The organism is Streptomyces sp. NPDC058086 (assembly GCF_042885015.1).
In the GTDB taxonomy this organism is placed as follows: domain Bacteria; phylum Actinomycetota; class Actinomycetes; order Streptomycetales; family Streptomycetaceae; genus Streptomyces.
Map to the genome: position 1 here is coordinate 1 of NZ_JBHVST010000061.1, position 57,671 is coordinate 57,671.

General features: G+C 69.1%; 46 protein-coding genes and 4 pseudogenes. 30 read left to right on the top strand and 20 right to left on the bottom strand.

Annotated elements, in window-relative coordinates; translation table 11 throughout:
- On the top strand, positions 1 to 883 hold an 883-nt coding region (locus ACFVWD_RS35895; protein ID WP_389602228.1), incomplete at its 5' end, for a hypothetical protein.
- 324 nt (positions 884 to 1,207) lie between these two features.
- Here the strand turns inward: ACFVWD_RS35895 and ACFVWD_RS35900 are convergent.
- On the bottom strand, positions 1,208 to 1,807 hold the full coding sequence (locus ACFVWD_RS35900; RefSeq protein ID WP_097286051.1) for a dTDP-4-dehydrorhamnose 3,5-epimerase family protein: 600 nt from the start codon (positions 1,805 to 1,807) through the stop codon (positions 1,208 to 1,210).
- Positions 1,808 to 2,089: 282 nt separating this feature from the next.
- Between ACFVWD_RS35900 and ACFVWD_RS35905 the strand changes: the two genes are divergently transcribed.
- A complete protein-coding gene (locus ACFVWD_RS35905) occupies positions 2,090 to 3,562 on the top strand; it encodes a DUF2079 domain-containing protein (RefSeq protein WP_389602230.1) in 1,473 nt (490 codons plus the stop codon).
- Positions 3,563 to 3,735: 173 nt separating this feature from the next.
- On the opposite strand, the gene rfbA is transcribed toward ACFVWD_RS35905, so the two are convergent.
- A complete protein-coding gene (gene rfbA / locus ACFVWD_RS35910) occupies positions 3,736 to 4,680 on the bottom strand; it encodes a glucose-1-phosphate thymidylyltransferase RfbA (RefSeq protein ID WP_389602231.1) in 945 nt (314 codons plus the stop codon).
- A gap of 372 nt (positions 4,681 to 5,052) precedes the next feature.
- Here rfbA and ACFVWD_RS35915 point away from each other — a divergent pair.
- Positions 5,053 to 5,641, top strand: a pseudogene (locus ACFVWD_RS35915) (transposase).
- A gap of 51 nt (positions 5,642 to 5,692) precedes the next feature.
- Here ACFVWD_RS35915 and ACFVWD_RS35920 read toward each other — a convergent pair.
- Positions 5,693 to 6,484 (bottom strand): DUF6445 family protein, encoded by a 792-nt coding sequence (locus tag ACFVWD_RS35920; RefSeq protein WP_389602232.1) that lies wholly within the window; start codon positions 6,482 to 6,484, stop codon positions 5,693 to 5,695.
- A 667-nt stretch (positions 6,485 to 7,151) separates the two neighbouring features.
- Positions 7,152 to 8,975, bottom strand: coding sequence for a phosphoenolpyruvate carboxykinase (GTP) (locus ACFVWD_RS35925; RefSeq protein WP_389602234.1), 1,824 nt, complete (start codon positions 8,973 to 8,975; stop codon positions 7,152 to 7,154).
- 333 nt (positions 8,976 to 9,308) lie between these two features.
- Between ACFVWD_RS35925 and ACFVWD_RS35930 the strand changes: the two genes are divergently transcribed.
- The 4 genes from ACFVWD_RS35930 to ACFVWD_RS35945 all read left to right on the top strand — a co-directional run bounded on the left by ACFVWD_RS35930 (position 9,309) and on the right by ACFVWD_RS35945 (position 13,145).
- Positions 9,309 to 10,022: a hemolysin III family protein gene (locus ACFVWD_RS35930; RefSeq protein WP_054234786.1), complete on the top strand. Its 714-nt coding sequence runs from the start codon at positions 9,309 to 9,311 to the stop codon at positions 10,020 to 10,022.
- Positions 10,023 to 10,134: 112 nt separating this feature from the next.
- On the top strand, positions 10,135 to 11,739 hold the full coding sequence (locus ACFVWD_RS35935) for a DHA2 family efflux MFS transporter permease subunit (RefSeq protein ID WP_389602236.1): 1,605 nt from the start codon (positions 10,135 to 10,137) through the stop codon (positions 11,737 to 11,739).
- Entirely contained in the window at positions 11,736 to 12,398 is a 663-nt protein-coding gene (locus ACFVWD_RS35940) for a TetR/AcrR family transcriptional regulator (protein WP_389602238.1), read from the top strand. Before ACFVWD_RS35935 ends, ACFVWD_RS35940 begins: the two co-directional genes overlap by 4 nt.
- Positions 12,399 to 12,410: 12 nt before the next feature.
- Complete coding sequence (locus ACFVWD_RS35945) at positions 12,411 to 13,145, top strand: Mut7-C RNAse domain-containing protein (protein WP_389602240.1); 735 nt, start codon at positions 12,411 to 12,413, stop codon at positions 13,143 to 13,145.
- Here the strand turns inward: ACFVWD_RS35945 and ACFVWD_RS35950 are convergent.
- The 5 genes from ACFVWD_RS35950 to ACFVWD_RS35970 form a co-directional block, all read right to left on the bottom strand.
- Positions 13,132 to 15,534 (bottom strand): galactose oxidase-like domain-containing protein, encoded by a 2,403-nt coding sequence (locus ACFVWD_RS35950; protein ID WP_389602299.1) that lies wholly within the window; start codon positions 15,532 to 15,534, stop codon positions 13,132 to 13,134. The two genes, ACFVWD_RS35945 and ACFVWD_RS35950, sit on opposite strands and share 14 nt — an antisense overlap.
- 5 nt (positions 15,535 to 15,539) lie before the next feature.
- Positions 15,540 to 16,877 carry a glycosyltransferase gene (locus ACFVWD_RS35955; RefSeq protein WP_389602242.1) on the bottom strand — a complete coding sequence of 446 codons (1,338 nt, stop codon included), beginning with the start codon at positions 16,875 to 16,877 and terminating at the stop codon, positions 15,540 to 15,542.
- Positions 16,874 to 18,544 (bottom strand): ArnT family glycosyltransferase, encoded by a 1,671-nt coding sequence (locus tag ACFVWD_RS35960; RefSeq protein ID WP_389602244.1) that lies wholly within the window; start codon positions 18,542 to 18,544, stop codon positions 16,874 to 16,876. The genes ACFVWD_RS35955 and ACFVWD_RS35960 overlap by 4 nt, the downstream gene beginning before the upstream one ends.
- A 132-nt stretch (positions 18,545 to 18,676) precedes the next feature.
- The gene (locus ACFVWD_RS35965) at positions 18,677 to 19,930 is read right to left on the bottom strand and encodes a glycosyltransferase (protein ID WP_389602246.1); all 1,254 of its coding nucleotides are present in this window, start codon (positions 19,928 to 19,930) and stop codon (positions 18,677 to 18,679) included.
- A 202-nt stretch (positions 19,931 to 20,132) separates the two neighbouring features.
- The gene (locus ACFVWD_RS35970) at positions 20,133 to 22,163 is read right to left on the bottom strand and encodes a thioredoxin domain-containing protein (RefSeq protein ID WP_389602248.1); all 2,031 of its coding nucleotides are present in this window, start codon (positions 22,161 to 22,163) and stop codon (positions 20,133 to 20,135) included.
- A 137-nt stretch (positions 22,164 to 22,300) separates the two neighbouring features.
- Here ACFVWD_RS35970 and ACFVWD_RS35975 point away from each other — a divergent pair, with 137 nt between their 5' ends.
- From ACFVWD_RS35975 to ACFVWD_RS35985, 3 genes are all read left to right on the top strand, one after another.
- The gene (locus ACFVWD_RS35975; protein WP_389602250.1) at positions 22,301 to 25,501 is read left to right on the top strand and encodes an AAA family ATPase; all 3,201 of its coding nucleotides are present in this window, start codon (positions 22,301 to 22,303) and stop codon (positions 25,499 to 25,501) included.
- A 104-nt stretch (positions 25,502 to 25,605) separates the two neighbouring features.
- A complete protein-coding gene (locus ACFVWD_RS35980) occupies positions 25,606 to 27,420 on the top strand; it encodes a tetratricopeptide repeat protein (RefSeq protein WP_389602252.1) in 1,815 nt (604 codons plus the stop codon).
- Between the two features lie 5 nt (positions 27,421 to 27,425).
- Positions 27,426 to 28,733, top strand: a complete 1,308-nt coding sequence (locus ACFVWD_RS35985; RefSeq protein ID WP_389602254.1) for a hypothetical protein — start codon at positions 27,426 to 27,428, stop codon at positions 28,731 to 28,733.
- Between the two features lie 132 nt (positions 28,734 to 28,865).
- Here the strand turns inward: ACFVWD_RS35985 and ACFVWD_RS35990 are convergent, their stop codons facing one another.
- Together ACFVWD_RS35990 and mca are read right to left on the bottom strand one after the other, a co-directional pair.
- A complete protein-coding gene (locus tag ACFVWD_RS35990; protein WP_389602256.1) occupies positions 28,866 to 29,144 on the bottom strand; it encodes a hypothetical protein in 279 nt (92 codons plus the stop codon).
- Positions 29,137 to 29,997 carry a mycothiol conjugate amidase Mca gene (gene mca, locus ACFVWD_RS35995; RefSeq protein ID WP_389602300.1) on the bottom strand — a complete coding sequence of 287 codons (861 nt, stop codon included), beginning with the start codon at positions 29,995 to 29,997 and terminating at the stop codon, positions 29,137 to 29,139. Before mca ends, ACFVWD_RS35990 begins: the two co-directional genes overlap by 8 nt.
- A gap of 159 nt (positions 29,998 to 30,156) precedes the next feature.
- On the opposite strand from mca, the gene ACFVWD_RS36000 reads away from it, so the two are divergent.
- From ACFVWD_RS36000 to ACFVWD_RS36020, 5 genes are all read left to right on the top strand, one after another.
- A complete protein-coding gene (locus tag ACFVWD_RS36000) occupies positions 30,157 to 30,558 on the top strand; it encodes a DUF4307 domain-containing protein (RefSeq protein WP_351428046.1) in 402 nt (133 codons plus the stop codon).
- Positions 30,559 to 30,769: 211 nt separating this feature from the next.
- The gene (gene greA, locus ACFVWD_RS36005; protein WP_054234773.1) at positions 30,770 to 31,267 is read left to right on the top strand and encodes a transcription elongation factor GreA; all 498 of its coding nucleotides are present in this window, start codon (positions 30,770 to 30,772) and stop codon (positions 31,265 to 31,267) included.
- A 120-nt stretch (positions 31,268 to 31,387) separates the two neighbouring features.
- Positions 31,388 to 31,996 (top strand): flavin reductase family protein, encoded by a 609-nt coding sequence (locus ACFVWD_RS36010; protein WP_389602257.1) that lies wholly within the window; start codon positions 31,388 to 31,390, stop codon positions 31,994 to 31,996.
- A gap of 91 nt (positions 31,997 to 32,087) precedes the next feature.
- The gene (locus ACFVWD_RS36015) at positions 32,088 to 33,035 is read left to right on the top strand and encodes an NADP-dependent oxidoreductase (protein ID WP_389602301.1); all 948 of its coding nucleotides are present in this window, start codon (positions 32,088 to 32,090) and stop codon (positions 33,033 to 33,035) included.
- 573 nt (positions 33,036 to 33,608) lie between these two features.
- On the top strand, positions 33,609 to 34,286 hold the full coding sequence (locus ACFVWD_RS36020) for a GAP family protein (protein ID WP_389602259.1): 678 nt from the start codon (positions 33,609 to 33,611) through the stop codon (positions 34,284 to 34,286).
- A 101-nt stretch (positions 34,287 to 34,387) separates the two neighbouring features.
- Here ACFVWD_RS36020 and ACFVWD_RS36025 read toward each other — a convergent pair.
- Positions 34,388 to 34,947 (bottom strand): annotated as a pseudogene (locus ACFVWD_RS36025) (ABC transporter permease); the annotation flags it as partial.
- On the opposite strand from ACFVWD_RS36025, the gene ACFVWD_RS36030 reads away from it, so the two are divergent.
- Positions 34,943 to 35,257 (top strand): transposase, encoded by a 315-nt coding sequence (locus tag ACFVWD_RS36030; RefSeq protein WP_389602261.1) that lies wholly within the window; start codon positions 34,943 to 34,945, stop codon positions 35,255 to 35,257. The pseudogene ACFVWD_RS36025 and the gene ACFVWD_RS36030 sit on opposite strands and share 5 nt — an antisense overlap.
- Positions 35,258 to 35,325: 68 nt before the next feature.
- Here ACFVWD_RS36030 and ACFVWD_RS36035 read toward each other — a convergent pair whose 3' ends face one another.
- From ACFVWD_RS36035 to ilvA, 3 genes are all read right to left on the bottom strand, one after another.
- Positions 35,326 to 36,132 (bottom strand): ABC transporter permease, encoded by an 807-nt coding sequence (locus ACFVWD_RS36035; protein WP_389602263.1) that lies wholly within the window; start codon positions 36,130 to 36,132, stop codon positions 35,326 to 35,328.
- Between the two features lie 196 nt (positions 36,133 to 36,328).
- Entirely contained in the window at positions 36,329 to 37,399 is a 1,071-nt protein-coding gene (locus ACFVWD_RS36040; protein WP_389602265.1) for an ATP-binding cassette domain-containing protein, read from the bottom strand.
- 218 nt (positions 37,400 to 37,617) lie between these two features.
- A complete protein-coding gene (ilvA, locus tag ACFVWD_RS36045) occupies positions 37,618 to 38,847 on the bottom strand; it encodes a threonine ammonia-lyase (RefSeq protein WP_389602267.1) in 1,230 nt (409 codons plus the stop codon).
- Between the two features lie 165 nt (positions 38,848 to 39,012).
- On the opposite strand from ilvA, the gene ACFVWD_RS36050 reads away from it, so the two are divergent.
- The 3 genes from ACFVWD_RS36050 (at position 39,013) to ACFVWD_RS36060 (ending at position 40,535) form a co-directional block, all read left to right on the top strand.
- Positions 39,013 to 39,516: a MarR family winged helix-turn-helix transcriptional regulator gene (locus tag ACFVWD_RS36050; protein WP_060899016.1), complete on the top strand. Its 504-nt coding sequence runs from the start codon at positions 39,013 to 39,015 to the stop codon at positions 39,514 to 39,516.
- Between the two features lie 214 nt (positions 39,517 to 39,730).
- Positions 39,731 to 40,249, top strand: a complete 519-nt coding sequence (locus ACFVWD_RS36055) for a sigma factor-like helix-turn-helix DNA-binding protein (protein WP_389602269.1) — start codon at positions 39,731 to 39,733, stop codon at positions 40,247 to 40,249.
- 37 nt (positions 40,250 to 40,286) lie between these two features.
- The gene (locus ACFVWD_RS36060) at positions 40,287 to 40,535 is read left to right on the top strand and encodes a hypothetical protein (RefSeq protein ID WP_168510718.1); all 249 of its coding nucleotides are present in this window, start codon (positions 40,287 to 40,289) and stop codon (positions 40,533 to 40,535) included.
- A gap of 21 nt (positions 40,536 to 40,556) precedes the next feature.
- Here the strand turns inward: ACFVWD_RS36060 and ACFVWD_RS36065 are convergent, their stop codons facing one another.
- Positions 40,557 to 41,711, bottom strand: a complete 1,155-nt coding sequence (locus tag ACFVWD_RS36065; protein WP_389602270.1) for a cystathionine gamma-synthase — start codon at positions 41,709 to 41,711, stop codon at positions 40,557 to 40,559.
- 165 nt (positions 41,712 to 41,876) lie between these two features.
- On the opposite strand from ACFVWD_RS36065, the gene ACFVWD_RS36070 reads away from it, so the two are divergent.
- The 6 genes from ACFVWD_RS36070 to ACFVWD_RS36095 all read left to right on the top strand — a co-directional run bounded on the left by ACFVWD_RS36070 (position 41,877) and on the right by ACFVWD_RS36095 (position 47,075).
- Positions 41,877 to 42,995: a hypothetical protein gene (locus tag ACFVWD_RS36070; RefSeq protein WP_385374878.1), complete on the top strand. Its 1,119-nt coding sequence runs from the start codon at positions 41,877 to 41,879 to the stop codon at positions 42,993 to 42,995.
- 92 nt (positions 42,996 to 43,087) lie between these two features.
- Positions 43,088 to 43,798 (top strand): peptide-methionine (S)-S-oxide reductase MsrA, encoded by a 711-nt coding sequence (gene msrA / locus ACFVWD_RS36075; protein ID WP_389602272.1) that lies wholly within the window; start codon positions 43,088 to 43,090, stop codon positions 43,796 to 43,798.
- Positions 43,799 to 44,840: 1,042 nt separating this feature from the next.
- Entirely contained in the window at positions 44,841 to 45,218 is a 378-nt protein-coding gene (locus ACFVWD_RS36080) for a hypothetical protein (protein ID WP_389602273.1), read from the top strand.
- Between the two features lie 40 nt (positions 45,219 to 45,258).
- On the top strand, positions 45,259 to 45,558 hold the full coding sequence (locus ACFVWD_RS36085; protein WP_389602275.1) for an RNase A-like domain-containing protein: 300 nt from the start codon (positions 45,259 to 45,261) through the stop codon (positions 45,556 to 45,558).
- Positions 45,559 to 45,583: 25 nt separating this feature from the next.
- Positions 45,584 to 46,258, top strand: a complete 675-nt coding sequence (locus ACFVWD_RS36090; protein WP_389602277.1) for a contact-dependent growth inhibition system immunity protein — start codon at positions 45,584 to 45,586, stop codon at positions 46,256 to 46,258.
- A gap of 151 nt (positions 46,259 to 46,409) precedes the next feature.
- Entirely contained in the window at positions 46,410 to 47,075 is a 666-nt protein-coding gene (locus tag ACFVWD_RS36095; protein ID WP_389602279.1) for a hypothetical protein, read from the top strand.
- 268 nt (positions 47,076 to 47,343) lie between these two features.
- Here ACFVWD_RS36095 and ACFVWD_RS36100 read toward each other — a convergent pair whose 3' ends face one another.
- From ACFVWD_RS36100 to ACFVWD_RS36110, 3 genes are read right to left on the bottom strand one after another with little or no spacing between them, the layout of a single operon-like run.
- Positions 47,344 to 48,354 carry a hypothetical protein gene (locus ACFVWD_RS36100; protein ID WP_389602281.1) on the bottom strand — a complete coding sequence of 337 codons (1,011 nt, stop codon included), beginning with the start codon at positions 48,352 to 48,354 and terminating at the stop codon, positions 47,344 to 47,346.
- Between the two features lie 24 nt (positions 48,355 to 48,378).
- Positions 48,379 to 49,674 (bottom strand): WXG100 family type VII secretion target, encoded by a 1,296-nt coding sequence (locus ACFVWD_RS36105; protein WP_389602283.1) that lies wholly within the window; start codon positions 49,672 to 49,674, stop codon positions 48,379 to 48,381.
- The gene (locus tag ACFVWD_RS36110; RefSeq protein WP_389602285.1) at positions 49,671 to 50,024 is read right to left on the bottom strand and encodes a hypothetical protein; all 354 of its coding nucleotides are present in this window, start codon (positions 50,022 to 50,024) and stop codon (positions 49,671 to 49,673) included. Before ACFVWD_RS36110 ends, ACFVWD_RS36105 begins: the two co-directional genes overlap by 4 nt.
- Positions 50,025 to 50,381: 357 nt before the next feature.
- Here ACFVWD_RS36110 and ACFVWD_RS36115 point away from each other — a divergent pair, with 357 nt between their 5' ends.
- A complete protein-coding gene (locus ACFVWD_RS36115) occupies positions 50,382 to 52,817 on the top strand; it encodes a SpoIIE family protein phosphatase (protein ID WP_389602286.1) in 2,436 nt (811 codons plus the stop codon).
- A gap of 117 nt (positions 52,818 to 52,934) precedes the next feature.
- On the opposite strand, the gene ACFVWD_RS36120 is transcribed toward ACFVWD_RS36115, so the two are convergent.
- Positions 52,935 to 54,284, bottom strand: coding sequence for a vanadium-dependent haloperoxidase (locus ACFVWD_RS36120; RefSeq protein WP_389602287.1), 1,350 nt, complete (start codon positions 54,282 to 54,284; stop codon positions 52,935 to 52,937).
- 692 nt (positions 54,285 to 54,976) lie between these two features.
- Between ACFVWD_RS36120 and ACFVWD_RS36125 the strand changes: the two genes are divergently transcribed.
- The 4 genes and pseudogenes from ACFVWD_RS36125 to ACFVWD_RS36140 all read left to right on the top strand — a co-directional run.
- Positions 54,977 to 55,261 carry a hypothetical protein gene (locus ACFVWD_RS36125; protein ID WP_389602288.1) on the top strand — a complete coding sequence of 95 codons (285 nt, stop codon included), beginning with the start codon at positions 54,977 to 54,979 and terminating at the stop codon, positions 55,259 to 55,261.
- Between the two features lie 244 nt (positions 55,262 to 55,505).
- Complete coding sequence (locus tag ACFVWD_RS36130; RefSeq protein ID WP_389602289.1) at positions 55,506 to 56,678, top strand: PP2C family protein-serine/threonine phosphatase; 1,173 nt, start codon at positions 55,506 to 55,508, stop codon at positions 56,676 to 56,678.
- A gap of 46 nt (positions 56,679 to 56,724) precedes the next feature.
- Positions 56,725 to 57,039, top strand: a pseudogene (locus tag ACFVWD_RS36135) (hypothetical protein); the annotation flags it as partial.
- 370 nt (positions 57,040 to 57,409) lie between these two features.
- Positions 57,410 to 57,535: pseudogene (locus ACFVWD_RS36140) on the top strand (DUF4291 family protein); the annotation flags it as partial.
- Positions 57,536 to 57,671 lie beyond the last annotated feature (136 nt).

Consider the following 57,671-nt stretch of genomic DNA (forward strand, 5'->3'; position numbering starts at 1 on the left):
TACCCTGGTTACCCTGGTAGCCCTGCGGACCCCGGTCACCCTGGAAGCCCTGGTTGCCCTGGTTCCCCTGGAAGCCCTGGTTGCCCTGGTTGCCCTGGTTACCCTGGTAGCCCTGCGGACCCCGGTCACCCTGGAAGCCCTGGTTGCCCTGGTTCCCCTGGAAGCCCTGGTTGCCCTGTTCACCCTGGTTGCCCTGGTTGCCCTGGAAGCCCTGCGGACCCCGGTCACCCTGGAAGCCCTGGTTGCCCTGGTTGCCTTGGTTGCCCTGCGCACCCTGGTTGCCCTGGAAGCCCTGGTTGCCCTGCTCACCCTGGTTGCCCTGGTTACCCTGCGCACCCTGGTTGCCCTGGTTGCCCTGGTTACCCTGCGCACCCTGGTTGCCCTGGTTGCCCTGGTTGCCCTGGTTGCCCTGGTTGCCCTGGTTGCCCTGCGCACCCTGGTAACCCTGCGCACCCTTCTTACCCTGCGCACCCTGGTTGCCCTGGTTGCCCTGCGCACCCTGGTTGCCCTGGTTGCCCTGCGCGCCCTGGAAGCCCTGGTTGCCTTGGTCGCCCTGCGCACCCTGGTTGCCCTGCGGACCCTGCGGACCCTGCGGACCCTGCGGACCCGGCTTACCCTGCGGACCCTGCGGACCCCGCTTACCGTCGTGACCGTCGTGACCGTTGTGGCCCTGGTGGCCGCGAGGCCCCTGCGGCCCGCGGTCGCCGCCGCCGCCGCGGGCGGCGCTCACAGCGCCGTTCGGGCCGGGCGTCGCAACCTGACCAGCGCCGACGCTGCTGCCGGACCTGTGGATCGCGTCAGCGATGGCCGTCGCGCTCGGGGCGATGTTGAGCACTACGGCAAGCGCGCCGACCGACACCATGGCGACGGACTTCACGCGTGAACTTCGGATCGTTCTACGGCTCACAGAGAACCTTCCTCGGAAACTTGGACGCATCAGACCGCAAGCGCGCGCACTCGGTGCGCTTCATTCGCATGCGTGTCACGTGGCTTCGGTTACTGACGCACCCAGTTTTCACACCCGGAGATTGAATAATTACGATTCGTTCCGTGTCATAGGCGAAGATCACCCGTGCGGCCTCAATGCACTTTCTCAGGCCGATTCCGGCGTAGTACCGGTTTTCCGGTGCAATTTCATGGCGGCCGGTGATTCCCGACGGCGCGAAGCCCCGCCGCGAGGGCGGGGCTTCGCCGCAGGCCGGCCGTCTCAGGCGCCACTCACGAGACTTCCGCGATACGCGGTGCAGTCCTCGAAGGAAGGCAGCAGACCCTGCCGCTCGGCTTCCTCCAGCGTGGGCGCCGCCGCGTCCTTGTCCGAAAGACACGGCGCGAGGTCCTCGGGCCAGGCGATGGCCAACGCGGGGTCGAGCGGATTGATCCCGTACTCACGCTGCGGCGCGTACCCCTGCGAACACAGGTAGACGACAGTGGAGTTGTCCTCCAGCGCCATGAAGGCGTGGCCCAATCCTTCCGAGAGGTAGACGCAGCGGTGCGTCGTGTCATCGAGCCGGACCGCCTCCCATTTCCCGAAATCCGGGGAGCCGGTGCGGATGTCGACCACCACGTCGAGGACGGCACCGCTGACGCACGTGACGTACTTGGCCTGGCCGGGCGGGACCGACGCATAGTGGATACCGCGGAGAGTGCCGCGAGCGGAGCGGGAGCAATTGGCCTGCTCGAGCTGAAGCCCCTGACCGATGGATCCGTGGAACCTTTCACTCTTGAACCACTCGTGGAATCGCCCCCTGTTGTCCGCGAAAACCTTGGGTGTGTCCACCCAGGCCCCTTCGATGCCAAGTGGTCGCACGTGATTACTCCCTTCAACCGCGCGGCTTTTAGCCGCTCACTACCTCCGCATCTTCGGGACATCCGCCGCGGAACTTTAGCCCGCGCCCTACGCGGTGAGGCGGATGTGTGCGGCCATTCGGGGGATTCTGACCACACGTGAGTTTGGTCGAGGTCGGATACCGCGTGCTGCTGGCATCTTGATGGCCGCCACTCCCGGTTTCCTGAAGGGCTCGCGATGCAAACATCCCCCGCCAAAGGCGCAACGCTCCCGACGCAGCAATCGACCCTCGAGAAAAAGGCGGTGGCCGCATCACCGCACAACGGCCGCTTCTACGGCACATGGTGGGTCTGGGCCATGGCCGGAGCGCTGTTCGTGGTGTACGCGGCGGTGTCGCTCCGTCTCCACCAGCGGATGATGACGAGCAGCTACGACCTGGGAATCTTCGATCAGGTCGTCCGCTCATACGCGGAAGGGCACTTGCCGGTCTCCGAAGTGAAGGGCCAGGACTTTCCCGTCCTTGGGGATCACTTCTCTCCCATCCTCGCGCTCGTGGCGCCGTTCTACTGGGTGTGGCGGGGAGCGGAAACGCTCCTCGTCGTGCAGGCCGCGCTCCTCGCCGTGAGCGTCGTCCCGCTGGCTCTCTGGGCACGCCGGACCCTGGGCAACCCGGCCGGCGCGGTGATCGGTGCCTGCTACGGCCTCTCCTGGGGAATCGCGAGTGCTGTCGGCTACGACTTCCACGAAGTGGCGTTCGCCGTACCGCTCCTGGCGTTCTCGCTGGCCGCCCTCGGGAATGACCGGTTGGCCGCCGCGGCGTACTGGGCTCTGCCCCTGCTGCTCGTGAAGGAGGACCTCGGACTCACGGTTCTCGCCATCGGTCTCGTCATCGCCTGGCGAGGCGACCGCAGGATCGGCATGTTCACGGTTGCAGCCGGTCTGGCCGCAGCGGCGCTGGCACTGTTCGTGGTTCTGCCGGCCTTCAGCCCGAGTGGGTCCTTCGCCTATTGGTCCCTGGTCGGGGGCGGTTCTGGAGCATCTGGAGTCGACGGTGGCGGTGGAGGCGGTCTGCTGGATCTGCTCCACCGGGGCACGATCGGTCTGGTCACCCCCCAGACGAAGGTGTCGACTTTCGTACTCATGCTGGCTCCCACCCTGTTCCTGGCGATGCGGTCCCCGCTGCTGTGGGTCGCCCTGCCGACTCTGGTGTGGCGCTTCACGTCGAGCAACGGCCTGCACTGGGGGACGGGTTTCCACTACTCGCTCGTCCTGATGCCCATGGTCTTCGCGGCCTTCGTCGACGCCCTGGTGCGACGCGGGACGAGCGAGCGCGGTCTGCGCCGTTACCTCGCGGGCTGCGCCGCGATCACCCTCATGATCCTTCCGAACTTCGCCCTGTTCCAGCTGGTCCAGCCGGACACCTGGCGGACCGATCCTCGCGTCGCCGTCGCCCACCGCCTGATGGACAAGATCCCCGACGGTGCCACGGTCCAGACGTCCGACCATCTGGTGCCCCAGCTCAGCAACCGTACGAGCGTCAGCCTCTACGGCTCGAACGACAGCCGCCCCAACCCCCAGTGGATCATGGTGGACGTCTGGGCGCCGGACAGCACGCGAGGGTGGCTGGGCGCACCGCTCAGCGCTGAAGCGGAACAGCAGCACTTGGCGCAAGCCCTCCGCGAGGGGTACGTCCTGGTGACGCAGGAGGGCGGCTTCGTGCTGCTGCACCGCCTGGAGGTGATGCCGCAGCAGCGGAGCCGATCGGGACACGCCTGAGAGATCGCTGTCTCCCCAGGAGACGGGGGCTTCGCCGGTGAGTCGGCGGGCCATGAGAACGACCGTGGCCAGGTGGTCGCCGCCGTCCACCCACACCTTGCGCAGGGTGGGAGGGGCGGCGGCGACCTCGTCGACCGGATGGGTGCCGCGGTACGGGCATCTTGGGATGTTGGTTACACCGGAGCGCCCGGCCCCATGCGCAGCAGTTCTTCGCGAGGCGATCCACTGCCCCTTTGAGGCATGACGACGTATCGGGAGTCCTCCAGCAGCCCCAGCAGATAGTCGCCGTATCCGCTCTTGAGCAGCGGCTGGGCAAGTTTCCGGAGCCGGTCGTCGTCGATCAGGCCGGCGCGCCAGACCGCCTCCTCGACGCAGCCGACCTTGAAGCCCTGGCGTTCCTCGATCACCCGGACGAATTCCGAAGCCTGAACCATGGAGTTGAAGGTTCCGGTGTCGAGCCACGCGGTGCCCCGGTCGAGCCGGGTGACGTGCAGCGTCCCGGCTTCCAGATAGACGCGGTTGAGGTCGGTGATCTCCAACTCACCCCTGACGCTGGGCCGTAGGCCGCGGGCGATGTCCACGACGTGGTTGTCGTAGAAGTACAGTCCGGGCACGGCGTACCGGGACCTGGGACGGGCCGGTTTCTCCTCGATGGACAGCGCCCGGCCCAGTTCGTCGAACTCCACCACGCCATAGGCCGTGGGGTCGGCGACCTGGTAGGCGAACACCCTGCCGCCCTTCAGATCGTCGTGGTGGGCCAGCCGGGTGCCAAGGCCGCTGCCATGGAAGATGTTGTCGCCCAGAATCAGGGCGACCGACTCGTCGTCGATGAAGTCGGCGCCCAGGATGAAAGCATGGGCAATGCCCTCCGGGCGCTCCTGTGCCATGTATTCCAGCCGCAGGCCCAGTTGACTGCCGTCGCCTAGCAGCCGACGGAACTGGAACTGGTCTTCGGGGGTGGTGACGATCAGGATCTCCCGGACGCCTGCCATCACGAGTGTGGACAGCGGGTAATAGACCATGGGCTTGTCGAAGACCGGGAGCAGTTGCTTCGACACCGAGCGGGTCAACGGCCAAAGTCGCGAGCCGGTGCCGCCGGCCAACAGGATTCCGCGCATGGCATCACCATAGGTGAATTGCCCATGAATGCCGCTTTTCCACACGGCCGAGGACCGGCCTCTATTCATCAGCTCGGTTCGATCGCTACGCCGCGGACCTTCCCCGCGGCCTCTCGGTCATCGGTTTCACGACTCCCGGAAGTTCCCCGCCACCGACGAACCGGTGATGGTGCTGCTACACCCCGGCTTTGTCAGCGCTGCTCCCACCCTCCCCGGCGCGTCACGGCACACGAAGGCGCCCCTGAACGCCTTCCAGATCGCCTTCGGTCGCCACCCCGCCGACAACCGAACCCCCACAAACCAAGAGCAACCGCCGAGTTGACGTTCTCCCACCCCCCGGTGGCGTTCACCGTAGGAGTCAGATGTTTCGGAATGCCCGACACAGCCACCGAGGACCCGCGCCGGCGCACGGTCGATCCGGCGGTGATGGCTTGGAGAAAGGCTCGACCCGACCGCGGACCCGCCGAAGTGCCGGCATCGGTCGAACTGCGCGATGTATTCAACGCGATCCTCTACGTCAACCGCACGGGAATCCCCTGGGAATACCTCCCGCACGACTTCCCGAACCACGGCACCGCATACGCCTGCTACACGACCTGGCGCGACGAGGGAGTCTTCGCTCAGCTCAACCACGATCCGACCGGCCTGGCCCGCGTGAAGGAAGGGCGCAAGCCCGAACCGACAGCGTCCGTGATCGACACCCAGAGAAAAAACCGCCGTCGCCGAACACGGGGTCGGCCTCGGAATCGACGTCGAGGTTGTCGCCAGAAACCCGGGAGTCCGTGGCTTCCATGTCGCCGAATGGCGCTGGGTGGTACAGCGGAGTATCGGATTGATCACGATGCGCCGACGCCTCGCCCGCGACTACGAGGCCCTGCCCACCAGCTCCGGGGCGATGATCCGCATCGCCTCAATCGACAACCTCACCAAGCGCATGACGGACGCGACCGCACCCGCCTGATGAGGTACCCGATAGGACATAAAGGGTAATCCGCCTACGTCAAACGCCGTCTCAGACGTTGATGTCGAAGAAGAAGAGCTGTACCAGGCGGTGGGTGCCGTGCTCCCCGGCGAAGTGCTCGTACGACGTGGCCGAGTGCATCAGCTTCGCGTCCCAGATCACCAGCCGGTTGTACTGACCGGAGACCGACTCGATCAGCTCCCAGTTGTCCTCGTGCTCCAAGTTGTAGGGGTCGTAGACGACCGAGCGCGCGGCCTCGACGGCCTCGGAGCTGCCGAGGCGCGCCTGTTCCTTCGGATGACTGGGCGCACGCCGGCAGCCGTGGGTCCTGTCGCGCCAGAAGCTGGTGCCGGCACCGGGAGGCGGGTTCGGGTTCAGGTAGATCGCGGCGGCGTAGCTCTGCGAGTCGTGGTGCCAGACCAGCGGGTCGTCGTGCGCGGTCTGCTGAAAGACGCCGTTGGCGTTGTGGCCGAGCCATTCGGTGACCGGAGTGCCGAGCAGCCGCGAGAACTCCTCGCGCAGGCCGGGCCAGAGGAACCGGTGGTCGCTGCGCAGGCCTTTGAAGTACTGCAGACCGGTGTGGTAGCTGGCGCTGAGCGCGATCTCGCGCACCTCGTCCGGGTCGTCGAGGAAGTCATCCACGGAGAGCAGGTGCGGTGCGGAGGGGGTGAACAGCCGCTTCGCGGCGGGCTTGAGCTGCGCGTCCTCGAGGGTGGGGGCGGGTACCACGATCGGCAGCTGCGCACGGCCGCTGGAGATCAGGTAGCCACCGTCACCGCGGTCCTCCAGCACGACAGCGACCTCACCACCGAAGTTGAGCAGCTCCCCCGAGTTGAATGACATGGCCAGACTTCCTTCGTCGTGCGCTGACTGACGCACGAAGATTACCGGCCGACTCCTCGCAATTGCCAGATTTCGCCGCATAATTACCCACATCGGCGCAGTAGCCGGTCAGATCGCGCCGATCGTTTTCCCCTGGTGCACATTCCAGGCGAACTCGGCCGCGTTCTTCCCTGCCTACCCAGGCCTGATGCGCCTGGTCTCCGAGTTCACCGACCTCGGCGACTTTGATCGCAGCGGTGGCCCGGGCGGCGCTCGTCGCGCTCTTCCGGCGCACGGCCGAAATCGCGCGCCCTCTGGTCGCGATGACCCGTTGGTGCGGCTGCGCCCACCCGCCGTCCTGATGGTCCAGACGCTGGTCACCATCGCCACCGCGCTTGGACGGTGCGCCGGGGCCGGCCCCAGTACGAACGTATGTCAGCCGCAGGCCAGTTGACATCGGTCGCCGAGCAACCGGCGGAGCCGGTACTCGTTTTCGGGGGTGGATGATCAGAACCGAGAACAGGGCCGGGGACCCGCCCGTACGCCTTTGTACGGTGCAGCGGGTCCCGGCCCGGTTGGTGGTGCTGTCACCGCGGCCGGCCTGGCGACGTCGCAGGTCAGGGCAAGTCGGACCGGCCGCGGAGTTCAGGGGTGGACGGCAGCCGCGAGGCCGCCGTCCACTCGGAACTCAGCCCAGGCGCCGCACCAGCGCGCGGTACTCGTCCCACAGTTCCTTCGGGGTGTGCTCGCCGAAGGTGTTGAGGTGCTCGGGCACGAGCGCCGCCTCCTCGCGCCACACGTCCTTGTCGACGGTGAGCAGGAAGTCGAGGTCGGCCTCGGAGAGGTCGAGTCCCTTGGTGTCCAGGGCGCCCTTGGCCGGCAGGATGCCGATGGGGGTCTCGACGCCTTCGGCCCTGCCGTCGAGGCGGTCCACGATCCACTTCAGGACACGGCTGTTCTCACCGAAGCCCGGCCACACGAACTTGCCCGCGTCGTTCTTGCGGAACCAGTTCACGTAGTAGATCTTCGGAAGCTTCGCCTGGTCCTTGTCCTTGGCGACGTCGACCCAGTGCCCCATGTAGTCGCCCATGTTGTAGCCGCAGAACGGCAGCATGGCGAAGGGGTCGCGACGCAGCTCGCCGACCTTGCCCTCGGCGGCGGCGGTCTTCTCGGAGGCCACGTTGGCGCCGAGGAAGACGCCGTGGTTCCAGTCGAAGGACTCCGTCACCAGCGGTACGGCGGTGGCGCGGCGTCCGCCGAAGAGGATCGCCGAGATCGGCACGCCCTTGGGGTCCTCCCACTCGGGCGCGATGATCGGGCACTGCGAGGCGGGGACGGTGAAGCGGGCGTTAGGGTGGGCGGCGGGCGTACCGGACTCCGGCGTCCAGTCGTTGCCCTTCCAGTCGGTCAGGTGGGCCGGAGTCTCCTCCGTCATGCCCTCCCACCAGATGTCGTTGTCGTCGGTGAGCGCGACGTTGGTGAAGACGGAGTTGCCCCACAGCGTCTTCATCGCGTTGGCGTTGGTGTGCTCACCGGTACCGGGCGCGACGCCGAAGAATCCGGCCTCGGGGTTGATCGCGTACAGCCGGCCGTCCTCGCCGAACCGCATCCACGCGATGTCGTCGCCGATCGTCTCGACCGTCCAGCCGGAGACGGTGGGCTCCAGCATGGCGAGGTTGGTCTTGCCGCAGGCGCTCGGGAAGGCGGCGGCGACGTACTTGGACTCGCCCTGCGGCGGGGTCAGCTTCAGGATGAGCATGTGCTCGGCGAGCCAGCCCTCGTCACGCGCCATGACGGACGCGATGCGCAGGGCGTAGCACTTCTTGCCGAGCAGCGCGTTGCCGCCGTAGCCGGAGCCGTAGGACCAGATCTCGCGGGACTCGGGGAAGTGCGAGATGTACTTGGTGGAGTTGCACGGCCACGGCACGTCCGCCTGGCCCTCGGCCAGCGGCGCTCCGAGCGTGTGCACAGCGCGCACGAAGAAGCCGTCGGTGCCGAGCTCGTCGAGGACGGGCTGTCCCATGCGGGTCATGGTGCGCATGGACACGGCGACGTAGGCGGAGTCGGTGATCTCGACGCCGATCGCGGAGAGGTCGGAGCCGAGCGGGCCCATGCAGAACGGGACGACGTACATCGTCCGGCCCTTCATCGAGCCGCGGAAGATGCCCTTCTCCCCCGCGAATATCTCCCGCATCTCGGCGGGCGCCTTCCAGTGGTTGGTCGGGCCCGCGTCCTCCTCCTTCTCGGAGCAGATGAACGTCCGGTCCTCGACCCGCGCGACATCGGTCGGGTCGGAAGCGGCGTAGTAGGAATGCGGGCGCTTGATCGGATCGAGCTTCTTGAAGGTGCCCTTGTGAACGAGCTCCTCGCACAGGCGCTCGTACTCGGCCTCGGATCCGTCACACCAGACCACGTTGTCCGGCTGGGTCAGTTCTGCGATCTCGTTGACCCACGAGATCAGTTCCTTGTGCTGGGTGGGGACGGTGGAGGGAGCCGCGATGTCGCGCGCCACGATTGCTCCTAGATGAGGGGTTTTTTGTTGAGGCCCCGTGGGGGCTGCGACCCGGATGCTTCGGGGTGTAGAGACCCAAGGCGCTCATCCGGTGCCGACCGCACTCATTTGATCATCCGACGGGTTCGCCCATATGTCCAGAGGGCCTCACACGTGAGCGGAGTGACCATCGCCACGTGTATCCGCGATTCTTTGCGTACACGTTGGGTTCAGCTGAAGGTTTTTTTGCGCATGCGCCGCCTTGCGCCACGCTCGTGAGAACATGGCCACTCTTGGCTGTTCAGTGCACCGTACTGACACGTAACTTACGGTTCCGTAGGTAGGATTCCGCCTATGACTGCGCCCGTCCCCGACGCGCCCACGGACTCGCCGGCCGCAGGCCGCAGTCCCGCAGCGCTCTCCCCGTCGCATCCGGTCAAGCCCAAGCTGCGCGGCTGGCTGCACCTCGGCATGTTCCCGGCCGTCCTGATCTCCGGTCTGGTGCTCACCGCTCTGGCCAGTTCCACGCGGGCCCGCATCGCCTGCGGGATCTTCGTCCTGACGGCCTGCCTCCTGTTCGGAGTGAGCGCGCTCTACCACCGCGGCAACTGGAGCCCGCGGATGGACGGCGTGCTGCGCAGACTCGACCACGCCAACATCTTCCTGATCATCGCGGGCACCTACACCCCGCTCACGATGCTGCTGCTCCCCGGCGCCAAGGGGCAGTGGCTCCTGTGGAGCATCTGGGCCGCCGCGGCGGCGGGCATCATCTTCCGGGTGTTCTGGGTCGGCGCCCCGCGCTGGCTCTACACCCCCTGCTACATAGCGATGGGCTGGGCGGCCGTCTTCTTCCTGCCGGACTTCATGCGCACGGGCGGCATCGCCGTGCTGGTCCTGGTGATCGTCGGCGGACTGCTCTACAGCGCGGGCGGCGTGATCTACGGGATCAAGCGCCCCAACCCCTCACCCCGCTGGTTCGGCTTCCACGAGGTCTTCCACTCCCTCACCCTCGCGGCGTTCGTCGTGCACTACGTGGGCATCTCACTGGTGGCCTACCAGCACGGGTAACGCCCCCCTTCCTCCCTGAATGGCCACGGCTTCCGAGCCGTGGCCATTTTTGCGTCCCCTGACAGTGCACCCCCATTGACATCAACCACCTTTTGACAGCTACTCTCATTTCATGGTTACTGTCACGCAAGACGATGGCGTGCGGCGCGACCCTCCCCCACTCTCAACTTCGTTCGAGCGGGGGGACCCCCATCGCTGGTGGGCCCTCGGGGCCCTGGTCGCGAGCATGCTCACGCTCGGCTTCGACACGACGATCCTCAACGTGGCCCTTCCGACGATGGCGGGCGAACTCGGCGCCACCACCGGCCAGCAGCAGTGGATGGCGGACGCGTACGTGATCGTCTTCGCCGCGCTGATGCTCCCGGCGGGACTGCTCGGCGACCGGTTCGGACGGCGGCGGATGCTCGTCGTGGGGCTCGGGATCTTCCTCGCCGGTTCCGTGGCCGGCGCCCTGGCCGACGACGTCAACTGGGTCATCGTGGCCCGCACGGTGATGGGCCTCGGCGCCGCGCTGGTCATGCCGCTCGCCCTGTCCGTGCTGCCCTCGCTCTTCGGACCCGACGAGCGCACCAAGGCCGTCGGCATCATCTCCGCCGCCTCGTCGCTCGGTCTGCCGCTCGGCCCGATCATCGGCGGCTGGCTGCTCAACCACTTCTGGTGGGGCTCGGTCTTCCTGGTCAACGTCCCGATGGCCGCGATCGGCATCGCCGCCTGCGTCTTCCTGCTGCCCGAGACCCGCGACCCCGCCTCCCCCAAGGTCGACACCCTCTCCACCGCGCTCACCGCGGCAGGCCTCGGCGCGCTCATCTACGCGATCATCGAAGCGCCCAGCCGCGGCTGGGGCGACCCGCTGATCGTGGGCATGCTCGCTGGGGCCGCCGTTCTGATCGCCGCCCTGGTGCTGCGCGAGCGGCGCGTGGAACGCCCCATGCTCGACATGTCGCTGCTCACCCACCGCGGGTTCCTGTTCAACACGATCGCGGCGACCCTGGTGATGTTCGTCCTGTCCGGCCTGCTGTTCGTGCTGCCGCCGTATCTCCAGGCGGTGCTCGGCCACGACGCCTTCGGCACCGGCCTGCGGCTGCTGCCCATGATGGGCGGTCTGATCGTCGCGGCCCGGGCCGCACAACCGGTCGTCGCCCGGTTCGGTTCCCGCGCGGTGGTCACCGCCGGACTGGTGGTACTGGCCTTCGCCGCGCTGCTCGGCAGCCGTACGACGGTCGACTCGGGCTACGGCTTCACCGCGCTGTGGCTGTCCATCACCGGATTCGGCTTCGGTTTCTCGGTCGTCCCCGCGATGGACGGCGCCCTCGGCGCCCTGCCCCGCGACCGGGCCGGCAGCGGCTCCGGGCTCCTCATGACGACGCGCCAGGTCGGCAGCGCGATCGGCATCGCCCTCCTCGGCAGCCTGCTGGCCGGCACATTCCGCGACCGCCTCGACGTCACCGGGCTGCCCGCGAAGGCCGCCGACACCGCCGGGGAGTCCGTGGTCGCGGCGCACATCGTCGCCCAGAAGGCGGGCTCGGCCGATCTCGTGGCCTCCGCGAACAGCGCGTACGTCCACGGCATGGGCCTGGTCCTGCTGGTGTGCGGCGTCGCGGCCCTCGTCACCGCCCTGCTGGCCGCGGCGTTCCTGCCCAACACCCCCGTCGCGCACGCCACGAAGGAGGACGAGGACCCGGCCATGGTCACCGTTGTGGCGGATGCCGGACAATGAGCAACATGACGGCCGCACCCTCCCCCTTCAGCCCCGCCGACCGCCCTCAGCTGGGCCTGCGCGAGCGGAAGAAGATCAAGACCCGCGAGGCGATCCGCACCGCGATGTACACACTGGTCAAGGAACAGGGGTACGACGCGACGACGATCGAGCAGATCGCCGAGCGCGCCGAGGTGTCGCCGTCGACGATCTTCCGCTACTTCCCCACCAAGGAGGACATCGTCCTCACGGACGAGTTCGACCCGCTCATCATGGAGGAACTCCGCGCCCGGCCCACCGACGAGCCGTGGATGGACACCCTCCGCTATGTGATGCAGAAGGCCATCCGGCTCGGCATCAAGGATGACCCCGAGGTGTCCCGGCTGCGGACCCACCTGATGGTCCAGGTCCCGGCGGTGCGCTCGCGGATGATGGAGAGCATGTCGGTCACCGGCAACATGCTCTGCCAGGCGATCGGCGAACGCACCGGCCGGGACCCGGACAGCCTGGAGGTGCGGGTCTACGCGATGGCGCTCATCGGCGGCCTGATGGAGACCTCCCTGTACTGGGCGGAGAACGACCACCGGGACGAGTTCTCGGATCTGGTGGACCGCACGATGGACGTCCTGGAACACGGCCTCCCCACCGAAAACCCCCGAGACCAGGGCTCTCCGGCGTGACATCCTGACCGGGTGAACGGACCCGAGATCCACGTCGCCTTCGCCCCCGAACTGACGGTCTTCGTCCCGCGCGAGCGGCGCCGGGCCCTCACCACCGACGGCGTCTCGACCCTCGGCCATGTCGTCGAATCCCTCGGCGTTCCGCTGACCGAGGTCGGCACGCTCCTCGTCGACGGCCGGGAACTGCCCGTGTCGCACATCCCGGCGGCCGGCGAGTCCGTGACCGTACAGCCCGTGACGCGCCCCCAGCAGGTCCCCGGCGCCCCGCTCCGCTTCCTCCTCGACGTCCACCTCGGCACCCTCGCGCGCCGGCTGCGCCTCCTCGGAGTCGACGCGGCGTACGAGTCGACGGACATCGGCGACCCGGCCCTCGCCGCACGCTCCGCCGCCGAGCGGCGCGTGATGCTCAGCCGCGACCGGGGGCTGCTGCGCCGCCGCGAGCTGTGGGCGGGCGCGTTCGTCTACAGCACCCGGCCCGATGACCAACTCCGGGACGTACTCGGCCGGTTCGCACCCGAGCTGAGGCCCTGGACGCGCTGCACCGCCTGCAACGGCCTGCTCAAGGAGGCCACGAAGAAGCAGGTCGTGGACCAGCTGGAAGGCGGCACCGAGCGCTCCTACGACGTGTTCGCCCAGTGCGAGGAGTGCGGGCGCGCCTACTGGAAGGGCGCGCACCACGAGGGCCTGGAAGCCATCGTGGAGCGCGCCCTCGCCGAGTTCGGGAGCCAGACGCCTAGCGGCGCTTGAGGTCCTTGGCTCCGCAGGCCAGCCCGTCCTTGTTCGGGTCGAGACCCAGCGGGTCGTCCTTGCCGTTGACCTTCAGACGGCCGTAGTCGTTCGTCTTCAGCCAGGCGCAGCGCGAGGCCGTCGTCTTCTTGACGCCGTCCGGGAAGACGGTCGGCACGCAGACGTTGATCGTGCCGTAGTGCCGGTCGCAGCCGGAGATCGTGGTGCTGACCTTCTGCGAGGTCCGCTTCTTGCCGCCCTTGGTGACCGTGCCCTCAAGGGAGTCGGCGAAGGAGTGGACGTGCGCCGAGGCGGTGTCCGTGGCCAGGGCGGCAGGGCCCTGGAGGTGCACCCACTTGGCGACCGAGGGCACCCCGTTGGCATCGACCGCGAAGAGCATGTACCAACCGGGCGGGGCCATGTTGGGGTTGCTCGTCACGTTCAGGTCGACGTTGTTGCCGTCCACCGACAGGGGCAGGTCCACGAAACGCTGGTTCGGGTCGGAGGAGTGCGTCACCGCGGCCGGGCGGATCAGCTCGGCCTTCACGATGGGCCGGTCGACCGTGATGCGCTGCGTGTCCCCGTACACCCACTCGTTGTCGATCACCGAGGTGATCGTCGGACGGGTGCCCTTGAGGAGGTAGGGCGGGGTGTAGATGGACACGTTGTGGTTCCAGGTGCCGTTGCCCGGGTTGTCGCCGGTGGCCATCACCCGGCCGTCGGGCAGCAGGAACGCGGAGGAGTGGTAGCCGCGCGCCTCGGGGTCGGCGGCCACCGGGTCGAAGGTGGAGGTCGCCGGGTCGAACATCGACGCTTCGAAGACGGGGTTGGCGCGGTTGTGCAGGCCGCCGCCCGTCTCCAGCACCTTGCCGTCCGGCAGGAGGACGGCGGAGACGTACATCTTGCCCTGGTTGCCGGTCTCGGCGACCTTGCCGTTGCCGAGGTCGACCGTGCCCTGCGGGATCTGCGGGCCTACGGTGTACGCCGGGTTCGCGGCCTTCAGGTCGATGATGTCGGTGAGCCGGTTCGCCTCCGGGTTGGAGTCGATGTTGCCGCCGCCGATCGTCAGCACCTTCTGGTCCTGGGCCGGGGGCAGCAGCACGCTCGCGGACTGGTCGCGCTCGTCCTTGTCCTGGAGTCCGGGGATCGCCGTGACGGTGTTCGCGTCGTAGTCGTAGATCGCCGAACCCGTGCCGGGCGTGCCGTTGCCGAAGACATGGCTGCCCGAGTAGAAGAGCCGCCCGTCCTGCATCAGGATCATCGACGGGTACAGACCCCAGTACGACCAGGTCTGGTTGACCTGCCACAACGGCAGCCACTGCTGCTGCGCCGCCGACCAGCGCTCGGCCGTCACCGACCCGGTGGAGTCCTCGCGCAGTCCGCCGAACGAGATGACGTCACCGTTGCCGAGCTCGGTGGCCGACGGGTACCAGTGGCCGTCGTTCAGGTCGTTCGTCTTGCTGTACGTCTCGGTGACCGGGTCGAAGATGTACGAGTCCTTGTACCCCTCGTAGCCGTGCCCGCCCGCGACCGGGAACGCCTTGTTGCCGCTCATCACCAGCACCCGCCCGTCGGCGAGCTGGACGTGTCCCGAGCAGAACATGTCCTTCGGCGTGGGGATCACCTTGTACGTGCCCTTCACCGGGTCGTAGACCGCGCTGGTGAAGGTGCCCGCGTCGAAGTTCTCCTCGCTGTTGCCGGACCCGGCGATCAGCAGCACCTTGCCGTTGTTGAGGACGACGGAGTGCATGGAGCGCACCGGGTTCTGCGTGGGCAGCACGTCCCAGCGGCCGTTCGCGCACTCGTCGGCGGTGGCGGTGCAGGTGGCCGGCGGGATCGGGTCGGAGACCTGTTCCATCGTGTAGTCGTCGGTGGTCGCCGAGCCGGTGCCGTACACCGAGACGCCCCAGGTGATGCGGTCGGTACCGGCCGGGACGGCGGGCGTACGGACGCTCGCCTGCGTCCAGCTCGCCGCCATGTCCAGCGTCTTGAGGTCGGTCCAGTACTGCCAGCCCGCCGTGGTGTCGTGCCGGAAGAGGGTGATCGCGGTGTCCGGTGTCGTCGACTTGTACCAGAGGCCGAGGTCGTACTGCTTGCCCGCGGTGACCACCGGCGCGCAGGTCGCGGACTCCGTGATCAGGGCCTTGCGGTCGCCGTCGACGCGCCGGGTCAGTGTGACCTTCATGGCCTTGGAGCCGGAGTGGGAGTCGGCGACGGTGGCGAAGGTGAAGTCGTTGTCGCCCCAGCCGGACTTCTCCCAGCAGGACGGCATGCCGTCCGTGCCGTCGGTCTCGAAACCCGGGTTGGTGACGAGGTTGGCGGCGGAGGCGGGCTGGGGCGAGACGAGCAGCAGCCCGGCGGCCAGGCCCGCCACGGCCAGCAGTGAGGTTCTCCGTCTGGGTCGTGCCAGATGTTTCACGCGGCTCTCCTTTTTGTGCGGCTGCGGCTCCCGCCCGGGGCCTCGCTGCCGCGGCGCGGCAGATAGACCAGCGCCTCGGTGCCCACGAAGCGCAGGACGAAGGTCATCACCAGGGCCAGCGCGGTGGCGGACAGGGCGCCCATCCCGAAGTGGCCGACGAACAGGGCGATCAGCGGGATGCGCAGCACCAGGTCGGCGTTGGCGAGCAGCCCGAACCGGCCCACCCGGTCCCACCAGGTGCGGTGCCTGCGGCGCTCGCGGAACAGCAGATGCTCGATGAGCAGGAAGTTCCAGGCGACGCCGAGCTGGTTGGCGAGGATCTCGGCCGGTACGTAGTGCATGCCGGCGGCGGTGAGCGCGTACAGGCCGAGCAGGTTCGGCAGGAAGCCGGTGGCGCCGATCAGGCCGAAGACCACCATCCGGGCGACCGGCGAGGCGGTGCGCAGCCCGACGAGGTGGCGCAGGAACCGGAAGCCCTCCTGCGCGGTCGACTTGGACTCGCCCGCGAACCGGTCCTGGAAGACGAAGGGCACCTCGGTGACCTGGCGGGGGCGGCTGCGGACGGCGAGTTCGAGGAGGATCTTGTAGCCGAGCGGCTGGAGGATGTCGGCGGTGACCGCGCTGCGGCGGATCGCGAAGAAACCGCTCATCGGATCGCTGATGCCGCGCAGTCGGCGCGGGAAGAGCGTCTTGGTCAGCCAGGTCGCGCCGCGCGAGACGGCGATGCGGTAGCCGCCCGCGAGACCCTCGCGGCTGCCGCCCTTGATGTACCGGCTGGCGACGACGAGCCCGGCGGCGGACCGCTCCCCCGAGGCCACCAACTCCGGTATCAGGGACGGCGGATGCTGGAGATCGCCGTCCATGACGACGATCCAGTCGGAGCTCGCCGCCTTCAGGCCCTCGACGACGGCGCCGCCAAGCCCGCCCACGGCCTCCTCGCGGTGCAGCACGGTCACCGGGAACGGGCAGTCCTGCGCCTCCCGGGAGATCACCTCGGGGGTGTCGTCCGTGGAGTCGTCCACGAAGACGACCTCGCAGGGCAGCCGGGAGGGCACCGACTCGGTGATCCGGCACAGGAGTTCGCGGATGTTCGCGGACTCGTTGAAGGTCGGTACGACGATGGTGACGGCGCCCGGTTCAGGGACTGCGTTTTCGCGCTCGGCTCGCCTCCGGGGCGCTCCAGCCGGTGTCGAGAGGGCGATCGTGCTCAACCCTTCGGGCCTCCGCGCGTTCGCCCTCTCGACACCGGCGCGCCCCTCCGGCTCACTCGCGGTGGACGCCCGTACGGCCGGATCGCCGAGCTCCCCGGGGACAGTGCTCTCGAAGCTGCTCATCGACTGCCCCCGGATGTCGTCGTGGTCATGGTGTTTCCCGTGCTCCCGTCGATCTGCCGGATCTCGATCCGGTCGGCGCCCTTGCCGAAGGTGGCGACCGGCGTCGAGTGTTCGATGGCCGCCTTGACGTTGGGCAGGTCGACCGCGTCACGCCGCACCGTCGGGGAGGCGACGACGTAGTCGATGTCCTTCCAGCCGCGCGGCATCGTCTTGGTCACCGCGGGGTCGAGGTCCGCCTTGTAGAACCAGATGACGCCGAGCCCGGGCCGGTAGCCGTCGTGGACCAGGTCGAGCCAGAGGGCGTCGTCGACCAGGACCCGGGTGGCCGCCGGGTCCTGGACCTCGGTCTTCAGCCAGGTGGCCGCCGCCCGGTAGGGGGCGTTGGCGTCGGCGGTCACGGCGGTGCGGTCGCCGTCGTACCAGCGCGGCAGCACGTAGAGCGCGGCGACCGCCACGAGCGCGGCCGCCGTCACCCGCCGTCCCCAGGTGACGTACGGCTTCTCCTCGTCGCTCCGCCACCTGCGCAGCACCAGATGGGCGAGGCTGGCGGCGCCTCCGGCGAGGACCAGCGCGAGGAACGGCAGCGCCTGGATGATGTACATCGCGGGCAGATAGCCGCTCGGGCGCAGCGCCACCAGGGCGAGGATCGCCACCGTGAGGGCGGGTCCGGCGAGGGCCCGGGCGGTGACGGACCACCGCCAGGTGGCCAGGAGCAGCAGTGCTCCGGCGAGGCCGCCGATGATCAGCACCCGGTCGTAGTAGAGCCAGGAGTGCAGCACGCCGTACGAGCCGGTGCCGGGGTCGAGGATGAAGCCGGAGCCGGGTCGGCTCATCTGGTAGGTGATGCCGTCCCAGAGCGAGACATGGCCCGCGCCCGGGAACAGTTCGCCCTTGAGCAGGGCGAACAGCGGGTACGCGAGGCCGATCAGGGCGCAGGCGGTGATGGCTCCGGTGAGCGCGAACTTGCGGGTGTCGCGGTGGCCGTGGCGCCACATGGTGACCAGGAGCGCGGGCAGGACGACGAGCATCGTCTCCTTGGTGAGCACGGCGGCCGCGGCCGCGATGCCCGCCCCGAAGTGGTGCCAGAGGTGCCGGCTCGGGGACGCGGCGAGGCAGAACGCGAGCAGCGTCCACATCACCGCGATGTTGTCGAGGAAGATCTCGCGCTGGAGCACGACCGACAGCGGGGAGAGCCCGAAGAGCACCATCGCGAGGCCCGCGGCCCAGCGCGGCAGCGAGAGACGGCGCGCGAGGACGTACAGCAGGACCGAGCTTGCGGCGCTGACCGCGAGCATCGCGACGCGCATCGAGCCGACCGTCATCAGCGAGGGGCTGATGTGGGCGGGGATCCAGGTCAGTGCGGCTATCTGGATCCAGCCCAGCGGCGGGTGGTCGTACCAGTACGTGTAGTGCGCGAGGCCCTTGCCCTGCTGCACGGCCCACGCCTGGGCGAGGTAGGTGCCCTCGTCGTCGCTGAGGGTCGGGTAGTCGGTGATGTTCCAGCCCTGCACGACGATGATCGCCAGCAGCAGGGCGCCGCACAGCAGCAGGTCGGTGCGTGAGGTGCGCAGCCGCTGGAGCGGCGGGCGGTCGTGGACGATGTCGGGCACGGTGGGTCGCGTCGCGGGGACCGTGGACGTGGTCACCGCGGGAAGTGTCGAGGTCACGCGGGAAGGTCCTCTCGGGACTTTCGGTACGTTTCGGTAGATACGGGCCCAAGGCCTGCAGCACCAGGGCGTACGGAACCAAGGCCGCCCCGCCTGATCTCGGACCGGATGCCCGGCGGGTGGCCTCGGGCCCTAGTGGGTCGCTTCGGCCTCGGTGAGGTGCGCACCGACATGACTGGTCAGCTCCCAGTCGTTGCGGCCCCTTTGCTCACGCCAGACGGCACGGACGGCCGCACCGGCGAGGAGCACCTGATAGAAGGGGCCACCGACCACGAGCTTCAGATAGTGGACGAACCGGACGCGGAGCCCGTACTGCTTGCCGAAGTCGTGCAGTCCGACGAGCTCGAAGACGAAGGTGACCAGGGCGGTCACGGCCGGCAGGAAGGTGATGAAGGCGATCCCGACGGGCACGTCGAGGAAGAGCGCGATGGCCACGTTGAGCGGGATGACCACCCCGGAGACGGCCTGCAGATACGGCGTCATCAGCGTGTATCGGGCGAGCAACCGCTGTCCGAAGCCCGGCAGTTGCTTCCAGTCCTTCTTGCGGTAGACCTGCAGGAAGCCCTGGTTCCACCGGGTGCGCTGCTTCATCAGCGACACCAGGCTGCCCGGGGTCTCCTCCCGGGTCACCATGTCGGAGTCGTAGGCGACGACGACCTTCTTGCCGACGCTGGAGAGCCGTACCCCCAGGTCGCAGTCCTCGGCGAGGCACTCGGGGTCCCAGCCGTCCGCTTCCCGCAGTACGTCCGTCCGTACGAAGACGGTGTTGCCGCCGAGCGGGATGAATCCTTTTTGCGCATGCAGGTGCAGCCGCGAGCGGAACCAGAAGAAGTACTCCAGGCAGTTGCGCAGGCTGTACCAGTTGGAGTGGAAGTTGATGAGCTGGACCCCGCCCTGGACGACGTCCGCACCCGTCGTGCGGAACGCGTGGTCGACATGGGCGAGCAGCTCCGGATGGACCTGGTCCTCGGCGTCGAAGACCCCGACGACCTCGCCGCGGCAGTGCGGCAGCGCCGTGTTCATGGCCTTCGGCTTGTTCTTCTTCTCGTGGTGGTCGACGACGACCCGCACCCGCTCGTCGCGGGCCTCGGCCTGCCGGGCGACCTCGGTGGTCTCCGGATCGTCGTGCCCGACGATGACGATGATCTCGAAGTCGGTGTGGCTCGATTCCAGCAGTCGCTGGATGGTGTGGTCGAGCACGGCCTGTTCGTGGCGGGCCGGCAGCAGCAGCGAGAACGCCAGCCGGTCATCGCCGTCCGGTCTGCCGAACCGGGTGGACGCCAGCACCTCGGGCGTGCGCCACGCGTGCATCTGCCACCAGAGAGTGAACGCCGCCATCCAGAACAGGGCCAGTGAAACGGCAGCAATAAAGACAGACGTGAGCAACAGATCCCCCCAGATCCCAAAACCCCCATTCGCGACGATGTGTCACATCCGCCGCGTCACGATGCAAAGACTATGGGCGATCTGTGAAGTGCACAGGCTGATCTGGTGAAGAGCGTGTTTCATCACAGTCGGATCGTTTGCTGAACAATTCGAACACCGGTCGCGTTTCAGCCAGTTGACGGACGGTCTGATGATCTGCGTTTCAGCTGCTCAGAGCCGTGCGAAGCCGGTCGGGATCGGTCGTCGGAGCGTCACAGGTGAAGTTACGGCAGACGTACGCGGCGGGCTCGCCCTGCACGAGGGGGCGGTCGGCGAGGAGCGGCAGCTCGTCACTCTCCGGAGTGCCCACGGCCACCACGGCACCCGGCGCGGTACCGAGCAGCGCCGTCCGGTGCAGGGCCTTTGTCAGGGGATGCCCCTCCGGCCCCACGACCGCGACCTCGCGTGGCCCGTCGAGCAGCGCCTCCGCCACCGCGAGCCCCCAGCCGATGAAACGGGGAGCGCGCGGCCCGAGCGCCTTCACGACGCCCAACGCCCTTTCGGCGGCGGCCCGATGGGGCTCGGCTCCGGTCTGGGCGGCATAGCTCAGCAGGGCACCGGCCGCTGCGCTCCAGCCGGAGGGCGTGGCGTTGTCGGTGGGGTCCTGGGGCCGGCGGATGAGCCGCTCGGCGTCGGCCGCGGTGTCGTACAGCGCGCCGGACTCGGGATCGGCGAACTGCACGATCACCTGGTCCAGCAGGAACCCGGCGAATTCCAGCCACACCCCTTCCCCGGTGACGGAGGCCAGCGCGAGGAACCCCTCGGCGACGTCCGCGTAGTCCTCCAGCACCCCCGCGTTGGCCCCGGCCTGCCCGTCCTTGCTGGTACGGGACAGCCGCGCCCGGTCGTCCATGTGCACCCGTACGAGGAGATCCGCGGCGGCGATCGCGGCGTCCACGAGGTCGGGGCGGTCGAAGTAGGCGCCGGTCTCCGCGAGGGCGGCGACGGCGAGCCCGTTCCAGGCGGCGACGATCTTGTCGTCGCGCCCGGGAGCGGGCCGCTCGGACCGCGCGGCGAGCAGCCGACGCCTGATGCCGGCCACCTTCTCCGCGTCGAACAACTCGTCCTGCTGCGGAAGTTGCAGTACGGAGGAGCCCTCCTCGAAGGTCCCCTCCTCCGTCACCCCGAAGTACCGGGCGGCGAGTTCGCCGTCCTCCGCGCCGAGAGCCTCGCGGAGCTGCCGCGGGGTCCACACGTAGTACGCACCCTCGACGTGCTTCCCCGTGCCGTCGTCGCTGTCGGCGTCGAGCGCGGAGGCGAACCCGCCTTCGTTCGTGCGGAGTTCGCCCACCATGAAGTCGGCGGTCTCCAGGGCGACGCGACGGGCGAGCTCGGAGCCGGTCGAACGCCAGAGATGCGCATACACCCTGCACAAAAGTGCATTATCGTACAACATCTTCTCGAAATGGGGCACAACCCACTCGCGATCCACGGAGTACCGCGCGAACCCCCCGCCCAACTGGTCGTAGATCCCGCCCCGCGCCATCCGCTCACAGGTGTCCTGCGCCATCTGGAGAGCGCCCTCGGAACCGGTCCGCGCGTGATGCCGCAGCAGGAACTCGATCACCATGGACGGCGGGAACTTGGGCGCGCCCCCGAAACCGCCCCGCGAGGCGTCGTACTCCCGGGTGAGCCCGAGCAGCGCCCCGGCCAGGTCCTCCTCGCCGGGCACCTCGCCGCTCCCGAAACCCATCTCCCGCTCGGCGAGATCCCGCACGATCTTCCCCGCGACCTCGGCGACCTCGCCCCTGCGATCGGTCCAGGCCCCGCGCACCCCCTCCAGCACCTGCCGGAACGACGGCATCCCGTGCCGGGGCGCGGGCGGAAAGTACGTCCCGAAATAGAAGGGCTCCGCGTCCTGCGTGAGAAACACGGTCATGGGCCACCCGCCCTGCCCCGTGGCCGCCTGCACGGCCTCCATGTAGACGGCGTCGACGTCGGGCCGCTCCTCGCGGTCGACCTTGACGCTGACGAAGTGCTCGTTGAGGTAGGCCGCGGTCGCCTCGTCCTCGAAGGACTCGTGCGCCATGACATGACACCAGTGGCAGCTGCTGTATCCGACGCTGAGCAGCACGGGCACACCCCGCTCACGGGCCTCCTCGAAGGCCTCGGCCGACCAGGGCCACCAGTCGACGGGGTTGTCGGCGTGCTGGAGCAGATACGGGGACGTCTCATGGGCCAGTCGGTTCGGCATGGGTCCATCCTGCCGCAGTCCCCCGCCCCTGACGCGCCGGGCGCAGCCGCCCATTGATCGCGTCGCACCCTCGCGCTCACGCCCCCCACCAAGGACACTTGAATCGCAAGGGAGTTACCGCCGGAGGGGGACGTGACATGCGGGAAGGCCATCGGGCTGAGGCCGAGCGGCTGTTGGCCCGGGCCGTGGAGGAAGAGGTGCGGCGCTCGGGCGGGCGGAGCGACGGGGCCGTGTTGCTGTCACGGGCCCGGGCCGCGCTCGACACCATGGCAGAGGCCGCCGCCGAGGAGTACGGGGCGTACACCCGGGCGCTGGACGAGGCGGAGGCCGGCCGGCTGACGTTCGGACAGCGGTACGCCCGGGAGGGCGCCGGAACTCCCCTGCTGGTGGCGGTGGTTGCCGCCGTCGCGGCCTGCGCGGCGGACCTGGCGCTGGGCACGGGGGCCGCAGCGGCCGTCGGCGCGGGGGCGACCGTCGCCGTGGTGGGCGCGGCGGCCACCGTGCTCAAGGTGACCGCGTCGCACGTACCGGCCGCGAGCCGCCGGGCGGGAGCCCTGGGCCAGCCGGGCGGCCCCGAGCAGTTGCGGCTCCAGTGGCTGACGGCGCTGGAGGTACGGGGCATCCGGCCGTTCCTCGATCAGCAGCGGGTGCTCAGCGCCTCCGCGGGGGCCAAGCAGGGCGCTCCCCAGCTGCGGCGCACCGACAAGAGTGCCGCGGCGCGCAGACGCAACGTACTGGAGCAGTCGTTCGGGCAGCTTCCCGAGCCGGCCGGCCCGTTCACCGGGCGCCGGACCGAGCTGTCCCGGGTGGCGCAGTGGGTGCACGCGGCTCGCGCCGGCACCGAGACGAAGCCGACCGTGGTCGTCCTGCACGGCGCCCCCGGATCAGGCCGCAGCACCCTCGCGATCCGGGCGGCGCACAGCCTGAAGGACCAGTTCCGCGGCGCGTGCGTGGTGGACCTGCGCGGCGACAGCACCGAGGAGCCGCCCCTCACCACCCGCGACGCCATGCTCCACCTCCTCAACCGGCTCGGCGCACCCCGTGAGCAGCTCCTCTTCCGTGAGCGTTCCTCGCAGGACCAGCAGGTCAGACGCCTCAGCGAGCTGTACCACCAGCATCTGACGGGCCTGCCCGTCACGATCGTGCTCGACGACGCGAGCGACGCCGAGCAGGTCCGCGCCCTGGTCCCCGAGCGCTCGGAGAGCCTGGTCCTGGTCACCGCGCGCAAACCGCTCGACCTCCCCGCCGACCTCGCCGCCTGGGTGCACCAGCTCCCGGTCGACGCCCTGGACGCGGCGGGCGCCGAGGAACTGCTGAACGCGGCGGCCCAGGAGAAGCCCGACCCGTACGACGCCGAAGCCTCCGACCAGGTACGGGGGCTGTGCGGCGGCCTCCCCCTCGCCCTGCGTATCGCGGGTTCCTCCCTCGGCCCGCGCACCCCGCGCCAACTGGCCTCCGACCTCGGCGCGTACGGCCCCGTGGAGCCGGTCGAGCGGGTGCTGTGGCTGCGCTACACCGACCAGACCGACACGGCGAGGCGCCTGCTGCGCCGGCTGGCGCTGGCCGGCCGTGCCTCGCTCGGCGCCGCCGCCGCGGCCTCCCTGCTCGCGACGGACGAGCAGGAGGCCACCCGCCACCTCACCGCGCTCGCGCAGGCGGGCCTCATCGACCACGTCCGCGGCAGCCGCTACCGGCTGCACGACCTCGTCCGGGCCTTCGCCCAGGCACGGCTGCTTGACGAGGAGGAGCCGTCCGAGCGGACGGCGGCCCAGGAACGCCTGATCGTGAACTACGCGGAGCTGGCCGACTCGGTGATCCGCCTGGTCGACGGCAAGACGTCGACGCGGGCGGATCAGTTCGGGCCGCACGGCTTCACCTCCCTCGACGCGGCCCTGCGCTGGCTGGACGACGAGTCGAGCTTCATCACGGCCGCCCTGCGCCACGCGGAAGGCGTGAACCAAGCGGCCGTACTGAACCTCCTCGGCGCCCTGTGCGACTACTGCCTGCTGCGTGGCGACCTCTACCGCCTGGGTGAGATCAGCGAGTTGACGCAGGCCGTCGACCAGGGCCTGCTGGTGCGCTCGGTGCAGTGGCGCACCGGTATCGCGGCCCGCCAGCTCGGCGAGCTGGACAAGGCCCACACCACCCTGTCGTCCGTGGTGAACCTCTACTTCGAGGCGCACCACGACGCGGGCGCGGCCCGGGCCCTGTGCTCCCTCGGCATCACCCTCCACCACCAGGGCAACCTCACCGAGGCGGCCGCCAAGCTCCAGGAGGCCATGGCCCTGCAGGCCTCCCCCGACCTGGCGGCGGACCGCGCCTGGACGATGCACGCGCTGGCCGCCGTGGAGCGCGACCGGGGCCATCTCGCCCTCGCCCTGAACCTGCTCACCGAGGCCCTGGTCCTGCACCGCGAGGGCGAGTCCGTGCACGGCGAGGCGTGGGCCCACTTCCAGCTCGGCCAGCTGGGCCTGCGGATGGGCGACGTACCGCGCGCGGAACGGGAGTTGCGTGACGCCCTGGACCTGTACGGCCGTACGCGCGACGCCCGCGGCGAGGCCTGGGCCCTGACCCAGCTGGCCCGCGCCCGTCTCGTCGACGACGACCCGTCCACCGCGGTCGACGGCCTGCGCCAGGCGGCCTCCCGGCACCGGGAGAACGAGGACGCGCGCGGCGAGGCATGGACGGTCTACTACCTGGGCCAGGCCCTGGAGGAGACCGGCAACCTCGACCTGGCGGTCCGCGAACTGGAGCGCTCCCGCACGATGTTCTCGCGGATGCGGGACGTGTACGGGCTCGCCTGCGCCCGCCACCACTCGGCGCGCGTCACCCGAGACCAACGGGCCGCCCAGACCGGCTCCCTGCGCAACTCGGGCTTCGCCCGCCAGCTCCTGGTGGACGCGCGCGCCGACTTCCAGCGCATCGGCGTGGCCCACGGCGAGGCGTGGACCTGCCTGGAGCTGGCGGTGGTCGACGCCGGAAACGCCCGTACGCCGGGGGCCCTCGCCCTGTGCGACGAGGCGGCCGGCCTGTTCACCTCGTACGGGGACCGGCGCGGCGAGGACTGGGCCAGGTTCCTGAGGTGCACCCTTCTGCCGTACGGCTCCCCGGGCGGCCTCGAAGTGGGCAGCGCCGTCGCCCAGGAGGAACTGGCGCAGCTCTCCCGCACCGGCCACCCGCTCCGCGACGGAAGGCTCGACGACTACGTGGAGGCGTACCAACTCTTGCTCGAACGGGGGGTCGACCTGGACGCGGGATGGCAGGCTTGGCGCCTGGGAATGGTGCCGAGCCGGCATGCCCGGGAGGTCATGGGGGTGACGGTGACCGCGGCGCGCTAGGTCCTGTCGTCACATTCCCGTCGTCCGCCCGGAGGGCGGGGTAGACGAGAATGTGACGACAGGGCCTAGCACGGTGGGGATGTTCGGGTACGAGGGGGACTTCGGTGTCGTTCGTCGGGCGCACGCGCGAACTCGCCGCGGCACGGCGGGAGTTGGAGACCAAGCGGCTCCTGGTGGTGAGCGGCGGACCCGACTCGGACCGGTCCGCGTTTCTCGACGCGGTGGCACGAGAGGTCGCGGACGAGGCGGGACTTCCTGTGCACCGATTACGGGTGGCGGACGCCGGGGAGCGGTCGGGGGAGGCCGGGCGGACGCCGGGCGAGATGGCGGACACGGTCGTCGAGGCCTGCCGGGGCGTGTTCGCCGTGCATCCCTGCGTCGTGGTGGTGGACGGAGTCCCCGCGGGGACGGCGGACGGAGTCCCCGCGGGGACGGCGGACGGAATCCCCACCGGGACGGCTGACGGGTCCCTTCTCTCCGACCTGATCAGCGCCTTCGCCGAGTCGGAGTCCTTCCTTCTGGTGGGCTCGACGGACGCCCGGGAGGGCGCCTCCGCCCTCCCCTCCGACCGGTGCGCCGACGGCTGGGCGCTGCTCACCCGGGCCGCCGTCCACTGCGACCGGGGTGATCCGCGGGCGGCCGGACCGCTGCTGAGGCGGGCCGTGGAGGCCCACCAGGTCGCGGGCGACCGGCGCGGCGAGGCGTGGGCGGTCTTCCTGTACGGCCGGATGTGCCTGTTGCGCGGCCGGGCCGAGGACGCGCGGAGGCTGCTGGGCGCCGCGCGGGAGACGTTCCGGGCGATCGGTGAGGCCCGGGGCGTGGCGTGGGCGGGCGGCGAACTCGCGCGGCTCGCTGCTCGGTCGGGCTCCCCGGACCTGGACGCCCTCGCCGAGGCGCGCCGGCTGCACGAGCGCGCGGGCGACCGGCGCGGCGCCGCCTGGGCGCACCTGCGGTGGACCGTGGCGCGGGCGGACGAGCCCGGCTTTCCCTGGCAGGAGGAGTTCACGGACGTCCTGCGCCGCTTCCATGAGGTCTCCGACCGGCTCGGGACGGCATGGACACTGCACCACCACGCGCTGACCCTGGCCCGTACGGACGGGACGGACGGGACGGACGGCGCGCATCGAACGGGCGGGACGGACGAGCGGCGGCGCGAGGCTGACCGGCTGTTCGAGGGGGCCTTGGCGCTCTTCGAAGAGGCGGACTGCCCGCACGGGCGGGCCTGGACCATGCTCGAGTACGCGCTCCGCTCCCCCGCTCACCGCTTCCTGAACGGCGAGTGGGCGGCCGAGATCCGCCATGTGTTCCATGGGATCGGCGACGAGGCGGGCGAGGCCTGGGTGGACCTCGCCGAAGCCGGACCGTCCCCGGGCGGCGAGCCACCGTACGAACTGGCCTGCCGCTACCCCGCCGCCCTGCTGGACACGCTCGGGTGGACCGAGGCCGGCGATCCGCTGATCCCGCGCGCCGCCCGTGACACCCAGCCCGAACCGCGTCCCGGCTTCCCGCGCCCCGGTGACCGCGACCGCCCGGACGACTCCAGGGCCCACGTCCGGCTGACCCTGCTCGACGACGTACCCGTCCCGGACGTGCCCGCCCGTATCGCCCTCCAGGTCGTACCCGGGCCGGGGCACCCCTGGTCCGCCGCCCCGCTCCCCCCGCTCACGGCCCGCGCGGCCTCCCTCGGCCACGCGGAGATCGACCCCCCGCACGGCGTCCCCGCCGACGGAGCGGAGTTCCGCTTCACCCCTCACCGCCCCGGCTCGCACCGGCTGCGCTTCACCGTCGAGGACCCGGCCACCGGGACCGTCCTCCAGCAGGTCGAGGCTGTAATCGACGTGGTCCCGTCCGGTCCGGTGCCGCACCGGCCCACCGCGGCCACTCCCGCGCCCCGCCCCGCGTCCGCGCGGAGGGCCTGAGTCCGATGGCCCGCGAACTTCTCAGCCAGGTCGTCCAGGACCCCAGCCTCGGCTTCACCCGCCACCCGGCCCCCACCGTCCGTCACCCGGACCTGGTCCTCGCCCTCGACGCCCATGCCGACGACCACATCCGGGCCCGGATGTACGGCCCGGCCGCGCCCCCGTCCGCGACCGAGCACGCCCTCAGGCTGAATGTGAAGCCGGCCGCCGTCACCGCCGCCGCCGCGCATCTGCGGGCGCTGTGGAAACGGGAACTGGTCGACTTCCAGCCCGTGGACGAGCGCGGGATCCCGGTCGGGGGCCGCCCCCACTTCCCGTACGCCACCTGCCCGGATCTCACCGCCGAGCCCCGGGAGGAACTGCGCGGGATCCTCGACGAGCTCGCCCGCCACGGCTCCCACCTGCTGTACGGGGAGCTGCTCGGCGACGGCGACCGGGGCACCCGGCGCTTCGGCGAGATCCTGACCGGCGCGCTGAGCCGCGAGGAGCCGTTGCGCATCCGCGTCGACTCCGACCTGTTCCTGCCCTGGCCGATGCTCGCGCTGCCCGAGGTCACCGCGAACGGGCCCGGCGGCCCCGGCAGCGACACCTTCCGCCGTTTCCTCGGCTACCGGCACCAGATCGAGCAGACCGGCGGCCACCACCCGCACTTCCCGGTACCTGCCGACGACGAACACGCCCGGCTGCCGCCCTCGTCACCGGTGGTGAGCCTGAATCACGACAAGGGCATCGATCCGGAGGGCGTCACCCGGGCCGCCGAGGTCGAAAGGGCCCTCGCCACCGGCACCGTCCGCGTAGAACGCGCCCTGTGCGACGAACTGCTGCGCGCCCTGCGCTCCGGCGGGCTCGACGAGCAGCTGATGTACTTCTGGTGCCACGGGCACTTCAGATCCGTCGCCGACGACAGCGCCCCGCTGTTCGTCCTGCGGCTGAGCGACGGCAAGGACATCGACGTCCCTGCGGTCCTCGCCGAGCGCGGCCCCGCCGAACTCCTGCTCCCGCAGCGCCCCTTGGTGTTCCTCAACGCCGGTTACGCCGGGCTGCCCGCCACCGCAGAGCCGGCGCGCCTGGGCGGCGCGGTCATCGAGGCGGGCGCGGGCGGGGTGCTGGCGCCGCAGATCGAGATGCCGCAGCTGTTCGCCGCCGAGTACGCCCACGCGTACGTCACCCGCTATCTCGGCGGGCGGGAGACCGCGGGCGAGATCGTCCACGGGCTCGCCCGGCACTTCGCCGACGCGTGGAGCAACCCGCTCGGCTTCGCGTACGCCCTGCAGTGCGGCATGGACAACAGGCTGGAGCGGGCCACGCTGTGACCGCGGCGGGCCACGGTAGGGCCACGCCGACGGCCGCCCCCGCGTACGGAGGGATCCCTGCGTACGAAAGGACGGTGCCGAGGGTGCGGGTGCGCACTCCGGCCACCCGTGGCCGGAGTCCGCACACCAGGCTCAGCCCTTCGCGGGCGAGGCCTTCCCGCCGGGGCCGGCACCGGGGCCGCTCCCCTTGCCGGAGGCCGCCGCGGCGCCCTTCCCGGGCCGCTCCGAGTCCTCCTCGAAGGTGACCTTCCCCATGTGCCGGTTCATGGACTTCATCAGGCCCCACACCGCCAGGGCCAACGCCGCGAAGACGATGAAACCGAGGACGCCGGGGGTGACCTTGTTCTCGTCGACCTCCTTGGCGAGGGGAACGAGGTGCGTCAGTGCCAGGCTTGCGCTCATATCAGGCATTGTCGCGGATGCCCGCGAAGAGGTCGTCCTCGGGGAGGGAGGTATCGACCAGAGAGGTGGCGAGCTCGTACTCCTCGGTCGGCCAGACCTCCTTCTGGATCTCCATGGGGACCTTGAACCAGCCGCCGTCGGGGTCGATCTGCGTGGCGTGCGCGATCAGCGCCTTGTCACGGATCTCGAAGAAGTCCGCGCACGGAACGTGCGTGGTCAGCGTGCGCTCGGTGCGCTCGAACTCGCTCCACCGCTTCAGCCAGTCCCCGTACGGCGACTCCAGACCGCGCTCAAGGAGGGCGTTGTGCAATGCCTCGGTCCTCGGGCGGTTGAAGCCCTGGTTGTAGTAGAGCTTCTGCGGCTGGAACGCCGAGCCGTACTCGGACTCCGGGTACTTCTCGGTGTCCGTCGCCCCCTCGAACGCCACCATCGAGATCTTGTGGGTCATGATGTGGTCGGGGTGCGGATAACCACCGTTCTCGTCGTACGTGGTGATCACCTGCGGACGGAACGAGCGGATCTGCCTGACCAGCTCTCCGGCCGCCTTGTCCACGTCCTCGAGCGCGAAGCAGCCCTCGGGCAGCGGCGGCAGCGGGTCACCCTCCGGAAGGCCGGAGTCCACGAATCCGAGCCACTCCTGCTTGATGCCGAGGATCTCGCGGGCCTCGTCCATCTCCTTCTTGCGCACCTCGTGGATGTGCTCCTCGATGTACTGGTCGCCCTGGAGCTTCGGGTTGAGGATGGAGCCGCGCTCCCCGCCCGTGCAGGTCACGACCAGCACGTCCACCCCCTCGGACACGTACTTCGCCATGGTGGCCGCGCCCTTGCTCGACTCGTCGTCGGGGTGGGCGTGCACGGCCATCAGTCGCAGCTGGTCAGTCAAGACTCGATCCTCAGTAAGTCGGCCGGTGAAGCCAGTCGGCAAGTCGGCGCCCGGCGTGTTTCGGCGTCATGGGCGGCTTCTATAGTGACGGAATCGGGGGACGAATAATTCCGGGACCCCGTCCCCGAGAGGACGATCATGAGCACGGCGAGCACACAGCTGCCCGAGGGCCGGTACGGCCGCTCCGAGGACGAGCGCGCGGACCGGAAACTCAAGGTCATCGGCAGTGTGCTGGGCGTGGCCCTGCTCGCCCTGATGGGCTGGTTCGCGTTCTACTACGTCTTCTCGAACAAGATCAGCGCCGAGGTGATCACCTTCAAGGCCGTCTCGGACAACGCGGTCGAGGTGCATCTGGAGGTGCGCAAGGACGCGGGCGCCCACGGCTACTGCACGCTGCGCTCACAGGCCGACGACGGCAGCGAGGTGGGCCGCGCGGACTTCCGTTTCGACCAGGACTCCTCCCGTATCGACAAGGTCGTCACACTCCGTACCACCTCCCGCGGCGGCACGGCGGAGCTGCTCGGCTGCCACGCCGACTGACACCACCCGCTGTAGTACCCCTTGCACCGCCCGCCGCCTCCCGCATCACCCGTGGTACCTACGCGCTGACCTGCGTTGACGTAATTCTGATGTCTTATGTCCTCCCCCTTCTGCCTGGGAATTGTTAGGCTCGTGGTTTCGCCCACCCGTGAAAGCACATTCTTCTGGGTAGGGCGATGCTTTGTATTCCCAGTACCTACGAGGAGCACCTGTGACCCAGACCAGCGAGAACGTCACCTGGCTGACCCAGGAGGCGTACAACCAGCTCAGGGCCGAGCTGGACTACCTGTCTGGTCCTGCGCGCACGGAGATCGCCGCCAAGATCGCGGCCGCGCGCGAGGAGGGCGACCTGCGCGAGAACGGCGGGTACCACGCGGCCAAGGAAGAGCAGGGCAAGCAGGAGCTCCGTGTGCGCCAGCTGACCCAGCTCCTGGAGAACGCCAAGGTGGGCGAGGCTCCCGCGGCGGACGGCATGGTCGCCCCCGGCATGGTCGTCACCATCGCCTTCGACGGCGACGAGGACGACACCCTGGACTTCCTGCTCGCCTCGCGCGAGTACGCCAGCGCCGACATCGAGACCTACTCGCCCCAGTCCCCCCTGGGCTCCGGCGTGAACGGCAAGAAGATCGGCGAGGACGCCCAGTACGAGCTGCCCAACGGCAAGCTCGCCTCGGTGAAGATCCTCAAGGCCGAGCCCTACAAGGGCTGAGCCGGGACCGACCACCGTGACGATGCCCCCGGCCGCGCCGGGGGCATCGTCACGCCCGCGTCACCACCGTCAGGCGTGCCGCGCCCCGCACACAGTGTGTGGAACTTGAGACTTGCCACCATGCGCATCGACTACGACCCCGAGGCCATGGGCGGGGATGCCTTCTACAGGTTCATGACGTCGGTTGTCATCCCTCGTCCGATCGCGTGGATCTCCACCGTCACGTCGGACGGCTCCACCGAGAACCTCGCCCCCCACTCCTTCTTCAGCATCGCCAGTACCGACCCGCCGATCGTGCAGTTCACCTCGATCGGCCGCAAGGATTCCCTGCGCAACGTCGAGAACACCGGAGAGTTCGTCGTCAACTTCTCCTCCGAACCGCTGCTGGAGCTGATCAACTCGACTGCCACCGACTTCCCCCGGACGGTGAGCGAATTCGACGTCGCGGGAATCGACCGCGAACCAAGCCTGCATGTACGGCCGCCCAGGGTGGCGGCCTCCCCCGTCGTCCTGGAGTGCCGTTCGCACACCACCCTGCGGATGGGCAACTCCACCCTCGTCTTCGGACGGGTGCTCCACGCCGCAGTGAAGGAGGAGTACGTCGTCGACGACCGGCCCAGCTCCGAACGTCTGCGTCCGCTCACCAAACTCGGCGGCCACGAGTGGGGCACCGTGGGGGCGATCCTGCACCTGAGCCGCATCCCCTACGAGGAGCCACAGCCTGAATAGCCCAGCGGCCGACTGTCGAGAGCACGTTCCATGAGCGACCATGAAGAGGGGATGCGGGCCGACTACTTGGAGTGATCGCCTCGTGAACACCATGCACGCCATACGGGCCCACAGCCGTGGCGGACCCGAGCAGCTCGTGTACGAGATGGCGCCGCGTCCGCAGCCTGCACCGGGCGAGGTGCTCGTCGCCGTTCGGGCGGCTTCCATCACCTCCGACGAACTCACCTGGGACGCCACCTGGACCGACCGCCTCGACGCGACCGGCAAGGACCGCACCCCCATCGTCCCCTCCCATGAGGTGTCCGGGGTCGTGTCCGAGCTCGGCCCCGGGGTCACCGCTGTGGCCGTGGGGGACGAGGTCTACGGGCTCATCCCGTTCACACGTGACGGAGCGGCCGCCGAGTACGTCAGCGTGCCGGTCGATGTTCTGGCGGCCAAACCGGCAGGGCTGGAACACGACAAGGCGGCAGCTGTTCCACTGGCCGCGCTCACCGCCTGGCAGGCGCTGGTGGACCACGCCGCTGTGAAGGCCGGACAGCATGTCCTGATCCTGGGCGGGGCGGGGGGCGTCGGCTCGTTCGCCGTACAGATAGCCTCCGCCCTCGGCCTGCGGGTCACCGCGACGGCGGCCGCACAGGACAGTGACTTCGTGACCGGCCTCGGCGCCCAACAGGTCCTGGACTACGCGGGCACCCGCTTCGAGGACCACGTCAAGGACGTCGATGCCGTACTGGACCTGGTGGGGGGCGAGACGCAGACACGGTCCTGGAGCGTCCTGCGGCCAGGCGGCGTCCTCGTCAGCATCGTGTCGCCGCCGGATCCGAAGAAGGCAGCCGAGCACGGTGCCCACGGCGCGTTCTTCATCGTCGAGCCGAACCACGACGAGCTGGATGCGATCACCCGGCTCATCGAGAACGGCCGACTCGCCCCGGTCGTGGACCGCGTCGTCGCACTGACCGACACGCGCAACGCGTATGAGGCGCTGCGCAAGAAGCATCGGCGGGGAAAAGTCGTCATCCATGTCGCGGCGACGAACTGAAGGGGACCGAGCCTCCCCCGGGTAGTTCCGAGGCACTGGCCGAAAGGCCGCCGAAGCGGCTTCATCGGGCCGGGCCGAGTACCTGGTCGGCGCTGCGCGGCTCTGTGCGCGGCTGCTGGTTGAGCTTGTGACGCTCGATGGAGGATCGCCGGTAGACCTCCTTGCGGGACCGCATGATGTTGCCCAGGGGGCGTGCTCGGCGGTGACCCGCCAGGGTGTGAAGGACAGAAAGTCCATCTTCTCCAGGTTTTCAGCAGACCAAGGCCAGGGTCCCCGCGTCCTGAGGAGCTCCCGAGGACAGATCCCGAAAGGCGCAGGAAGATGGAACGGGAACTTGCCGAGCCGGCCGTCGTCACGTTCTCCGGCAGCCGCCTTGCCGGGGCCGTGCCGAGGAGTCCGCCGTTCATGGGGACCCCCTCCGGGATGGCTGCGCCCCCGGCCCAGGGCTCCCCAGCAGGCCTGCGTATGTCCACGGCAGTCCCACAGCCGGCCGCCCAAGCGGTTTGGTCGCTCACTCCCGCCCAGCCTTGCTCAACTCGATCGCCGCCCTGCCCCACCCACCAGGAGGTAATCATGGGCAAAGTTCTCGGTGACGTGCTGGGTCTTGCGGCCGCCGTCGCGATCAGCCCGCTCCCGATCATCGCCATCATCCTCATACTCGCCACGCCTCGGGGACGCCTCAACGGCCCCCTCTTCACCGTCGGCTGGATCGTGGGGCTCTCGGCACTGGGCGCGGCGATGCTGGCAATCGCTTCCCCCGCGAATGCCTCCGCCCACAATCACCCGGCCACCTGGGTAGGAGCCCTCAAGCTCGCTCTGGGCGTGCTCCTCGTCCTCTTCGGCACCCGGCTGTGGCACCGGCGCCCGAAGGATCCCTCACAAGCCCAGTTGCCGAAGTGGATGGGCGCGATCGACCGCCTCACGCCGGTCAAGGTCTTCGGACTCGGACTGGCCCTGGCCGCGCTCAACGCCAAGAACGCCCCGCTGACCATCGCCGCGGCCGCCTCCATCGGCTCAGCCGGACTGCCGGTAGGGCAGGAGATCGCCTCGCTGGCGATCTTCGTCCTGATCGCCACCCTCGGCCTGCTGGCCCCCCTGGGAGTCTTCCTGCTCGGAGGAGAGCGAGCCAGAACCACGCTCGGCAGCTGGAAGGACTGGGCGGCCCAGCACAATGTCGCCGTGATGGCAGTCCTGTTCTTCGTTCTCGGGCTGAAACTGCTCGGAGACGGCATCTCCATCCTCACCTCCTGACAGGCAACGACAGAGACCCCGGCGTCTGCCAGGGCCTCTGGTCAATCCTTGCTGGTCAGGCTGCTCCTAGGCCACGCAGGGGACACAGCGAAGAAGCGTGATCAAGCGTCTGCCCGACGGTACTTGCGAACCGCCAGCGTTCGGAACACCACGACGATCAGCACGGACCACAGCAACGATGCCCACACCGGATGCTGCATGGGCCAGGCGGCGGCACCGGATAGCCCGCCGGGAGGTAGCCGAAGAGCTGGCGGCAGGCCTGCACGGTGGCGCTGAACGGGTTCCAGTTCGCGATGGTCCGCAAGAACGTAGGCATGTTCTCCGACGGCACGAACGCGTTCGAGATGAACGTCAGCGGGAACAGCCAGATCAGGCCGCCGGAGGTGGCCGCCTCGGGGGTGCGTACGGGCAGGCCGATCAGCGCGCCGATCCACGAGAACGCGTAGCCGAGCAGGAGCAGCAGGCCGAATCCGGCCAGCACCTTGCCGAAGTTCTCGTGCGTGCGCCAGCCGACCAGGACGGCGACGACCGCGAGAACCACCAGGGTGAGGGCCGTCTGCACCAGGTCGGCGAGGGTCCGGCCGGTCAGGACCGCGCCGCGCGCCATGGGCAGCGAGCGGAAGCGGTCGATGAGGCCCTTGTGCATGTCGTCGGCGATGCCGGTCCTTGGTATCGATGAGTTCGCGTTCCGCCGGGGACGGACCAATGGAACAGTCCTCGTCGACGTCGAGATGTCCAGGCCGGTGGACGTGCTGCCGGATCGCGAAACCAGCACGGTCGCCGCCTGGCTCCATGAGCACCCCGGCGCCGAGATCGTGTGCCGTGACCGGCGGATGGCCTTCACCGAGGCCATCAGCCAAGCAGCGCCCGACGCACTGAAGGTGGCAGATCGCTGGCACCTCCTCCAGAACCTCTCGACGGCCGTCGAGAAGACCTGCCGCCGGCATCGCGGCTGCCCCGTACAGCCCTGAGGCCCCTCCCCATCGAGAGGGGCCTCAGAGCGGCGTGCCGTCAAGGCAGTTCCGGGGAAGCAGAGCCATCAACCGGTCGCCCGGCGGTACTTGCGGACCGCGAGCGTGCGGAAGACGACGATGATCAGGATCGAGTAGATCAGCGACGCCCACACGGGGTGCTGCATCGGCCAGGCATCGGACGGGGACAGGCCTGGGTCGCCGAAGAGCTTGCGGCACGCCTGAACGGTCGCGCTGAACGGGTTCCACTCAGCGATGTGACGCAGCCACGGGGTCATCTTGCTGGAGTCCACGAACGCGTTCGAGATGAAGGTCACCGGGAAGAGCCAGATCAGTCCACCTGAGGTGGCCGCCTCCGGTGTGCGCACCGACAGGCCGATCAGCGCGCCGATCCACGTGAAGGCGTACCCCAGAAGAAGCAGCAGGCCGAAGCCGCCCAAGATCTTCCCGAAGTTGGTCGACTCCACGGAACCGGGGCGCCAACCCACGAGCAACGCGACGATCGCGAGGACGAACAGCGTCAAGGCCGTCTGCACGAGATCGGCAACGGTACGCCCGGTCAGCACTGCGCCGCGCGCCATGGGCAGCGAGCGGAACCGGTCGATGAGCCCCTTGTGCATGTCGTCGGCGATGCCCGCACCGGAGCTGGCGGTGGCGAACGTGACGGTCTGCGCGAAGATGCCCGCCATCAGGAAGTTCTTGTAGACGTCCAGATCGGCGCTGTTGCCGATCTGCATGGAACCGCCGAACACGTACGTGAACAGCACCACGAACATGATTGGCTGAATTAGCCCAAAAAGAATCATTTCGGGAATTCGGGTCATCCGAATCAAGTTCCGGCGGGCGATGACCAGGGAATCGTTCACAGCGCTCACTTCGCCTGCCCCTTCAAGGCGTTGGGCCGCCGGTCTCGGATGCGCGGCGAGATGGAACCTGGCTGAGACGAGCGATCAGGATTCGGAATCCGGGTCATGCGGATCACGTTCCGCCGGGCGATGACCAGGGAGTCGCGCACGGACTGGACGACGGCGCCCTGGGGGGCCGTCGCGGGGACGGCGTCTGTCACGGCACTCACTTCGTGGCCTCCGTCTGCGCGGTTTCCGTCTGCGCGGACTCGTTCTTCGCGGGGTCCTTCGTCGCGGGGTCCCTCTTCGGCTTGCGGCCCCTCGCGTCCCCCGCCGCCCCGCTCTCCTCGTCCTTCACCTCGGCGACATGCCCGGTCAGGGAGAGGAAGACGTCGTCGAGCGTGGGCCTGCGCAGCCCGATGTCGTCGATCTCGATGCCGCGGGAGTCCAGCTCGCGGATGACCTCCGCGAGGAGCTTCGCGCCGCCGGTGACGGGCACGGTGAGCTTGCGGGTGTGCTCCTCGACGGTCGTCTCGCCCTTGCCGAAGCCGCGGAGCACCTCCGAGGCCGTCGCTATGTGCTCACGCTCGTGCACGACGACCTCGACGCGCTCGCCGCCGGTCTGCGCCTTGAGCTGGTCGGCGGTGCCACGGGCGATCACACGACCGTGATCGACCACGCAGATGTCGTGCGCGAGGTGGTCGGCCTCTTCCAGATACTGCGTGGTCAGCAGCAGGGTCGTACCGCCGGAGACCAGCTGCTTGATGACCTCCCACAGCTGCTGCCGGTTGCGCGGGTCGAGGCCGGTCGTCGGCTCGTCCATGAACATCACCGGCGGTGAGACGACCAGCGCGGCGGCCAGGTCGAGCCGGCGGCGCATACCGCCCGAGTACGTCTTCGCGGGGCGGTCGGCGGCCTCCGTCAGGTTGAACTGCTCAAGGAGCTCGGCCGCGCGGACCTTCGCGGCCTTCGCCCTCATCTGGTAGAGCTGGCCGACCATCTGGAGGTTCTCGCGGCCTGTCAGGTACTCGTCGACGGCCGCGAACTGTCCGGAGAGGCCGACCCTGCGCCGTACCGCGTCGGGGTGCTTGAGCACGTCGACGCCCGCGACGACCGCCTTGCCGCTGTCGGGGCGCAGGAGGGTCGTCAGACAGCGGACGGCGGTCGTCTTGCCCGCGCCGTTCGGTCCCAGCAGGCCCAGGACGGTGCCTTCCGGGACATCGAGATCGACGCCGTCCAGAGCCCTTACGTCACCGAAGGTCTTCACCAGGCCTTCGGCATAGATGGCGCCTGGCATGTGAGTTCTCCACGTCGTTGGGGAATTTTCACGGTAACTTCTTACCTTTGCCCGTCTCGTCCCGCCTCACAGACTGCGACGAGCACAGCGAGAGGCCGGGCGAGGACCGGGCGCGACACACACCGTAACGCGATGTATCGCGTTACTCAACAGATTTTTCCAGGCTCCGAGGACAGGGGCCCTGACCTCGAACGATGAATGTTCAGTCGATCATTCGATCAGTCGATGACCGTGTAGCCGGCCTCGCGCAGGGCGCGGCCGACCTCGGCGCAGTGCTCCGGACCCTTCGTCTCCAGGTGCAGCTCGACCTCCACCTCCGTGAGCCCGAGCCGGGGATCGGTCCGTACGTGGCTCACATCGAGGACGTTAGCGTCCGCCACTGACAACACCCCGAGAAGTGTGGCCAGAGCACCGGGACGGTCCGTCAGCCGGAGCGTGACCGCGAGGTAGCGACCGCTCGCCGCCATGCCGTGGCGCAGGATGCGCTGCATCAGCAGCGGGTCCACATTGCCGCCCGACAGCAGCGCGACGACCGGGCCCTCGAAGGTCCCGGGCTCGCTCAGCAACGCCGCGACGGGGCTCGCGCCCGCCGGTTCGACGACCAGCTTGGCCCGCTCCAGACAGAGCAGCAACGCGCTCGACAAGTGGCTCTCCGACACCGTGCGGACCTCGTCCACCAGCTCCTCGACGATCCGGAACGGCACATCGCCGGGCCGTCCGACCTTGATGCCGTCGGCCATCGTCGCCGGGTTGTCGACCGACACCGGGCGCCCGGCCGCCAGCGAGGGCGGATACGCCGCCGCGCCCGCCGCCTGCACGCCGATGATCCGTACATCGGGGCGCAGCGCCTTCACCGCGACCGCGATACCCGCGGCCAGCCCCCCGCCACCGATCCCGACGACGATCGTGCGCACCTCCGGGCACTGCTCCAGGATCTCCAGGCCGACCGTGCCCTGACCCGCGATGACGTCGGGGTGGTCGAAGGGGTGGATGAACACCGCGCCCGTCTCGGCCGCGTACTCCTGGGCGGCGGCCAGCGTCTCGTCGACCACCTGACCGTGCAGCCTCACCTCGGCGCCGTAGTCGCGGGTGGCCGCGACCTTCGGCAGCGGGGCGCCGGTCGGCATGAAGACCGTCGAGCGCACGCCGAGCAGCGAGGAGGCGAGGGCGACGCCCTGCGCGTGGTTGCCCGCGCTGGCCGCGACCACACCCGCGGCGCGCTCCTCCGGAAGCAGCCCCGCGATCCGCACGTACGCGCCACGCAGCTTGAACGAGCCGGTGCGCTGGAGGTTCTCACACTTGAAGTGCACCGGGGCGCCCACCAGCTGGGACAGGTACCTGCTGCCCTCCATAGCGGTCATCCGCGCCACGCCCGTGAGCATCTTCTGGGCGCCTCGTACGTCGTCCAGAGTCACCCTGGGCAAGGAGTCGGCCGTGCTGTAGCTCATGACCACCAGTCTCGCAGTTCACACCCGAGGACTCCTGGTGTGACCACGGGCCGAGACCGGTTTTACTCAGCGTCGGTACGACCCGCGTCCGAGCCGCGTACCCTTTCCCCCAACCCAGCTCCCCACGCATGAATTGAGCCCCCGGCCATGCCCACAACACCAGAGATGTCGATGGACATGACGACCGTCGGTGACACCGGTCTTCTCGACACGCTTCAGCACGAGGTCGCACTGTTCGCGCGCCGTGCCGAACAGACCCGGCTCGGCGGGGTGGGGCAGGTCCGCAACTCCATGGACCGCGCCGCATACCTGCTGCTCAACCGCCTCGACAAGGAAGGCCCGATGGGCGTCAAGGCGCTCGCCGCGAGCATGGGCATCGACTCCTCGACGGTCACCCGGCAGGTGGCCCCGCTGGTCGACACCGGTCTCGTCAAGCGGACCTCGCACCCCGAGGACGGACGCGCCGTGGTGCTCCAGCTGTCGCCGCGCGGGCAGTCCCGCCTCGACGAAGTGCGCTCCTCCAGGCGTCAGTTGATGGCCGAGCTGACCCACGACTGGGCGCCGGAGGAGCGCGAGGCCTTCTGCTCGCTCCTCACGCGCTTCAACAGCGCGCTCTCGTCCCGGATGGCCACGACGGGGGGCGCGGCGGGGGAACAGCCGGCTTCCTGACCTTCCCGCCGCCTTCCTGAGCCTTCACGCGCGCGTGTGCTTGCGGCTTCACCCGCGCGTGTCTTTTCGGCTTCACACGTGTGTGCGCCGGACTCTTGACCGCGGGGCCGCGTCTGGCCTCATATGAGACCGGGTCCTTGTCGCACGCGGTGCGGCCCGTCGTACACGGCCGGGCCCTTGGTTCCGTCAGGGTCGCCCTCGGGCGGGAGGCGTGGTGCGAGAACGGCGTGCGCTCCAAAGCGCCCGCCGGGCCCGGGAGTTCGAGGCGTTCGTCGCGGGCGCGGCAGGGCGGCTGCTGCATGCCGCCACACTGCTCACGGCGGAGCCGCCGAACGCCAATCCGCGCGCGCGGCGCCTGCTGACCCTGGCACTCGCCCACACATACGCCTCCTGGGACCGGCTGCGCGGTGAGGACCCGTACGACCGGGCCCGCCAGCAGCTGGCCGTCCGCTTCGCGCGTGGGGCGTGGCACCAGTACGGAGCTCTGGGACGCTCCCGCCCATCCCCATCCCCATCCCCATCCGGCTCCGTGGCCGTCCTGGCCCGGCTGACGCCCCAGGAGCGGCTGATCCTGGTCCTGAGGATGTACGAGGGGGTCGCCGAGGAACAGACTGCGGCCCTGCTCGGGCTCCCCGTGGAACGGGTCCGGGCGATCTGTGCCCGGGCGATGACGACACTGCTGCACCCGCCGCGCGGACCGGCACCGGCCATGGCGAAGGTGGTGCCGTCATGAAGCACCATGGTGCGGTCGTGAGGCTGGTGGTGCGGTCGTGAACCTGCCCGAGCGCGAGGCGAACGTACGGCGGCTGCTGGAGCAGAAGCAGCCCCCCGTGCCGCCCGACCTGTACGCGGACGTCGTGCGCCGCGGGAGCCGGATGCTGCGCCGCAGGACGCTGGCCCGGCGGGTGATGTGGCTGCTGCTGTTCGCCGCGGCCGTCGCCTTCGTGGTGTGGGCGTCGATGGCCCGTCCCTGGGTGGAGCCGCCTTCGCAGACGACCCCACCACTGACGGGCTGGTGACCCCGAGGGGCCGAGGTGGGTTCAGCCGAGGGCCTGCTGCAGGTCCTGGAGCAGGTCGTCGACGTTCTCGATGCCTACGGAGAGGCGGACGAGGTCGGCGGGGACCTCCAGGGCCGAGCCGGCGGCGGACGCGTGCGTCATGCGCCCGGGGTGCTCGATCAGGGACTCCACGCCGCCCAGGGACTCACCGAGGGTGAAGACCTTGGCGCGGTTGCAGACCTCGACGGCCGCTTCCTCGCCGCCCTCGACCTGGAAGGAGACCATGCCGCCGAACGCCTTCATCTGCTTGGCGGCGATCTCGTGACCGGGGTGCTCCGGGAGGCCCGGGTAGAGAACGCGGGTCACGCGCGCGTGCCGGGTGAGCATGTCGGCGATCTTGGTGGCGTTCTCGCTGTGCCGGTCCATGCGCACCGAGAGCGTCTTGGTGCCGCGCAGCACCAGCCAGGAGTCGAAGGGCCCGGCGACCGCGCCCATCGCGTTCTGGTGGTACGCCAGCTCCTCGCCGAGCGCCTGGTCGCCGACGATCAGCGCGCCGCCGACGACGTCCGAGTGGCCGCCCATGTACTTGGTCAGCGAGTGCACGACGACGTCCGCGCCGAGCCCGAGCGGCTGCTGCAGGTAGGGGGTGGCGAAGGTGTTGTCGACGACGAGCCGGGCGCCCGCCTCGCGCGCGATCTGCGCGACCGCGGCGATGTCGGTGATGCCGAGAAGCGGGTTGGAGGGGGTCTCCACCCACACGACCTTGGTCTTCGGCGTGAGGGCGGCCCGTACGGCGGCCGGGTCGCTGGTGTCGGCCACGGACCACTCGACGCCCCACCGCGAGACGACCTTCGCGAAGAGGCGGAACGTACCGCCGTACGCGTCGTTCGGGATGACCACGTGGTCGCCGGGGCTGAGCAGCGTACGCAACAGGCAGTCCTCGGCCGCCAGTCCGGACGCGAACGCGAGGCCGCGACGACCGCCCTCCAGGGCGGCGAGGTTCTCTTCCAGGGCGGTCCTGGTGGGGTTGGCGCTGCGGCTGTACTCGTAACCGCCGCGCAGCCCTCCGACGCCGTCCTGCTTGTAGGTCGAGACCTGGTAGATCGGCGGGACGACCGCGCCGGTGAGGGGATCGGCGGTGTTGCCCGCGTGGATCGCGAGGGTCTCGAAGTGCTGACTGATGTGCCTGTCGCTCATGGGTCCCGAGCGTAGTGCGCCCGCGGGGCTGATGGCGGCTCACGGCCTGTGCGGGGCGCCTCACGGTCCGGTCGGGGGCACCTCGTGGTCTGCGCGGGCGGCCGGGACCGGATCGGAACCGGACCGGGTTGGCCAATTGTCGGACCCGTCTGGTTCGCTTGAGGCATGGAGATTCTCTGGGTCCTGATGGCGCTGGCCATGTTCAGCCTGGTCCTGCTGCCGGTCCTCAGGCGCAGGCGCACCGGCATTCAGCTGGTCTCGCCCGGCGACCCGGACGCGGCGGACCCGGAGAACTACGGATTCCTGCGTCAGGAGGAGCTGGACATCCGCATGCCAGGACCGGACGGGGATCTCCTGGACGTCCTGGACCTGGTGCAGCGCACACAGGACTACCAAGCGGCCTCGCAGCTTCTGGCGGGCACGGAGATCTCGGGCGAGACGCGCTGGCAGCGGGTGCAGGCCTTCGCCGGCGCCGCGTCCCTGGAGCTGCAGCAGCGCCCGGGCGGGGTCAGCGAGACGCCTGGCGGGCAGTGGCTGCGGGTGTGGCGGGCCGAGAAGCCCAAGGACGCGGGCGGCGCGGCGGTGCACGCGGAGTTCCTGGTGCAGCAGGCGTGGCGGACGTCGACGCCGGGGACGGACGAGTTCCGGATCATCATGGAGGAGGCGAGGACGGCATGCGGCGAGGCGGCCCTGCTCTCCCCCGGTGACCCGATCCCGTACATCATCGAACTGTCGGTGGCCCGCGGACTCGCCTACTCCCAGCCGGAGTTCGAGGCGCTCTGGCTGAAGATCCTGGACCGCGCGCCGGCCCACATGGGCGCGCATCTGGCAGCCCTGCACTACTGGTGCGAGAAGTGGCACGGCTCGCGCGAGGTGGCGTACTCCTTCGCGGAGGCCGCGGCGGCCCGCGCCCCTCAGGGCTCCCTGCTGGCCGCCATGCCGCTCTTCGCGGTCTTCGAGCACCTCCCCGAGGTGAACCTGGTCCGCGGCTTCTACCAGAGCGAGGTCGTCACCAAGGCGGTCCACGGCGCGCTCTACGCGGTGCACGCGGCCCGCCCCGACGACCCGATGCTGGCGCACGTGCGCCACCTCCTGGTGCTCTTCCTGGTCCGCGGCGAGCGCTGGGCGGAGGCCATGAACCAGCTGGTGCACGTGGACGGCCACGTGGGCGCCCTCCCCTGGACCCTGACACCCGACCCCGCGGCTGACTACGCGCTCTACCGCGCCCTGGCGGTGGCGGGCTACGAGGCGAACGGCGGAACGCCGGCGTCACTGCCCCGCTGAGGACGTACGAGCCCCGGAATCACGACCGGGGCTCACACGTTGAAAACACCACGGCGCCCCGGCCCCGTGCCCCTGTGACCCGTGGAGACCGCATGTTCCTGCACAGCCGTACCCCTCAGCTCCCGACCGCCGAACAGGCACTGCGCGGCCGCCCGGAGCCGATCTTCACGGTCTCCGACCGGCACACCGTCCTCGGCAACCCCCTCCTCGGTCCCTACCCCGAGGGCCTGGAGATCGCCGACTTCGGCATGGGCTGTTTCTGGGGCGCCGAGCGCAAGTTCTGGCAGCTCCCGACGGGCGTGTACACGACCCTGGTCGGCTACCAAGGCGGCTTCACCGAGCACCCCACCTACGAGGAGGTCTGCTCGGGCCTGACCGGCCACACGGAGGTCGTCCGCGTGGTCCACGACCCCGGCCTCATCTCCTACGAGCGCCTCCTCCAGGTCTTCTGGGAGTCCCACAACCCGACCCAGGGCTTCCGCCAGGGCAACGACGTCGGCACCCAGTACCGCTCCGCCGTCTACACCCACACCCCCGCCCAGGCAGCCACCGCGGCCTCCTCCCGCGCCGCCTACCAGAAGGTCCTGACCTCCTCCGGCTACGGCACCATCACCACCGAACTCCTCCCCGCGGAAAGCCGCACCTTCTACCCGGCCGAGGACTACCACCAGCAGTACCTTTCGGGCAGCAAAAACCCGGACGGGTACTGCGGGCTGGGCGGGACGGGGGTCAAGCTAAGTACCCCGTTCGAAACTAACTGGGGTGCTTCGTGTCCGACGGGCATTGCGCCTGTTGAGAGCTAGGCAAAGCCCTCGATCGATCCTCTGATCGGGGCTGTTGGGAGGGCGGGCTGACAGACATGGGTGAACTCTGGAGTGCGATCGGCGCTATCGGCGGGGCCGGCGGCATGGCGGTCACCGTTGCAGCGTGGCGGACCCAACACCGGCGAACCCTCGCAGTCGACCGAGAGGCAGCCGCGCGTAACGCCAGGGCAGCCCAAGGACGAGCGGCTTCGGTGATCGCATCGGCTCCGTGGACAAGCGGTACGACGATCGATGTACAGATCACCAACGGCAGCCCCACCGCTGTCACGGATGTCGAAGTCATCGATGTCCGGCGCCACCCTGCGCTCCCTGGTGACGGCTGGAGACTCGACCCCACCTCCGGACCCAACACCCAGACCGCGTGCCTCCTTCAACCACGAAAATCATTCGCGGCCAAGGTGCAGTTGATCGATGGTTCTGGTGAGCCTGTCAGCCATGCCTCAGGCATCGGTCTAGTGCTTGTCTTCAGGTTCATGGACGCCGACGGGCAGTGGTGGCGCCGGGAAATGGGTAGGCCACCACAGCAATACGAGGTCCAGCCTGCTGCTTAGTGGGTCACATGACAGCACAGGCTCGGTGGGACGGGGGCCAAGCTAAGTACCCCCTTCGAAACGAATTGGGGGGCATCCCGCCCGACGGGTATCGCTTCGGCGCCGGAAGTACCGGAGGAGTAACTGGACCGGGCTGAGCTCCGTCCAACCGGCCATGGCATCGATCACCGATCGCATGACACCACGGCCGCGTGGGTTGCGACGTACCTGGCTGGCGTCGCGTCTGCCGAGACCTGAGCGCGCCGCTGTCTGGCGTCTCGCTCTGTTCCCCCCGTACATCCGTTACTGGTGCCCCTTCCGTAAGATCCTTAAGTCTGTCGGGACACAAGATGCCGACCAGACGGGGGTGCGACATGGGAGTAACCGGAGCAAGCGCGGACGGGGGAAGCGGCCCCGATCTGCGTGTGTCGTCGAAGGGGTCTTTCGTCGCGCTCGTAGCGCGCAAAGGCGTGGACTGGCATGACACCGTCATGGACACGATCCAGGAGCATCCCGTGCTCCGGCAGGTTGACCGCACGGAGTTGCGAGACGGCATCCTGCAGGTCGCACCCCCCAAAGCCCTGGATCTGGCCGGGCTGATTTCGGTCGGATCTCTTTTGTACGGCCCTCTGAAATCCCTTCGCACACCGGATGTGGAACGCGACGCATGTCTGCGGGACGTCCTGAACGCCGTGGGAAATAACGCACGCTTCTTCACCAATCACGGGCACGCGGAAGACGGTGAAGAGGCCGACTTCCTGGCCTCGTCCTTTCACGCCAATGCCCTTGCCGGCACCACCATCGACATCTGTCTCATCGGGGTGTCGGACGAGAACGTCCTGGTGCTCTGGCGCTTCGAGGACGACTAGCCAATCGCTGCCCCACAGCTCCCAGGAGAGGACACCGAAGGTGCGCACCCGTTCCGCCACCTACCCCGACCGCGAGACCGCCCAGTGGGCCACCCAGCAGGTCGTCACCGTCAACGAGCAGGCCATCCATCGCTGGCTGGCCCAGTCCACGCGCCCGCGCCTGACCATCGAGGCGTCCTGGCCGTCCCGGCCCGAGCCGGTCGGACGCGTCCTTCTGCAGGCGATGATGCTGGCCGGGCGGGAGCCCGTCGATGTCCGGGCGGCCCGCGTGGTCCTCAAGCGGGACACCTCCCGCCCCCACGGCTTCACCGTCCACGCCACCTTCCCCATCTACCTGTAGAGACGACCCGTAGAGGCTGACCACCGTGCCCCTGAGCCCCCTCGAACACGACCGCCGCTACGGCGAACTCGACCAGGTGATCCGCGCCTACACCGGGCAGCCGGCCGACGACACCCCGGACGAGGCCAGTCAAGCCCTGACTGCTTATCTCCGGCAGACCTGGCACAGGCGGCCGTGGGCTCTCGCCATCGCCGAGCGACAGCTGCGGGACTACGCCGAGAATCCACCGGGACGCTTGCGGCTGCGCCTCGGGGAGTTCTACGCGATCCCCGACGTCGGCCTGCCCGAAGACAAGATCCAGCAGTGGCTGCACTGCCTCGCCGATCACCTGAAGCACAGCATCGAGGAGGGCGAGGCCCCGCCCCCGGACACCCCCGCCACCCACTGGGAATGGCGCGCCCGTTTCCCCGAGCTGGGCCAGTTCCTCGGCGGCTGGTTCTCGCAGGACATGCCGGACGAGTTCAACGACCACGACGCGGCCATCGACGACTACCGAACCTCCACCGACCCCCATCTCGTCGCCCGGCTCGTCGGCGAGCTGCACGAACTCCTCACGCTCGACCTCGACGAGTCCGACTACGCCCTCGCCTTCGCCGAGCTGGGCATGGAGGTCGACCCTCCGGCACCGTATTCACCCAGCGGCTGGCTCGCACTCGTCGTCGACCGGCTCACCGGCCCGCAGGCCAAGTACGCGTCCTGAGCAGGAACCGATGAGACGACGAGACATGGTGTCGCCCGCCTGCTCGCCCACCGCACGAGGTGAGCGACGGAACACATGGCACAACAGGCTCGCCGGCACCGGCGTGTCCTGCCCGATCGGCGTGGCCAAGGCCGAAGGCTGACGTCGCCGGATGGGCTTCAGAACCTACGCGCGCAGGGTGCGCGACGAGCAGTTGCCACTCGCCCGACGGCACACCTCCCTCAGATGTGCCGTCGGGCAGTACTGTCCACTGGGCTTCAACGCGACCTGGGCCTACCTCGCTGCGACGGCACGCCCTTCCCCTGATCTCCGCAGAGACCCGGCGGCCCTGCTGCGCGCGCTGGAGACCTTGGAAGCCAGCCGAGCGGTCCGGCTCAACGAGGTCGATGCCTTCGCCGTCCGGCGTCACGCGGAGAAAGCGGCCGGCCGACGCACCCCACGCCGCATCGACACACCGCAGATGACGGGACCCCTCTGGCCCAGCGAAACGGAACCCTCTCGCTTGGGACTCATCGCTGCCGTAGCGAACCGCCACACGACGTTCCAGCGTTTCCCCTTCCCGGACGAGAGTCTGTACCGCGACAACCAGGCCCAGCAGCTGGCCGACCTGCACGCCCGCCTCGACAGCTGTGCCACCTCGTACCTCACGAACCTCGGCCATGTGGACGCCCCGACGCGAGACGCCCTGGCCGAGACGATCCTCGGAATCGAGAGCCTCATCCGTCCGGGCTACGCGCCCCTGAACGGTCATCTGCTCGTGTGGCTGCGCTTCGCGAACCTCGTCGCATACGCCGCAGCGGCCCCTCTTGGCCATTGAGCACTGCCACCAGCAGTACCTTTCGGGCAGCAAACACCCGGACGGGTACTGCGGGCTGGGCGGGACGGGGGTCAAGCTAAGTACCCCGTTCGGGACGAACTGGGGGGCGTCTTGCCCGACGGGGGTTGCTCCGGCACCGGAATCCGAGCAGTGGCCCGCAAGATCATCGACCGGCCGTGGCGTCGCCGAATCGTCCACGATGCGACGGTCGGTCGGCACCTCGGCGTGCGATCAATGGCCAACCCCGCCGTCTATGGTCAGGCAGCGCTCATCGCTCCGGACGGTGGAAGACGGCGAGCGGACCGTACTCCGTGCAGTGCGCGGCGGCGAACTCAGGATGCGCGGACAGGCGCTCCCGCCGAATCCCGACGATGTCCGGCAAGACGGCCAGTTGCCCCCCGTGACCCACCAGGACACGATCCCAGTCCTGTTCACCGGATGTGCCGATGCGGTCGATGACGAATCCGAGGCAGTGCGCCGCGTCCTGGTCCAGCGTTCGTACCAGCGCGGCAACGGCATCTTCGCGATCGGCTTCGGGGACGTCGGCGATCTGGAAAGTGACCTTCTGGGTTGACGGGGCGATCCGTCGTACATGTGTTGCGAGGGACTGGTCGTACCCCATCCAGCACTGGAACTCGACGTCGCGGTACTGGCCGTCGGCCAAGGACGCGGACAGTACGTCGGGACCGCCCATGAGCGGCCCTTTCCTGCCTTCCACTGTCTCGCGGAAACCGAAAAGCGCGTCCGTGAGTGGATGCGCGACCGAGAGGCCGACTGCTCCGAGCTGCTTGATCAACGCAGCGCTTGACGTGCTGGTCAGTGCCGGCAGGTACCAAGTGAAGAACGGCCTCAGGGTCGAGCGTGGTGCGGTGGCGCCGTGTGAGGCGTCCCGGTCGAAGTACTCGTTGAAGATCTTGAGGGACTGCTCCTGAGACAGGGACGGGCTTACGTAGCCGTTGGCTCGGATGTGGTCGACGAACTCAGAAGGAAGAGCCAAGTGGTGGTTGCGTACGTAGTGGGCGAGCTCGACCAGCCACAGCCACGATCCGTCCGTGACCAGCGATCCGGCGCCAGGGATCCAGTCGTCACCCGTGATGACGTCCCGCTCCGCCCCCATGGTGGAGTAGATCTCGGTGGCTGATTCCAGGTAGGCGACGATCTGGTCCTCGTCCCATTCCCCGGCAGTCCTGACCGCATCGCGGAGCGAAGGGGCGGAAGCCGACGCCGACGGGTCGCCATGGCCGCCGAGTTCCCGGTAGAAGCCCACTCGCTTGATCATCGTCTCTCCAGTCGAACCGTGGGCTCAGTGGGACACAGGCAGGTAGGTGCGCCAGTAGCCATTGTTACCGATCGTGGGGGTCTGATTGAGGCCCAGGTCGGGTGAAGTGCCCACCTTGTTCGTGGGGGCGTACACGGGAACGCCCAGCTCATTGGCCACGGACTGTGCGAGCGGCAACTCTGGCGGCCTTGCGTCAGCACCGGAATGGCAGGAGATGAGACGAACGGGTCCGCCGTGGTAGTTGGGATTGCTCCGGATCGCGTCCACGACGTTGTTCGGATGCACCTCGAAGTTCGTCAGTGTCTTCCCCGCCATGTTGACGCGCCCGGGCAGGAATACGCCCTCGTTCGTCCCGTGAACGACTACGTCGTGAACACCCGGCAGCCGGGCGACGCGTTGCAGGTTGTTCAGGGTGCGCTGGTCGTAGCCGATCGTGGTGGTGCTCTTCCCGAAGTAGACCGGATCACCGGATATGAGTTCGTATTCTCCGGGCTTTGTCGGAGGTAGCGGAACCTTGGAGTCTTCACTCCGCAATAGATTCCAGGTGCGGGACTTGCCCATCTGGTCAAGTGCGATGCTGTTCAGGCGTAGCGAGTCACCGAAGACCGCCTGGAAACCGCCGCTCTCGGCGACGGCCTGCGCCGTGCCTCCTGCCGCGCCGAACATGCCGCCGTAAAGCATCCCGTCGGTGGCTGCTCCACTTGCTTCGTCGAGGCTGAGACCCTTCTGCTCGCCGGTCGCGATCGCGATCGGCTGGGCGACCGCCAGGTTGACGGCGACGGATTCGACGCCTCCAAAGGCGGCGGTGGCCAGGGTGGTGCCCGCGATGGTGGCGACCTCGGTGGTCACCGTGACGCCCAGGCCGGCGGCCATCTCCGAGACCGCGGCCGCGGCCGCGATGGCGGCGTCCTCTGACAGGCTCAAGGTCACGAAGGCCAGGGCAGTACCTACGACGAGGGTCGCGCCGGCGATCTCGAGCTGGTGCTCGAGTTTCTTCTTCACGTGCGCGATGGCGTCCGCGTAGGCGTCCAGCGCCTTGGCCATGTCCCGGGCGGCGTCGGCCAGGTCTTTGAGCCAGCCGTGTTTGTCGTAGTAATAGCGGCGCCAGAAGGGGTCGTCGAAGGCGGAGATGGCCTCGCCCTTGTTGTGCTCGATGAGAGAGCGGGCGGCCTTGTTGGCTCCGGCGGTGACGTCCTCGACATCGTCGGCGAAGTTCCGCCACGCCTTCGCGGCGTCCCGCAGCCCGCCGACGTCTGCTGCGGGCCACCACATGCCCGTCATGTCCTGGACAATCCTGCGGGCCTTGTCGGCGACGCTCACCTACCGTGGCCCTCGGCGTTGTGCGGGAGGTGGATCCGGCTGAACATGCCTCGGACGAGTTCTTCGTTGTCGATGTGACCGTCGGCCATGTCGACCATGGCGGTGTGGATGCTGGTCAGCCCGTCGATGAGGATCTGGGTGGAGTGCTCGACCTGCTTGACGTGGGAGCCGTACGCCTTATGGAAGGCTTCACCCTGGTCGTCGTCGCCCCAGGGCGCCCCGGCCGCCGACAGAGCGGTCTTCAGCTTGGTGAGTGCGTGTGCGAGAGCAACGCTCTCGTGGTGGAACTGAGGTGCCGTCCGCTTGATATCAGCGATCTTGATGTCAAGTATCTCGCCTGCATCGCCCATGACTTCGCGTCCGCCCCCCTGACGGTTGTTCGACTGTACGATCCTAGCCAGGGACTGATCTTCGCGACTGCGAGCCATATAAAGGCGCAGCAAAGAATCCCTCGGTCTTGGTCAGTTGAGTCACCAGCCAGGTCCTCACTCTGCGACCACTGGGCGATCACGGGTCACATGGCAGGACGCACTCGGCGGGACGGGCGTTTCGTGCCCGATCGGCGTGGCTCGGCCGAGAGGTGAGTCTCGCCGTCGCGCCTGATCGCCGTACCACTCCTGCCGGACCGCCGGGCCGAGAAGGAACGGGAGGTCGCGAATGGAGACCGTGGGGAGGAACATCGGAGTCACACAGGCAAGGTGGTGGCTATGGGGACGCCGTCGATGCATTTCAGCGAGAGTCCTGAGGATCCGTTCGCGCTCGGGCGTGGCGCCTCGGCCGCGCTCGACGATCAAGGCACCGTGGTCGGCTGGAGCGCACGTGCACAGGAGTTGCTGGGCTATCCGGCCAAGGAAGTGATCGGACGGGCATGGCAGGACCTCCTGGTCGATGCCCGTGACCTGCCTGTCGCGCGGTCCGTCGTCGTGGACGCCATGAGGTCGGGCGGCTGGTTCGGGGTCCTGCCCGTCCGACACCGCGACGGACGGCGGGTGGAGATGGGTTTCCGGGCCCGCGCGATCACGCGGGGCGGGGACAGTCAGGAGTGGGTCCTGGTCGGAGCCCCCGCCGCGGAGGTCAGTGCCTGGCAGCGGGACCGTGCGCTGCTGGACGGCCTGTACCGCCGGTCCCCGATCGGTCTGGTCACTTACGGCCCGGACAGCAGAGTGATTCGGGTCAACCGTGCGGTCGAGAAGGCAAGCGGTGTCCCGGCCGAGGCGCCGGTGGGCCGTCGCCCCCGCGAGTTCATGGTCGACGAGGACGCGGGTCCGACCGAGGAGCGGGTACGGCACGTCCTGGAGACCGGCGAGCCGTTGATCTTCACGGAACAGTCGGCCCGGGCACGCCATGATCCGGGCCGGGACCGGATCGTGTCCGTCTCGGCGTTCCGGATGGAAGATCCCTCGGGCCGGGTTCTCGGCGTGGCCGAGACGATCGAGGACGTGACCGACCGCCACCGGGCCCAACGCAGGCTCGCCCTGCTGAACGAGGCAAGCGCCCGGATCGGAACCTCACTGGACGTGGCCCAGACGGCCCGGGAACTGGCCGAGGTGGCCGCCCACGGCCTGTCGGACTACTGCTCGGTGGACCTTCTGCAGTCGGTGACACTTGGTGACGAACCACCCCCCGGTGTGAGAGGTCCGCTGCTTCGAGTAGCCCTCTCGCCCCCAGAACACCGGGTCCCGTACCAGGAGGGCGAGGTGGTCCCCCTCCTTCCGGATTCTCCGCAGGCGCGTTGCTTGTCCGAGCGTCGCCCGATTCTCGACCGGCTGCTGTCCCTACGCCCCGAGTGGTACGCCATGGACCGTCGGCGGATCGAGATCGCCATGGGGCTCGGCGTTCATTCGCTGATCGTGGTGCCCTTGGTGGCTCGCGGCCTGGTACTGGGCGTAGTGAGCCTGTGGCGAGTGCGCCATTCGGAGCCTTTCGAGGACGACGACGCCGCGGTGGCCCATGAGTTCTCCTCGCGTGCGGCCGTCTGCATCGACAACGCGCGCCGCTTCACCCAGCAGCAGAGCGCCGCTCTGACTCTGCAGCGCAGTCTGCTGCCGAGCGCTGCGTCCGACCTGCCGGCTGTCGAGGTGGCCTGCCGATACCTCCCGGCGAGCGGTGAACCGGGCATCGGCGGTGACTGGTTCGACGTGATCCCGTTGTCAGGGGCCCGGGTCGCACTCGTCGTGGGAGACGTGGTCGGCCACGGGATCCACGCCGCGGCCTCCATGGGCCGCCTGCGCGCCGCCGTGCGCACCCTGGCCAGCCTCGACCTGGAACCGGACGAGGTGGTGGCACGGCTGGACGATCTGGTCAGTCTGCTGGCCACCGAGCTTGAGGCGAACGCTGACGGCAGCGGGTTCGCGGTGGAGCAGATGCTCGGGGCCACCTGCGTGTACGCGGTCTACGATCCGGTCTCCCGGCACTGCTCCCTGGCGCGCGCCGGCCACCCGGCGCCGATGGTGTCCACCCCGGACGGCGAGGTGACCGTGCTCGACCTGCCCGCGGGTCCACCGCTGGGTCTGGGCGGGCTGCCATTCGAAACGTACGACCTCGACCTCCCCGAGGGCAGCCTGCTCACGCTCTACACCAACGGTCTTCTGGAGGCGCGCAACGGCGACATCGACGCCGCGCTGGAGCACCTGGACGAATGTCTCACCCACGTCGCGGATCCTCTGGACAGCACCTGCCATGCCGTGGTCGAAGCGCTGCTGCCGAAGGAGCACCTCCCCAGCGACGACGTCGCGCTGCTCATCGCCCGTACCCGGGTGCTGCCGCCACAGGATGTCGCGACCTGGCAGCTGCCCCTGGAAGCAACCGCCCCTGCCCGTGCCCGGCAGCTGACCACGGAGAAACTGACCGAGTGGGGGCTGACGGAACTGGCCTTCACCACGGAGCTGGTCGCCAGCGAGCTGGTCACCAACACCTACCGGTACGCGGACGGCCCCGTCACCCTGCGCCTCATCCGTACGCACTGCCTGATCTGCGAGGTGTCCGACACCAGCCACACTTCCCCTCACCTCCGACGGGCCCTCAGCACGGACGAGGGCGGCCGCGGGCTCTTCCTGGTCGCGCAGCTCACGGAGCGGTGGGGCACCCGCTACGCCCACGACGGCAAGACCGTCTGGACGGAGCAGCCCCTGCCGCACGCATGACCCGCGACGAACATCGGCAGGCGCCGGGCGGAAGCGGGACCGAATGACGTGGGTCATCAAAGCTCAAGGCAGGATCTCAGGCCCGGCTCGACGCCAGGTCCTCTTCGGCTCCGTGGCTCAGTCGGTGTCGTCGCCGCACTTCGGCTCGGCGAGCCTGTCCTGCCGAGCCGTTCGTGTCGGCGGGGACGGCTGGGTGCCGTCCTTGGCGACCGGCTGGAAGTAGTGGTCCAGCGCCCAGGCGGCCATGTGGGTACCGGCCCGGCAGCCGTCCACGTCCGCCGTGCGGGAGTGGACGCCGCCCCACACACGGGCGTCGACGACGTCCCGGTTGAGGTCGTCGGCGGACCCGTAGAACCGCGTGGTGCCGGTGACCTCGGAGGGGACGTGGAGGTCGATGCGCGAGGTGCCGAGGACGCCGGTCAGGGCACGTGCCACGGCAGCGGCGACGGTCGTATGGCCGGCGATGTAGTCCGGGTGTGGTGGGGTGAGGAGCAGCGGCTCCCAGGCCGGGTCTGCCGTCGTCGCGGGGTTGCCGTCGGTGTCGGCGAGACGGATGGCGGTGATCGGCCGCCAGGAGCCGTAGTGGAGCTTGGCGTCCCATGCCGTGACGACGGCATCGGTCGCCGACGCGTTCACCGCGGCGAACAGCCGGGCCGTCTCGGCGATGCCGAGCCGGTGCCGGGCGGCATGATCTCGTACGGCTGTCTGGACCTGTTCGACCAGGTTGCCGCTGAAGAAGAGGGCGGTCTCGGTCTGCTGCGCGCTCCTGCCCGAGCCGGTCTTCGCGCCCATGGCCTTCACCTCCTGGACATCCTCGGCGTAGCGGGCCGAGGAGATGGCGGGTGGTCCGCCGGGGCGGAACTGCTGTGGGGAGGCGAGCAGGAGGGGGCGGAGCCTGGCGAGCCAGGTGTCGATGAAGGGCTGGAACGCGGGCGGGGTGGGCCGCCAGACCCCCGGTGCCGGGGAAGCGGTGAAAGGAACGTCCGCGAACCTTCCGTCCCCTTCCCGGAGTTCGATGATGCGGGCCGCGGCGCGCTTTCCGTAGTCAACGCCCCGGTCTCTGGCCTGACCGGCCGGTAGAGCGGCGAGCGAGTTCGCGTAAGCGGTGTCGAGCCGCTCCTTGAAGGCAGGGAAGCAGGTGAGCAGCACGTCGTGGGCCGCAGTGGCGGCGGCCGCCGCGGAGGATGCCTTGGCCGGACCGCGCTCGTGCCATTTGTATAGGGCGTAGCCGCCTTCGATCCCCACCACGGCGTTGTACACGGCGACGGAGACGAACCCCTCCCAGATCGCCGCCTGCCCGGAGGGGCGTGGGCCGAGGCTGGTCTTGATCGTGTCGGTGGCGATGGCGTTCCACTCGCGGACCACGGCTGCCGGGTCCGTCGCGGTCCGCGTGTGCGCGTCGGTCCGGGTGTCCGCGTCGGTCCGGGTGTCCGCGTCGGGGGGACTTGCCGCGGCGGTGAGCGTCACGAGGGCGATGGCCGCGACGGCGCAGATGAGTCCCCGGCCACGTGAACGCGGAGGAGCGGGAAGAGGGGGCTCTTGCTGCACAACGGCCTCCATAGAGTTGAGTGCCCAAGGCTTAGCAACGGCCCACTGCGCGAGCAAGACAACTCGCCGCGAACCGGGCAGGCCTGGGGCGCCCTCGAACGCCTCACCGCCCGCTACGAGGAGATCACCGCCGGACGGACCCCGCACCCGCCCCGGGCCCCGGCGAACCGCGCTGCAAGGGGCAGGGTCGCGAACCTGCTCGCCCGCCTCGACACCGAACGCGACCAGGTGCTCCCGTTCGCCTTCGGCCGGCGGGTGCCCTTCGACAACAACAGCGAACAGGTCATCCGGATGGCCAAGATCCAGCGGAAGGACGCCCGGCAGCATCCGGTCAAGCGATCATGCTTGGTCGGGCAGCTGGACCAGGCGGTCGTGAAACCCGGGTTCGTTGAGGACTCGACAGCGCCGGGTTCACGAACTGACACACCGACCGCAGCCGCCACCCCCTCTTCGCTCACCCCAGAGCCGTGTGTCCGGGCCGGCGGCCGCCATTCGGATCACCCAAGGCGGCCCTTCAGGTGATTGCCGGACGCCTCATGGGCCGGGCAGCCGTCGCAGGGGTACGACGTCTCAGCACAGGACGAACCCAGAACTGCGTGAGGAGCTTGGCAATGTACGCAGCAGTCCGGCGGTACGAAGGGGTGACCGATTCGGCCGAGGCCGCACGTCTCGTGAACGAGGGGTTCGTGCCGCTCATGCGCCAGGTCCCCGGCTTCGTGGCCTACTACTGGATCGATACCGGGGACGGAGTGATGGTCTCGACCAGCGTCTTCCAGGACCGGGCCGGTGCCGACGAGTCGATCTCGAGGGCTGCGGACTTCGTGCGGGACAACCTTGCGGCACTGCTCCCCAACCCTCCCCAGGTCATGGCCGGCGAGGTGGTGGCTTCCGCATGACAGCGTTCGGACCAGCCAGATGAGATGGCCTCCAGGGCTGTCCCGGTCGACGTGGATCAAGCCGTCGTTGCTCGACCAGGCTTGGTGACGTTTCGACATGAGTCACCATGACGTACTCCGCTCGGGTGGTAGCCCCCGCGTGGGTGGGAACACGGCGTAAGCGTGTCGGGTGGCGCGGAGGAGGGGGCGGACAGGGGACGGCTGGCCCGAGCCGCCCAGGAGCCCAGCAACACAGGAGCTACACGTGGCAAGGCTGGGAGCGTGGAAGTGGGCGGGGAAGTGGAGCCGTCTCCTGCCGGCCGTCCTGCTTCTGCTTGCCGTACTGATCGACCTCAACACGCCCCGCACCGTCAGCGCCGCGGCCCTCTATACGGCTGCGATCTTGTCGGCCGCTCCTCTGCTGTCTCTGCGGGGCACCGTCCTCACTGGGGTGTTTGCGCTCCTCATCGACTCGATGATGTTCCGGTATTTCGGCTATCGCCGCAGTGCGATCGCGATCAGCGAGCTGATCACGCTTGCGACAGTGACCGTGGTCGCGAGCTTCCTCAATCGCCTCCTGTACCACCGGAAGGCGCAGCTGGATTCCGTACGTGACATTGCGGCGGCTGTTCAGCGTGCTGTCCTGCCGCACCCTCCGGACAGAATCGGTCCGCTGCGCTTTGCCGCACGCTACGAGGCTGCTCGGGCGGATGCTCAGATCGGCGGGGACCTCTACGCAGTGGTCGACACTCCGTTCGGCGTGCGCTGCGTGATCGGCGATGTGCGTGGCAAGGGGATGGGGGCAGTCAGGGCGGTCGCGGTCGGCATCGGGACTTTTCGCGAGGCAGCGCTGCACGAGCCCACCCTGACCGGTCTCTCGGAACGGCTGGAGCAGGCCGTCGTCCTCGAGACCCAGCAGTCAGGGAACCTGACCGAGCTCGAAGGGTTCGTCACAGGCGTACTGGTCGAGTTCCCCCGGCGGGGCAACGAAGTTCGGTTGGTCAACCGCGGCCACCCGGCGCCCCTGCGGATCCTGGGAGACACGGTGCAGTATGTCGAGCCCGGCAGGCGAAGCCTGCCCCTGGGCTTGGGGGCCCTCGACGCCGGCCCTGAGTGCGTCGACACGGTGCCGTTCCCCGAAGGGGCCAGTCTGCTGCTCTACACCGATGGGCTCACGGAAGCACGGGACGAGACGGGTGCCTTCTTCGACCCCATCGGCACGTGCACGGGACATCTCTGTGCCGGCCCGGATGCTCTTCTTGACGCTCTGATTGCCGACCAGTGCCGACACACCGGTGGCCGAAGAACTGATGACATGGCGCTGCTGGTCATCACCCATGCACCCGACAACTCATCCGGAACGCTCGGGCGACGGCCGGCGTCCCTCGGCGAGGCTCCTCGCCGAGCCCATCACCTCGGGTCGGGGAGGGGGCGGTGAGCTGTAACGCCTCCGCCTCTCTCGATCGAGCGGTGGACCAGCGCTCATGTCCGATACGCCGACTCACGGGATCAGAATCCCGCCCCTGGGAGCAGCCACGACCACCTCCGCCGCCGGGCAACCGCTCATCCCCCAGCCCCCACGCCACGGTCGCCGTGCTGCGTCAGGCGGTCAGCCAGATCGCGCCTGCGGCACCACACGCTTTCACACGTGAGCTGGACCAGACGGCCGACCAGTCCCGACCGGCTCCGGTCTCACGCCGCTCCAGCGTTTCATCACCCGGTGGGCCGTCCACGTCCACATTCAGCACCAGCCTGGCCTGGCAGCCGACTTCCGCCGTTGGGAAGACAGAGCCGAGTCTGCCATCTCGGGGGCGTACGACCTTGACCGACGGCTTCGCACAAGTCTTGCCGCGACCGTGGTCATCGCCGGGCCGCCGCACAGCAGTTCGGGGCGGCCACCGCTATACATGCGCGGGCATGTCGTCGGCCGCGTCTGGAGCCGGACCGACGGGCACAGCGACGTAGCGGAACTCGCCCCCTGCTCAGCCCAGTTCGGAGTACGGCTCCCAGTCGAGGAGATACGCACCCCGCAACGTGCACGTGTTCCTCTCGTAGGCTCCCTCAGCCCACAACAACATGCCGGTGAGCTCACACCCTTGATGGATCGTAGTTGCGCGATGACGTCGCCGAGCGAGATCTGTCCGGCGACAGTCTGGTTGCCGTCCATCGGTGCCATGGTCGTGCACGATCACCGTCTACCAGGCGTACTCCCCGGAAATCGGCCTGCCCGCCGTCCGGGAGGTCCGCTTTCCCGCTGCATGGAAGCGGGACCGCATGACGTGGGTCATCAAGCCGCTTTCGCAGACCCTGTGCCTGAAGACGACGGTGGCGACCTCCTGATCACCAGTCCGAACGGCTGACCTTTGCGGCCTGTCCCACCGACGTGCCCGGTGAATCACCGCAGGTCGAGTTGAGTGACGTCCGTGCAGCA

What these genes read in the sequence shown, in the direction of transcription:
- ACFVWD_RS36050 (WP_060899016.1), top strand. Translation starts at nt 39,013, where the DNA reads ATGTCGATGGACATGACGACCGTCGGTGACACCGGTCTTCTCGACACG.
- ACFVWD_RS35955 (WP_389602242.1), bottom strand. Translation starts at nt 16,877, where the DNA reads ATGAGCAGCTTCGAGAGCACTGTCCCCGGGGAGCTCGGCGATCCGGCC.
- ACFVWD_RS35975 (WP_389602250.1), top strand. Translation starts at nt 22,301, where the DNA reads ATGCGGGAAGGCCATCGGGCTGAGGCCGAGCGGCTGTTGGCCCGGGCC.
- ACFVWD_RS35930 (WP_054234786.1), top strand. Translation starts at nt 9,309, where the DNA reads ATGACTGCGCCCGTCCCCGACGCGCCCACGGACTCGCCGGCCGCAGGC.
- ACFVWD_RS35985 (WP_389602254.1), top strand. Translation starts at nt 27,426, where the DNA reads ATGGCCCGCGAACTTCTCAGCCAGGTCGTCCAGGACCCCAGCCTCGGC.
- rfbA (WP_389602231.1), bottom strand. Translation starts at nt 4,680, where the DNA reads ATGCGCGGAATCCTGTTGGCCGGCGGCACCGGCTCGCGACTTTGGCCG.
- ACFVWD_RS35940 (WP_389602238.1), top strand. Translation starts at nt 11,736, where the DNA reads ATGAGCAACATGACGGCCGCACCCTCCCCCTTCAGCCCCGCCGACCGC.
- ACFVWD_RS36070 (WP_385374878.1), top strand. Translation starts at nt 41,877, where the DNA reads ATGGAGATTCTCTGGGTCCTGATGGCGCTGGCCATGTTCAGCCTGGTC.
- ilvA (WP_389602267.1), bottom strand. Translation starts at nt 38,847, where the DNA reads ATGAGCTACAGCACGGCCGACTCCTTGCCCAGGGTGACTCTGGACGAC.
- ACFVWD_RS36000 (WP_351428046.1), top strand. Translation starts at nt 30,157, where the DNA reads ATGAGCACGGCGAGCACACAGCTGCCCGAGGGCCGGTACGGCCGCTCC.
- ACFVWD_RS36015 (WP_389602301.1), top strand. Translation starts at nt 32,088, where the DNA reads ATGCACGCCATACGGGCCCACAGCCGTGGCGGACCCGAGCAGCTCGTG.
- ACFVWD_RS36020 (WP_389602259.1), top strand. Translation starts at nt 33,609, where the DNA reads ATGGGCAAAGTTCTCGGTGACGTGCTGGGTCTTGCGGCCGCCGTCGCG.
- ACFVWD_RS35920 (WP_389602232.1), bottom strand. Translation starts at nt 6,484, where the DNA reads ATGTCATTCAACTCGGGGGAGCTGCTCAACTTCGGTGGTGAGGTCGCT.
- ACFVWD_RS36100 (WP_389602281.1), bottom strand. Translation starts at nt 48,354, where the DNA reads ATGATCAAGCGAGTGGGCTTCTACCGGGAACTCGGCGGCCATGGCGAC.
- ACFVWD_RS35935 (WP_389602236.1), top strand. Translation starts at nt 10,135, where the DNA reads ATGGTTACTGTCACGCAAGACGATGGCGTGCGGCGCGACCCTCCCCCA.
- ACFVWD_RS36115 (WP_389602286.1), top strand. Translation starts at nt 50,382, where the DNA reads ATGGGGACGCCGTCGATGCATTTCAGCGAGAGTCCTGAGGATCCGTTC.
- ACFVWD_RS36065 (WP_389602270.1), bottom strand. Translation starts at nt 41,711, where the DNA reads ATGAGCGACAGGCACATCAGTCAGCACTTCGAGACCCTCGCGATCCAC.
- msrA (WP_389602272.1), top strand. Translation starts at nt 43,088, where the DNA reads ATGTTCCTGCACAGCCGTACCCCTCAGCTCCCGACCGCCGAACAGGCA.
- ACFVWD_RS36110 (WP_389602285.1), bottom strand. Translation starts at nt 50,024, where the DNA reads ATGGGCGATGCAGGCGAGATACTTGACATCAAGATCGCTGATATCAAG.
- mca (WP_389602300.1), bottom strand. Translation starts at nt 29,997, where the DNA reads ATGGCCGTGCACGCCCACCCCGACGACGAGTCGAGCAAGGGCGCGGCC.
- ACFVWD_RS36095 (WP_389602279.1), top strand. Translation starts at nt 46,410, where the DNA reads ATGGGCTTCAGAACCTACGCGCGCAGGGTGCGCGACGAGCAGTTGCCA.
- ACFVWD_RS35990 (WP_389602256.1), bottom strand. Translation starts at nt 29,144, where the DNA reads ATGCCTGATATGAGCGCAAGCCTGGCACTGACGCACCTCGTTCCCCTC.
- ACFVWD_RS36030 (WP_389602261.1), top strand. Translation starts at nt 34,943, where the DNA reads ATGCCGGTCCTTGGTATCGATGAGTTCGCGTTCCGCCGGGGACGGACC.
- ACFVWD_RS36125 (WP_389602288.1), top strand. Translation starts at nt 54,977, where the DNA reads ATGTACGCAGCAGTCCGGCGGTACGAAGGGGTGACCGATTCGGCCGAG.
- ACFVWD_RS36080 (WP_389602273.1), top strand. Translation starts at nt 44,841, where the DNA reads ATGGACACGATCCAGGAGCATCCCGTGCTCCGGCAGGTTGACCGCACG.
- ACFVWD_RS35970 (WP_389602248.1), bottom strand. Translation starts at nt 22,163, where the DNA reads ATGCCGAACCGACTGGCCCATGAGACGTCCCCGTATCTGCTCCAGCAC.
- ACFVWD_RS36040 (WP_389602265.1), bottom strand. Translation starts at nt 37,399, where the DNA reads ATGCCAGGCGCCATCTATGCCGAAGGCCTGGTGAAGACCTTCGGTGAC.
- ACFVWD_RS36010 (WP_389602257.1), top strand. Translation starts at nt 31,388, where the DNA reads ATGCGCATCGACTACGACCCCGAGGCCATGGGCGGGGATGCCTTCTAC.